Source organism: Chloroflexota bacterium, from assembly GCA_035652535.1.
Classification (GTDB): Bacteria; Chloroflexota; UBA6077; order UBA6077; family SHYK01; genus DASRDP01.
The window spans coordinates 1-51,408 of the sequence record DASRDP010000110.1; the positions used below are offsets into that span (position 1 = coordinate 1).

Here is a 51,408-nt window from a genome sequence, read left to right on the forward strand (position 1 = left end):
CTCCAAGCGCTTCTCGTATGGCTCGTTCCGCGCATCCATGCGCGCGATGATCACGAAGTCCGGATCGACGCGGGTATCCACGGCGGCTTTGATCTTTCCGGCAAACTCCTGGGCGGAGATGAACGCCGCTCCCTCGCCTGGGTCTTTCGGCGTCATCTGGTCCTCGATGTGGATGCCCGATACGCCCGAGCGCTCGAACTCGCGCACGGCGCGCACGGTGTTGACGACGTTACCGTGCCCGGTCTCGCAGTCCGCAATGACCGGCAGGGTCACCGCGTCGGCGATGAGGGTAGCTCGCGCAACCTGCTCAGTGAGGGTCAGCAGGCCCATGTCGGGGAAGCCGGCCGCCCGGTGGGACCCGGCGCCCGAGATGTGCACGAGGTCGAACCCGAATCGCTCGACCAGCAATGCGCTGATGACGTCATGGGTGCCTGGCGCCACGTGGCCGCCGGGTTCGTTGAGCATCCGGCGCAGGGCCTGCCGCTTCTCCTTCGCAGTTGTCACGAATTCCTCCTCGGTTTGTGTTGCGCATTGTTTGGGATATGCAAAGCCGCGTACCAGGAGCGTCTGGTGGGTCGCCGGTCAATCGAGGTCCCAGAGGTGGGCGTTTCGCGCCATGCCCCCGACCTCGCCCCCCGCCGAGAAGTCATCGGTCAATGCCCGCACGCCTTTGCGCACGGCCGCAAAGGTTGTGCGGTAGTAAAGGGGCATCATGGGAAGATCTTCCGCCATGATCTCCCCCGCCTCGCGCAGGAGCTGACCCTGCCGCTGCTCGTCGAGAGTCGCTGCGATCGCGTCAAGGATCGAGTCAAGGGCCTGGTTCGCGTAGTGCCCGTTGTTGCCGCCAGCCCATCGATTCTCCGCGGTGGCCTGGGCCCGACCGTCGAACGCGTCGAGGAACGTCTCACCGGCGCCCCGCGCCCGAATCACGATGCCAGGAAAGACCGAGACATACTCATTGTCGCGAGCGGCGCGCGCCGGAACGGTCTCGCTTGCATCGATCCCCATCCGGCGCCAGGCGTCGGCGACGAGGGAGACCTCGCGCGACCAGGTGTCCAGCGCCCCGCGCACCTCGATCTCCACGCGGCGGCCCTCGCGGTCGACGAGACGCCCGTCGCCCGTCTGCCGCCAGCCGCCGGCCGCGAACGACTCCACGGCACGGGCTGGGTCATAGGGATAGCGCGCGAAGGGCTGGCCCGCCAGCTTGGCCCGCGGGTCCTGAACGAGCATGAACGAGTCGCCGCTGGTATTCGGGAATCCCGGCAACATCGATTCGCGGATCGCGTCGCGGTCGACCGCATACAGCAGACCCCGGCGCAGGCGAACGTCCTGGCTCAGCTCAACGGGCCTTGCGAACTGGGGATCGAACTGGAAGAGGCCATAGAGGACGTTGTTCTGGCGTGAGAGGACCGTTCCCGCACCACTCTGTTGCCAGGTGTCCCGAAGCTGCATAGCGACGTCGTCGGAGAAGGTCTTGTCGGCGGCAATGTCGACCGTCCCGGCCTGGAGGTTCGCGGCGAGGACGCTGGCGTTTCCGATCGTCTTGATGATGACGGTGTCCAGCTTGGGGCGACCAAGGAAGTAGCCGTCGAAGCGCTCGTACACTTGCTGCTCACCAAGGCCGAAGTCGACGAGGCGGAACGGCCCGGTGCTGACGTATTCCGTGCTGAAGTAGGGCAGCGCCTTGAACGCCTGCCGGTCGCCCTGAAATGGCTCGCCCAGGAGGTGTTTCGGAAAAGGCCAGAAGCGGCGAAAGTCCATGTCAAGGGCCCGACTGAAGGGCGTCCGCCAGTGAACGACGAGCGTCGCTGGGTCGGGAGCTTCGACGGATTCGGCCTGGAGGATCTCCTTCGACGCCGCGCTCAGGAAGTCAGGATCGCTCAGGAGCTGGAAGCTGAAGGCGAAGTCGTCCGCCGTGACTGGCGCGCCATCCTGCCAGCGGGCGCCGGGTCGGATCTTCCACGTCGTATCCATGCGACCATCCGGCGCGACGACGAGCGTGCCGTCATCCAGCGATGGAAGCTTGGCGGCGAGCCGAGGCTCCAGCTCACCGGCCGTGTCGATGCTCACGAGGCCCATCGTGTGCACTTCGGCTACCGAGTTCGCTCCGCCGCCAGTGATGTTGAAGTTCCACGGCCCATAGCCAGCGATCGAGTTGAGTACGCCGATGGTGAGCACCTTTGGGCGCGGAGACGTCGCCTCCTGCCGCGGCGCGCCGCGGAAGTCGCCCGACGGCGACGGCGTGCACGTGATAGCGAGCGCGGCCGCAAGCGCCATCGCAAGGCCGGGCCACCATTGGGCCCCACTTGCCGACGCGAGCCCGCCCACGGTGCGCACCTCAAATTCCGGTCTGGGCTTGACTTGACCCGGCGCTCAAGCAGATCGGTTCCACCAGGAGGCGAGTGTATGTAGGAAGCTCCGTCGTGTCCAGCACTCCGGTACCTCTGGCCGCGCTCCCTGTTGCGAAGGTACGTGCGTCGCGAAGTGGACGTTCCGCGGCGGTGGTTCGCGTCGGCTCAGCTCACTGCTCGGACCCCCACTTCGTCCAGGTGACGCAGGAGGTCAGCCGGATCGGCGTAGACGCGGTACGCGCCCGCCCGCTGCAGCTCGTCCTCGCCGTAGCCTCCGGACATGAGCCCGACGCCGAGGGCGCCGGCCCGCCGCGCCGCGAGGAGATCCCAGATGCTGTCGCCCACCACGATGGATTGCTGAATGGCGCAGCCGAGCACATCGGCGGCGGCTACGAACAGATCGGGATCAGGCTTCGCGTGCGGGACCAGGTCCCGCGTGATGATGGGAGCATCGGGCGGCACCCCGAAACGGCGAATCGCGCGACCGACTCCAATCGCCTACGCCACGAAGGGGTTGTGGATCGTCAGCCCCTCGATGCGCTGCCCGTGCTGCAGCTCCTCGCTCAGCAGCCTCGTGCATCCCGAGGATAGCGGCGCGCCAACGATAAGCGAGTCGTAGGAGGTATAGCGGTATCGAGCCTGAATCTCGAGAGCACGCGCATAGACCGCCTGCCTCGGCATGATCGTCCACCGTGGCAATAGGACATCTTCGTCATCTCGTGCCTGAAACGTGGTGCCGAAGGGGGGATTCGAACCCCCACGAGGTTGCCCTCAACGGTTTTTGAGACCGCCGCGTCTGCCGTTCCGCCACTTCGGCCCGTATCACCGTCTGCTCCCGCGACGCGTGCCCGAAATTATAGCTGCGCCCCTCCGGCCACCAAGAACATGGATAATCCCCTGCGCGGCACGGCGATCGCCTGCTCGATCTCCAAACTCGGGCGCATGACAGGGAGGCAGCGGTGGGACTTCTCTCGGGCAAGACGGCCCTCGTCTTCGGCGTCTCCAACGATCACAGCATCGCGTGGGGGATCGCCCAAGCCTTCGCGCGGGAGGGCGCGCGGCTGGGCTTCAGCTACGCCGTGCCCATGGAGCGCTGGGCGCGCCCCCTCGCGGAGTCCCTCGGCTCCACGTTCATCGAGCCGTGCGACGTGACGCGCGACGATGAGATCGCAGCCGTCATGGAAAAGGCCGAGGCGCAGCTCGGAGCCGTCGATGCCATCGTGCATTCGGTCGCCTTCGCGCGACGCGAGGAGCTCTCGGACGCGCCCTACTACTTGACTTCGCGCGACGGGTTTCACGTCGCCATGGACGTCAGCGTGTACTCCTTCACCGCGATCGCGCGCCTCGCCCTTCCGGTGATGCGGCCAGGCGGCGCCCTACTCACCATGACGTATCTCGGGTCCGAGCGCGTGGTCCCCCACTACAACGTCATGGGGCTCGCAAAGGCGGCCCTCGAGGCCAGCGTCCGCTACCTCGCCTACGACCTGGGCCGCGACGAGAAGCGTCTGCGGGTGAACGCCATCTCCGCCGGCCCGATCCGAACCCTGGCTGCGCGCGGCGGCATCACGGGGTTCGCCCGCATGCACGCGGAGTTCAAAGGAATCGCGCCCCTGCAGCGCAACGTGACCACCGAGGACATCGGCAACGCCGCCGTGTACCTGTGCTCCGATCTGGCGGCCGGTGTGACGGGAGAAGTCCACTTCGTGGACGCCGGCTTCAACATCGTCGGTGTGACGGAGAGCGAGCCGGGCTGAGGCCGACCGGTGATGACCCCAAAAACAGCCTGAGGCCCTTTGGCACAGCCAAAGGGCCTCATCCACAGGCCTGGGACATTACCTCGAAGGTCGGCTAGCGCACCGCCTCCGAGGTAATGCCCATAGGTTGATCACTCATGGGCATCACCTCCTTCGCGGTAGGGAATATATCACGGTATTGAGAGGCCAGCCAAATCGAACACGCCGTCGCGTGTCACAAACGCATCACCCGACGGCGGCCCCGATGGCGACGTGGCGAACCGGCCCCGGCTCGCGACCGGTGAGCGACGTGAAGACGCGGGCGAACGTCGCGGGGTCGCCCGTCGTGAAGTAGCTCGTGCTCCCAACTTGCCCGTTCGCCGCGATCCCCTCGAGGCGCAGCACTCTCGCAACCTGGCGGGCCACGGCGCCGACGGGATCCAGCACCATGACCGAGGGGCCACAGAGGCGCTCAATGATGGGGCGCACAAACGCATAGTGGGTGCACCCGAGTACGACGACGTCTGCTCCGGCGGCAAGGATCTCCGTCAGATAGCCTGCCAGCAGGCGCTCCATTTCCTCCCCACCCACGACACCCTGCTCAATGAGCGGCACCAGATCGGGGCACATCTGCGTGACCACGCGCGTCCCGACGGCGAACTCCTGAATCAGCCGAGCTAGGCGCCGGCTCACTGCCGTCGTCGGCGTCGCCAGCACGCCAATGGTGGCGGTGCGTGTCTGCTCCGCGGCCGGCTTGACGCCCGGGTCCAGCCCGATGAACGGAACGTCGAAGCGCTGGCGCAAATGGCCGAGGGCCACGACGGACGCGGTGTTGCAGGCCACGACGATGGCCTTCGCATCCATCCCCAGCAGATACTCGACGATCTCGTCGCAGCGGCGCTCGATCTCACGCGGTGTCTTCGTCCCGTAGGGCGCCTGCTGGCTGTCGGCAAGATAGATACAACGCTCCCCCGGCGCGTGCGCGCGGATCGCCTGCAGTACCGTGATGCCGCCCATGCCGGAGTCGAAAACGCCGATCGTCCGCTCGTCACCCATTCCAAACTCGATTATAGGGGTCCCTCCGGGCACCCACGCGAAGAACGCGCGGGCGTCAGCCGATAGAATCCCCTCCGATGGATCTGAGCAGCCTGACCATCGACGAATTCTTGGAGCGCCTCGGCTCATCCGATCCGACCCCGGGCGGCGGGAGCCTCGCCGCCCTGGCCGGTGCGATGGCCGCCGCCATGCTGGCGATGGTCTGCAACCTAACCGTCGGCCATGCACGCTATGCCGACGTGGAGCCCGAGGTCCGATCGCTGCTGGATCGCGCGCGCGCGATCCAGCAGCGCCTCCTCGCGCTGGCCAACGCGGACGTCGACGCATATGAGTCGGTGCGCGATGCCTATCGGCTCCCGCGAGGGGCCGAAGACGAACGAGCGCGGAGGGCGGCGGCCATCGAACGTAGCATGATTCGGGCGACCGAGGTGCCGGTCGACACCGCCGAAGCAGCCCGCGAGATCGTCGACCTCGCCCGCCGGGCCGCCGATATCACGAACGCCAACGCCCTCGGCGACGTCGTCGTCGCCGGACATCTCGCCGCGGCCGCCGTCCACGGCGCCGCCGCTCAGGCGCGTCTCAATCTCGCGACGATCTCCGACTCGTCCTTTGTCGAGCGTATCCGGGACCGAGTCGCTCGCCTCACCGACGACATGGACGCGCGCGTGGCAGACATGATGGCCGCGATCGATCGACGGGCCGACGGCTAGCATAGAGCGAAGAAATACGAGCAAGCGGTTCGTGCTGAGGAAAGGGTGAACGGTTCCTGAGCACCCTTCATGCGGCCCGTCGGTCCTCCAAACAACCGCACGTATAATTTCCGGTCGATGGCTGCGATCGTCGTCGACGGCAACGCCCTGGCGCGTGAGGTTCGGTCGGAGGCCGGCAGCCTCCTGTCACGGCTCGCGTCACGGGGCCTGCGATCCCCCTCCCTGGCCATCGTCCAGATCGGCGACGATGCCGGCGCCAGCCTCTACACGCGCCGCCTGCAACGCAGCTTCGCCGACACCGGCGTGCGCGTCGAGGTGCGGCAGCTCGCCGCCAGCGCGTCGCAGGGCGAGGCGCTGGCGTGTATCGCCGAGCTGAGCCGCGATCAGGCGATCGACGCCATCCAGGTCCAGACGCCGGTTCCGGCGCACATTGGCTTTTCGGCCCTCGCCGACGCTCTCGACCCCGCGAAGGACGTCGACGGCGTCCATCCGATCAACGCGGGACTGCTCGCCCAGGGCCGCCCGGCGATCGTTCCCGCGACGCCACTCGGGGGATTCGAGATCCTCACCCGCCATGGCATTGCCATCTCGGGCGCCCGCGCGGTCGTCGTTGGCCGCAGCCCGACCGTGGGCCGGCCCATGGCGCTCCTCCTCCTCCAGCACGACGCCACCGTGACGGTGTGTCACACGCGCACGAAGTCTCTGGGCTCCATCGTCGCCGAGGCCGAGATTCTGGCCGTCGCCGCCGGCCGGCCGCGGCTCATCGCCGCCGAGATGGTCCGGCCAGGCTCGGCGGTCATCGACTTCGGGGTAAGCGTGGTCGATGGGAAGGCGGTGGGCGACGTCGACCCGGCCGCTGCCGACCGGGCCGGCCTGTATACGCCCGTCCCGGGCGGGACCGGTCCCATGACGACGGCCATCCTGCTGCGCAACGCCATCACGCTGTACTGCCGGGCGCACGGAGTCGCCGAGCCATGAAGCTGACACCTGGGAAGCTCCACACTGGGTTCATCCTCTCTGCCCTCGTCCTCGTGACGGCCGCCACTGCCCCGATCAACGCCCAGAACCGGGCGCCGGTGGCAATTCCGCCGGTCCACCAACTGGCCGCGTCGGCGGACACGCGGACGCTGGGAGAGCGAGCTCTCGATGTGGATCGCACCCTCGCGGTCGACATCGGCAGCCGCCCGGCCGGCAGCGAGGCGGAGCACCGCGCGGCCGCGTTCCTCGCGCAACAGTTCATCGAGATGGGCTACGCCACCGACGTGGTCCCGTTCGACTACACCACGAGCGGCGGCGGGTCTGGCACCAGCCAGAACGTCGTGGCCCATAGCTGGAGTGAGGATACCGGCGCGCCGCTGGTCGTCGTCGGCGCCCATTACGACTCGGTTCCGGCGGGCCCGGGCGCGAACGACAATGGATCGGGCACCTCGACCATGGTTGAGGTGGCCCGGGCGCTGTCCGGCGATCCGCCGGGGTCCGTCGCGGTCCGGTTCGTGGCCTTCGGCGCCGAAGAGATCGGCCTCAAGGGCAGCGCCGCATACGTCCGCAGCCTATCGATCCGGGACCGGCATCGGATCGCGCTGGCGATCAGTCTCGATATGTTGGCCGTGGGGGACGAAGCGCAGTTCGCCGGATCGGATCCGTGGCGAGATGCGGCGATCGCTATGGCGGTCGACCGTGGCTACGACGCGCGTGATGCCACTGATGAGCTGCGTGGGCTCAGCGATCATCAATCGTTCCTCGACGCCGATATTCCCGCGGTCCTCTTCCACGCGGAGAGCGACCCCGCGTATCACACCGCCCGCGACGTCATCGAACGAGTCCAGCCCGATTACATGGGGCTCATGGGCGACATAGCCATCGCGCTCATCCGGAGCGCGGCGGGCTGACGGATGGCCCAACAACGCGATGCCGATCGCTCGCCTCTGGAGGCCCACGTCGTCGTCCGTGGTCGTGTACAGGGGGTCAACTTTCGGTGGTACACACAGCAGCAAGCACAGGCCCACGGCATTAGCGGGTGGGTGCGGAACTGTCCCGACGGCTCTGTGGAGGCCGTGCTCCAAGGCGCGCCGGAGGCAGTGAGAAGCATCGTGGAATGGATGCGGCTCGGCCCGCCCTCCGCCCGCGTCACCGAGACGGATGTGGAGTGGCGAGCGCCGGCAACTGTTGCCGACGCGTTCGAGATCATTCGCTAGCACGGACTATCATTGGCGGGGGCCGGCAGGTGGCACCGGCCCGGCTCCACACTGCACGAATCGGAGGGCACACGCGTGGCGGGACAGATGATCCAATTTCCATCGAATGGCGGCACCGCCGACGGCTACCTGGCCAAGCCGGCGTCTGGGTTGGGCCCGGGCGTCATCGTCGTCCAAGAGTGGTGGGGGCTCAACGACCACATCAAGAACGTCGCGGACCGTCTCGCGAACGAAGGATTCGTCGCGCTTGCGCCCGATCTCTATCATGGACAGCTGACTCGGGAGCCGGACGAAGCCGGCAAGCTCATGATGGCGCTCGACATCGACCGCGCGGAGAGGGACCTCCGCGGCGCTGCTGAGGCCCTGAGGCAGAACGGCGCGACGGGCGCGAAGGTGGGCGCGATTGGATTCTGTATGGGTGGACAACTCGCTCTCTATGCCGGCACCGTGAGCCCGCACGTCGGAACCGTCGTGGATTTCTACGGCATTCATCCCAACGTGAAGCCCGACTATTCGAAGCTCCAGGGACCGGTGCTGTTGCTCGTCGGAGACCAGGACCCCATGTCGGGACCGGGCCCGTCGGGTGAGGTCGAGCGCGCAATCAAAGCGGCGGGAAAGTCGGCGGAGATGGTCGTCTACCCCGGCGCCGGGCACGCCTTCGTCAACGACACCCGCCCCGACGCCTACAACGCCGACGCGGCGAAAGATGCATGGGAACGAATGGTTCGCCACCTGCGAGCCAACATTTCATAGGCAATCGCGACGATCGCGGTTGAGGATACGCTACGACTCCGCGGACTCGTTGGCGGTCGCGGCGAGGCCCGCGCCGGACATCAGCTGCTCGGCGCGGCCAAGGTCCACCGCGCTGATGACTGGGAGCGCGTCCGGGTGCCAGAAGTCGAACGTGACGACAGACGCCTGGCCAGGATCCGGCGCCCGCACGTGGTCCGCCGTCAAGGCCTTCCCAGAGTAGCCGACTCGCAGGATTTTGATCGGGTCCCCATGGCTAATGCAAACGACCGTGGCTCCCGGGTGCCTGCGCAGGACAAGTCGAAGGGCACGGTTCATACGGGCGAATACGTCGGCGATCGTCTCGTCGCTGTCACCCTTCAGGGGATCGTAGTAGCTGAAGCCCTTGATTTCCCGCACCACCGCGTTTGACTCGCCCTGCCACGACGTATGGACTTCGGCGAGCCATGCGCAGCGCCGGACCGGCGCCCCAGGGCAATGCGCCGCGATGATCGCGGCCGACTGGCGCGCCCGGAGCAAGGGGCTGGTGTAGATCGCGGCCACGGCCTTGGTCTCGAGGTAGCACGCTGTGCGCTCGATGTCGTCCAGGCCCGTCGACGAGAGACGCATGCGCGGGAGGCGCCCGTAGATCAGGTTCCGCGGGTTGTGGACGTTGCCGTGCCGGACGAAGATCACGCGGGACGGGGCGCTGGGTCCGAACCGGCCCATTCGCAGAGCGGCAGGCGCTGTGGCCGCCGGCCCGGCCACGTCAGGCTCGCGTCGCGCGGGGCATCGGCTCGTCGATCTCGAAGTCCAGCCCAACGTCGAGCGCCGGCGTCGAATGAGTCAGGGCCCCGCTCGAGATCACGGTCGGCCCCGCCTCCGCGTAGGCGCGAACGGTTTCGAGCTTGACGCCCCCAGACACCTCGGTGACCGTCCTGCCGGCGATCATGCGAACGCCCTCCCGCACCTGCTCGGGCGTCATATTGTCGAACAAGATTGCGTCGACCGGCGCCTCGAGGATCTCGGGAATCTGGTCGAGGCGATCGACCTCGACCTGAACGCGCACCGTGTGGGGGACGCGGTCGCGCAGCATGCGCAGCGCCTCGAGGGTCCCAATCCCTTGATTGCGCAGTGCGACCAGGTGGTTGTCCTTCACCAGGACGCCGTCGGAGAGGTTGTACCGGTGATTCCGTCCCCCGCCGACCCGGACCGCGTAGCGCTCGAGGACGCGAAGGCCTGGCGTCGTCTTCCGCGTATCGATGATGTGGACGGGGCAACCCTCGATCGCCTTGACGAAGCGCGCCGTGGCGGTCGCGATCGCGGCCATCCGCTGGACGAAGTTCAGGGCGACGCGCTCGCCCTTGAGGATGCTTCGGGCGGAGCCGCGCACCAACGCGACGGTCGTTCCCGGCTCGACGTGGGCTCCCTCGGACACGAGGCAATCGATCTCCACCGTCGAATCCAGCGCGCGGAAAACCTCCGAGAGAACGGGCGCGCCGCAGACGACGCCGCCGGACCGATAGACGACGGCCGCGCGCGCCTTCGTCGCCGCTGGCACGAGGTTGTCGGTCGTAATGTCGCCAGAGCCAAGGTCCTCGGCCAGGGCATTCGCGACGATGCGACGCACGTCGGCGATCGGCAAGTCGAGAGTTTCAGGAAGGAGCGCGGTGGCCGTGCCCGATGGGCTCATGAAGGCATTACTCCATCGTCAGGATGGAGGATTATACTCCGCGGGAGCAAAAATCAACCGCGCGACGCTTCACGCATGTGCCCGGCGCACCAAGCCCCGGTAGACCGGCGGGTTGGTTTCGATCCCGAGATAAACGTGCCCAGTGGCGCGACACCATGCCGGAAGATCGAACAGGATCGCCTCATCGGTGGCCAACACTTCGAGGATTTCTCCCACCCCGATGTGCTGAATTCGCTGCGCGGCCCGGATGATCGGAATGGGGCACACGGTGCCGCGGGCGTCGACGGTCGCGGCCACATCCATGCGCGGTCAGTAGCGGGTCAGGTTCACGATGACGCCCAACGGCTCCGGGGGCGTGGACGTCACCATACCCCAGCCCTGCCAACCCGCTGGCAGCGCGTCGAGTGCAGGGAGATAAAACGTCCCCGATGCTCCCGCCGCGATCGTCTGCGTGACCGCGCCCGCGCTGGTGCCGTCTGGCGCTCGGAGATCGAGGGTCACGTCGCTCGATCCGGTCCCGAGGTTCTGCACCTGCACGCCGGCGTTCCAGCCGCCGCTATCCCGGGCCAGGTTGGGCGCCGCCACGCTGGTGGCACCAGCCCCAAACGCGCGATAGGTCATCGCCACGTCGCGCATTGTATTGACCTGATTTACGATCGCAACCAGGGGTTGGTCCCCGATGGAGGAGATAATCGCGGAGCCGACGAACCCATTGGGCAGGTCGGCGTTGGCTGGCTGATAGAACGTAGCAGACTGGCCCGGTTCCACGGCGCCGCGGTCTACCCACGTACCTCCCCCATCGCTCGCGAAGTACGTAATCAGCACGTCCGCGGTGGTGTCTCCGACGTTTTGCACCTGAATCCCCGTATCCCAGCCGTTGGCGTTCTTGAACAACAGTGGCGCGCTCAGCACGACGCTGCCACCGAGCGCGCCGTCGTAGCTCGCGCCGTTCCCACCATCGCGCGATTCGCTCACGAGCGCCGCGATCGAGCCGCCAGGGGCCACGTCGACTTGCAGGGAGCCTACGTATCCGTCCGGTAGGTTCGGATCGAGCGACTGGATCAGCGTGAGCGAGGCCTGACCTGCGATGATGAGGGTCCCCGTCCACGGGCCGCCGTCCCCATTTGACTGGCGGTACGTGTAATCGACGCTGACCGGGTCGGGACGCAGATTCTGGAGTTGCACGCTCGTCTCCCACCCGTTGTACCGCTTGAAGAGCAGCGGGATAAAGACGTGCTCGGAGCCGGCTGCTACACCGCTGTACGCCAGCGCGTTGGCATCCGACGAGACTTCGGTCACCGAAGCGACGATGGGCTGCGCGCTATCGATCACGCCCGCGCCCGCATATCCGTCCACAAGCCCCGGCACGGCGCCGGGATCGACGATTTGCGAGCCATGCGGCGGCAGCGACAGGGAATATCGGCCAGACGTTCGGCCGGCATCGTCGAGGAACCGCAAGGTGGCGGAACTGGAGCTCTCCGAGGTGTTGGCTACGGACACAAGGGTCGTCCAACCGTACCAGTTGCGCATCAGGATGGGAAGCGCAACGTGGCCCGATGGCGCGTCGACTCCCACATACGAAGCCGCCTGTGCGCGGACGGGTGTCGGAGCCGTGGGAGTGGAAGTCGGCCCGATGGTGGGAGCGGTCGTCGGGGTCGCCGTCGGCGTTATCGTTGGGCTCGGCGTCGGGCTCGGGGTCGGTGTGGGCGGCGGCAGCGTCGCGGCCAGCGCCTCAGCGACGAACTGGTCCACATCCACGAATGAGCCGGTCGAAGCGGCCGCGTGCTGTCCGAGAACGGTGATCACCAGGCGATGCCGGCCCGGCGGGAAGTCGCCGAAAGTGAGCGGCACGTTCCAGAGGGGTGTTGCGCTGTACAGGTCGATGGTGCCTTGTGTCACGCCGTCCACATCCACGCGCGCGATACCCCGATCTGGACCCTTCGACGTCACCCACGTAACGGACGGACCGTCGAATTCGATCGCGGCGCCAAGCCCAGCGCTCGCAGTCCGCCGCGCCACGCCGCCACTCGGGCCGCTGGTTGTCACGGTATCCCATGCCCCGGCGTACCCGATGAGCGGGCTGAACTCCTCGATGGTCTGTTGTCCATCGGGTACGGTCTCCGTGATGATGATGGGCGCCCCGCCGACGATGTAATCCGTTGCGTCGGTCCCGTTGTTATCCGTGGCGCCGGCCAGGTCGACCTGATATTGCCCAGCCGTGGTGTGGAGCTGCTGCGTCGCTCCCGTCTGGTCCACGGCGGTGGCCGAGGTGGCCGCGGCACCCAGCAGAGCGGTCCGGCTCGTGGCGCTCCGATTCCAGGCAACGATCACGCGCTGGCCCGGCTTCTGCATCACGATCTGCTCGGTGTCGCCCTGTCGAGCGATCACGCCGGAAGTCGCTTTCGAGAAGGCGCGCGTGGCCACCTGGTAGGCGATGTACTCGGGCCTGATCGTCCCGACGTCCCGTACGAGGCCATAGGCCTCGGGCCATTCGGTGTCCTGAAACCGATACACGAGGAACCGGTCGACGCCCGCCGCGATGGAGTACGCAGCGGCTTGGATCACGTACGACGCCTGCTCGGTGACCGACGCGGACCAGGGATAGGGACGGAAATTGTTCATCGGTGACTCGTCCCACGCGGGCACGTTTGTCTCGTTCACCCAGATGGGCTTGACGCCGATGGTTGAAGCGAGCTTCTGCCTGCTCTGGGTCACCCGCTCGTAGATGTCCGACGGGCGGCTGTACGTATGCCAGGCGAGAATATCGAAGTAGAAGTTGTTCGCCTTCGCGGTCGGGTCGGCTACCATCAGCCGAAGGATGTCGTCCAGAAAGTTGGGATTGGGCCAGTAGGCGAGCCCTCCCATCGCCACCTGGGCGGTGCGATCGACGGATCGAATCGCCAGGTAGCTCACTTTGAGCATCTGGTAATAGTCAGCCGTGCTCCCCGCCCAAAAGGTGTTCGGGTCGTCCTCTTCGTTCCAGATCTCCCAGTATCGGATGCGGCCCCCATAGCGCGTCGCCGTTTCCCGGACGAAGCGGGCCCAAAGGTTACCGGGATCGTTCCAGGGGAGGTTGAGCCCGGTCGGGAGGTGGGTCCGCGAATCGGTCGCCCAATCAGGCATGCTGATAAGGATTCCCTGGACGCGCAGTCCGCTGTTGTTGCTGGCCGTGATCATCGCGTCTGTCGTGGACCAGTCGAACCGGCCGCGCGTGGTCTCGATATCGGCCCAGCGAAACTCCCAGCGGTTCCAATGTGCTCCCGCGTTGAGGGCGAGCTGCTGCGAGACCGCCGATCCGTCGACGTGGTCTATGCCCCAGCGGTCGTCGGAATCCCGAACCGCGGGAAGCGGGACGAGATCCGCGGCGACGGCGTCAGAAAGCACCTGAACGGGCGAAGGGGGGAGAAAAAGAGTAACGGAAAGAAAGAGCGCGGCTATGGTCCTGAGGCGAAACAATCGGTTCCCTGTACTCCGGTAGCCCGCGCCGTGCAACGCGTCCCCGCATTGTATCCCACGCTGTCCCCTGCCCGGCAACGTCCGTTACAGCGTCATGAAAATTTCACACATTCCGAAACCAAGCCTTGACGCGCCGAATTGTCGGACAGGTAGAATGACCAGGTTCTCATTCCGGAGGTCGATGCCGGTGCGGATTGCTCAAATTGCGCCTGTTGTAGAAAGCGTTCCGCCAGCCAAATATGGTGGAACAGAGCGCGTAATTGCCGCGCTTTCGAACGAACTTACCGCTCTTGGTCACGAAGTAACAGTCTATGCGTCTGGTGATTCCACTGTCGACGCAAACCTCGTGCCAGTAGTCGATCGAGCACTTTGGAAGTCAGAAAAGCCCACCTCTGATTTGCTCTTCCACCTGGCGGAGCTTGCGCGCGTCATTCGCGAGTCGGACCAATTCGACATCATCCATTCTCATCTCGATTGTCTTGCCTTCCCGTTCGCGCGGATGAGCAAGGCTCCAATGGTGCACACGATGCACGGCCGTTTGGACCTTCCCGAGCTCCGGCTGCTCACGGACGAGTTCCGAGATGTCAACCTCGTCTCCATTAGCAGCAGCCAACGGCGCCCCCTACCCGCCGCCAACTGGGTGGCGACGGTCTACAACGGGACGTTGGTCGAATCGGCCCCGTTTGGCCGCGGCGATGGCGGCTATCTCGTGTTCCTGGGGCGCATCTCCCCTGAAAAGGGGGTGGCGATGGCCATCGACGCCGCCATCGGCGCGGGACTGCCGCTCAAAATCGCGGCACGGATGCCGCTGGAGCACGTAGACAATCCGTGGGTGAAGCAGGACTGGGCTTATTTTTGCGACGAGATCAGGCCGCGACTCGCAAACCCTCTGATCGAATTCGTCGGCGAGGTGGACGATGCCGCGAAGCGCGACTTACTGAAAGACGCGCGGGCCTTGCTCTTTCCCATCGATTGGCCCGAGCCCTTCGGCCTGGCCATGGTGGAGGCGCTGGCATGTGGGACCCCCGTGATCGCTCGACCCCTCGGTTCCGTGCCAGAGCTGATCGAGGAGGGTCGGACCGGATTTATGTGCTGGACGGTCGACGAGATGATCCGCGCGTGCGAGCGCATCGACACGATCGATCGTCGCGCCTGTCGCGTGGCAGCCGAGACCCGCTTCTCTCACCGGGTGATGGCTGAGGCCTACCTCGCCGTGTACCGGTCTCTCATCGGGGAGTGGCAGACGGCGCGTGCGGTGGAGTTCGCGCGCCCGGCCGACTATTCGACCGAACGTCCGATTCTGATCCCCAAGCTGTGACGATGCCCTCCACAGGGTGCGCCGTACGCCCGAACGAGGTCCGCGTCGTTCGATGGGTGCGCTTCCGTATACCGGGCTATGGCCCAACACGCGCTTTTATCGCGGGCGACGAGCAACGACGTTGACGCGAGGGCTATCCCACCCCACCGCCGTTCCGGCCAGGCTGCCATAGAGGGCCAGGACTTCGAATCCTGCGCGCGCCAGCAGGCTCTGGATCTCCGGGGCGCCATAGAGCCGCATGGAGTGCTGGTACTCTCTGCTCCGACCGTCGGGCCCAACCACGATGTCCCGACCCTGAAGCCGTCCGCTGAGCGCGTCCCATCGGCGCTCGTGCAGCACGACGGTTCCATCCTCCTGGCGATCCCAGTCCTTACCGACGAACCGCGACAGGATTCCGTCGCGGTTGGCGACGTCCAGCAAGAACTTGCCACCCGGTTTGAGGGCTCCCGCCGTCTCCCGAAGGAGAGCGAGATCCTCGTCTTCGGTCGCAAACTGGCCGAACGAACCGCCGAGGCACACCGCCGCATCGAAGGCCTGGGCAAATGGCAGCAACCGCATATCCGCCCGCACGAAGGCTGCTGAAGCGCCGGTGTCGGCCGCCCGCTGGACCGCGAGGCCAAGGAAATATGCATTCAAGTCAAGCCCCACGACGTGGACTCCCCGAGCCGCCAAACTGGTGGCGTGGCGCCCATAGCCGCACGCGACGTCCAGAACCCGCTCGCCTCCCATGAGACCGAGGAGGCGATACGCTCGATCGGCCTCGCCGGCGCCTCTGCCTGCCTCGTCTGCAACGATGGCGAGGTAGTCGGGGCCGTAGATCCCGCCCTCCTCATACCAGTTAACCGCGGCCTCGTCTCTCACCCTGGCTCCTCACCGTTGCGCGCAGTGCGTGCTCCCGAGCCCGCGATGACCACGGTGAATTCCCCCTTCGGAGCATGAGCCTCGAAATGGGCAAGCGCTTCGGCAAGCGGCGCCCGGATCACCTGCTCAAAGCGCTTGGTCAGCTCGCGGCACACGGCCGCCCGCCGTTCTTCCCCGAATGCGAGCACGGCATCCCGCAGCGTGGCGACCAGGCGGTGGGGAGACTCGTAAAAGATCACGGTCTCCTTGTCGCACGCCAGCTCTTCGAGCTTGCGGCGCCGCTCGCCCAGCCGGCGCGGGAGGAACCCAACGAAGCGAAAGGCATGCGATGGGAGGTCGGAAAGCACGAGCGCCACGAGGGCGGCGGAGGGGCCCGGCACGCACGTAACCTCGCACCCAGCCGCGAGCGCCTCGTGGATGAGTCGATACCCCGGGTCCGAGACTCCGGGCATCCCGGCCTCGGAGATCACCGCCACATCCTCACCATTGACGATGCGCTCGATGATGCGCTCGATCTTTCCCGCGCCGGTGTAGTCGTGAAAGCTGGTCGCGGGCGTGCTGATCTCATAGTGGCGAAGCAGCACCCGGGCGGTGCGCGTGTCTTCCGCGGCGATGAGGGAGACGTCGCGCAGCACACGAAGCCCCCGCAATGTCATGTCTTCGAGGTTTCCAATCGGGGTTGCCACCACGTAGAGGACCCCCAACGCGTTCCTCGCCCTCCGTCGCCATCGCCAGCCATATAATATGCACGGAACAGGCTCCGGCTGCGATCACGTGATGGAGGACGAACCTGGCGCCGCAGACCTCGGTTGATTCGGTCACGTCAGGAATTCGACCTCACGAACACATCGCGGTCCTGGACTTCGGGTCCCAGTACACCCAGCTCATCGCTCGCCGGATCCGCGAAGCGCACGTTTACTGCGAGATCCTCCCCCACGATGTGGCGCGGGATGGGCTCTTCACCGACGGACTCAAGGGCATCGTGCTGTCCGGCGGTCCAGCCAGCGTCTACGACGAAGGGGCGCCACAGGGGCCCGCCTGGCTCGTCGACGCGCCGGTTCCAATTCTCGCAATCTGCTACGGCATGCAGCTCCTCGCTCATAACCTCGGAGGCCGCGTGCAACCGGCGAACCGACGGGAATACGGCCACACGCGCATCGAGACCAGCGCGCCGCGCCACGTGCTCTTCCTCGATGTGCCGGACTCATTCAGCGCCTGGATGAGCCATGGCGATCAGGTCGAGGATCCGCCGCCCGGCTACACGACGATCGCCACCAGCGGGAATTGCGCGTGCGCGGCTATCGCCGATTCGCGCGGCAACGTGGGGCTGCAGTTCCACCCGGAGGTGGCGCACACGGCGCACGGCGCGCAGATCTTGGCGAACTTCCTCTATCGGATTTGCGGCTGCACCGGCTCGTGGACACCCGAGCGATACGTCGACCAGCGGATCGCCGCGGCTGCAGAGCGGATCGGCAGCGAGTCCGCCATCTGCGCCCTGTCGGGCGGCGTCGACTCAGCGGTTGCCGCTGCCCTCGTCGATCGGGCGATCGGCGATCGATTGACCTGCGTATTCGTCGACACGGGCCTGCTCCGACTCGGCGAGGCCGACGAAGTTATGCGCGCGTTCCAGGCCCTCGACCTCAACGTGCGCGCCGTCGACGCGTCGCGGGAATTCGCCATGCAGCTCGCCGGGATCGAGGACCCGGAGGAGAAGCGACGGCGGATTGGCGCGCAGTTCATCGAGACGTTCGCACGAGAATCGGAACGCATTGGGAGCCCGAAGTTCCTCGTCCAGGGGACCCTCTATCCGGACGTGATCGAGAGCGCCACGCGGGACAACCCGTTCGCGGCGAAGATCAAGACGCACCATAACGTGGGCGGACTTCCGGAACAGATCCCCTTCACCCTGGTCGAGCCGTTGCGCGATCTGTTCAAGGATGAAGTTCGCGACGTTGGACGCGCAATGGGCCTGCCGAACGAGATTCTTCTTCGCCAGCCGTTCCCGGGGCCTGGCTTGGCCGTGCGCATCATCGGCGAGATTACTCACGAGCGCCTCGACACACTGCGACGGGCCGACGCGATCGTGATCCAGGAGCTGCGCGCGGCCGGCCTCTACGACGATGTTTGGCAGGCGTTCGCCGTGCTGACGCCGGTCCGCACCGTCGGCGTCATGGGAGACGGCCGCACCTATGCGAACCTCCTCGCAATTCGGGCCGTCACGAGCGAAGACGCGATGACGGCAGACTGGGCACGACTGCCGTACGACCTGCTGGCACGCATGTCGTCCCGCATCGTGAACGAAGTGCCCGGAGTCAATCGCGTCGTGTACGACATTTCGTCGAAGCCGCCCTCGACCATCGAGTGGGAGTAGGTCGTGCGAGTGCTCGTGGTTGGGGGAGGAGCCCGCGAGCATGCGCTGGTCTGGAAGCTTCGCTTCTGTCCGCAGGTGACCGCCGTCTACGCGGCCCCCGGCAACGCCGGCATCTCTTTTCTCGCGCACACCGAGCCCGTGCGCGCGGACGACATCGGCGGACTTCTCAACATGGCGCGGGAGTACCAGATCGATCTCACCATCGTGGGCCCTGAAGCCCCCCTTGCCGCGGGCATCGTCGACGTATTCCAGCAAGCGCACCAGCGGATCTTTGGACCGAATCGCGCGGCCGCGCAGATCGAGGCGAGCAAAATCTGGGCGAAGCAGCTCATGGACCGAAACCACATCCCGACGGCGCGATGGAGCCTCGCCGGCGATCCCGATGAGGCGAGGAGCTACGTCCGAGAGTTCGGCATCCCGGTCGTCTTGAAAGCGGATGGCCTTGCCGGCGGCAAGGGGGCCGTCGTATGTCACACACCCGATGAGGCAGAGGCCACGATCCGCGATTTCATGGTCAATGCCACCCTGGGCGAGGCCGGAAAGCGCCTGGTCGTGGAAGAGTTTCTCGAGGGAGTGGAGCTGTCGGTATTCGGGCTCGCTGACGGTCGAACCGTGGTGCCGCTCATCGGGGCTCGCGACTACAAGCGCCTGGAGGATGGCGATCGAGGGCCGAACACCGGTGGAATGGGCGGCTATGCGCCGCCGAGCTACGCCACTGCTGACGTGCTGCGGTCCGTGAACGATACGATCCTCGCTCCCACGGTCCAGGCGATGGCGGCGGAAGGCACTCCGTACGTCGGTGTGCTGTACGCGGGACTCATGATGACGACCGACGGGCCCAAAGTGCTCGAGTTCAACGGCCGGTGGGGCGATCCGGAGGCGCAGCTCGTCCTTCCCCTTCTGAAATCCGACCTGGCCGAGCTGATGGACGCGTGCATCGACGGCCAGCTTGGCGGGGCGGCCGTTGACTGGGTCGAGGGCGCGACGTGCGGCGTCGTGTTGGCGTCACCCGGCTACCCGCACGCGCCTCAGACCGGCAGCAAGATTGAGGGCCTCGACGACATTGACGAGGGCGTGTTCGCGTTTCACGGCGCAACCCGTGTGCTGAAGACGCCCGAGCCCAACCGGGGTTGGCTGCGGCGCGGTGTGCGCCGTACGACGGACGCGGATATCGGATTCTTCACTGACGGGGGGCGCGTCCTCACCGTGGTCGCGCGCGGCGCGTCGGTCGCCGAGGCGCGCACGCGGGCGTACGCGAACGTGGACCGGATCCATTTCGATGGCATGCAGTATCGGCGCGACATCGCGGCGCAGGAGCCGGAACCGCGCGACGCGCCGCGCCCGCTGACGCGCGAAGCGGACGCCATGGCTGCTCAATCTGCGGCGCCGACGCGCATCGACCCCGTGACGGCGCCCCGCGAGACTTCGACGACGGCCGAGCCACGAGAACACAAATCAGCCATGTTGGAGCGCGATGTTATGCCCCTCGTTTCTGTGCTCATGGGAAGCGAGTCCGACAGGCCGATCATGGAAGAGACGGCGAAGGTCCTGGACGCACTGGGTATACCGCACGAAGTTCACGTGATGTCAGCCCACCGGACGCCCGAGCGAGTCCGCGAGTTTGCCCGGACCGCGCGGGAGCGGGGGATCGAGGTGATCATCGCGGGAGCCGGCGGCGCGGCGCACCTTCCCGGAGTCCTCGCGGCGCAGACGACGTTGCCCGTGATCGGCGTGCCGATTCCCGGCAGCAGCCTCGGTGGACTCGATTCGCTCTTGTCCATCGTGCAGATGCCCGGCGGGGTGCCCGTGGCCACCGTCGCCACCGGGAACGCCGGGGCGCGCAACGCGGGCTACCTTGCCGCGTCAATCCTGAGTCTCGCCCACGATGAGATCGGCGCGCGATACCGAACGTTTCGTCGTGACCAGAGTGGAGGCGACCTGGCGTGAACAAGGACGATGCCCGATGATCGACCGCTACACCTACCCGGAAATGAAGCGCGTTTGGTCTGAGGAGAACAAGCTCCAGAAGTGGCTGGACGTCGAGATTCACGTGTGTGAGGCATGGGCCCGAAGGGGCGTCATTCCCGCCGAGGACATGGAGTCCATTAGACGGGCGCAGCTCAACCCGGAGCGCATGGCCGAGCTCTTCTCCCAGACCCACCACGACATCGTCTCGTTTGTCCGCTCGGTGGCGGAAACCGTCGGTCCCGCCGGCCGTTTCATCCATCTGGGTCTCACGTCATCGGACGTGCTCGATACGGCGATGGCGCTCCAGGTTGGGGAGGCCTCCGAGATTTTGGATCGAGACCTGGCGGGCCTGGAGGAAGCGCTGGTAGACCGCGCGCGGACGCACAAATACGCCATCACCATCGGTCGGACGCACGGCATTCATGCCGAGCCGACGACGTTCGGCCTGAAGCTGGCCGGCTGGGTGGCCGAGGTGCGACGCGGACGCGAGCGCCTTAACCGTGCGACGTGCGAGATGAAGGTGGGGAAGATCTCCGGCGCGGTGGGCACGCACGCGAACGTGCCCCCAGACATCGAAGAGGAAGTGTGCGCCGCGCTCGGGCTCGCGGTCGAGCCGGTATCGACGCAGATCGTGCACCGGGACCGGCATGCCGCCTACATCGCGTGCCTCGGTGTCATCGCGTCGTCCCTCGAGAAGTTCGCGACGGAGTTGCGGGCACTGCAGCGGACCGACATCGCCGAGGCGTTCGAGCCCTTCAGCGAGGGGCAGCAGGGCTCGTCGGCGATGCCCCACAAGCGGAACCCCGAGCTGGCGGAGCGCGTTTGCGGCCTCGCGCGCTTCATCCGCGGCGCGGCCGTCCCCGCCATGGAAAATGTTGCGCTGTGGCACGAGCGCGACATCAGCCACTCGTCGGTCGAGCGCCTCATCTTTCCCGATTCCTGTCTGGCCCTGGACTACATCCTGCGAATCTTCGCTCACATCGTGCGCGGTATGGACGTCGATGAAGCCCGAATGCGGCAAAATCTGGACCGGACTCGGGGCCTCGTGTATTCGGGGCGCGTGCTCCTGGCGCTCATCGACAAGGGGATGGCGCGCAACGACGCGTACGAGCTAGTGCAGCGGTATGCGAAACGCGTTTGGGCTGGCGACGCAGGCCTTCAGGAGCTGCTGGCGTCAGACCCAACGGTGACGCAGCTCCTCCCCATCGACGAGCTGGGCGCGCTCTTCGACGCCGGCTACCACCTGCGGCACGTCGACACGGCATACGAGCGATTGGGGATTAGCTGATGGCGCACGCATTCTTGGAAGGAGCCCCCGCGCCGGCGGGCGTCAGCTCCGTCACGATTCCCGGTGTACCCGTGTTCGCGCACGGGAAGGTGCGCGACATCTTCGACCTGGGGGATCACCTGCTCCTGGTCGCGACCGATCGCCTTTCCGCCTACGACGTCGTCATGAATGAGCCGATCCCCGGCAAGGGGATCGTGCTCACCGCTCTGTCCGAGTTCTGGTTTCAGCGGACGGCCAGCATCGTTCCCAACCATTACGTCGCAACAGACGTTCGGGGCCTTTTCGCCGGGCAAGCGGGCGTATCCGAAGAGAGGTTGGCTGGGCTGCAAGGGAGGTCGATGCTCGTCCGAAAGGCAAAGCGAATCGACATCGAGTGCGTCGTGCGGGGTTACCTGGCCGGGTCAGGGTGGGCAGAGTACCGCCAGAGCGGGACGTGCATTGGTCACCGGCTGCCGAGCGGCCTCAAGGAATCGGCTCGGCTACCCGAACCCATCTTCACGCCGGCCACAAAAGCAGAGACCGGGCACGATATGAATATCTCGACGGCGGAGATGGCGAACATCGTTGGGACCGAGCTGACGCGGCGGCTGGAGGATGCGAGCACCCGTCTCTACTCCGCGGCAGCCCGGCACTGCGAAGACCGCGGAATCATCCTCGCCGACACGAAATTCGAATTCGGGCTGCTCGACGACGACGTCATCCTGATCGACGAAGCGTTAACGCCCGACTCCTCCCGATTCTGGCCCGTCGACGGTTATGCCGCGGGCAGCTCACCGCCCAGCTTTGACAAGCAGTACGTGCGCGATTACCTGGACTCGACCGGGTGGAACCACGAACCACCGCCTCCTCCCCTGCCGGGGGAGGTCATTGCCCGGACCTCGGAAAAATACCGCGAGGCCTACGTGCGCATCGCCGGAAACGCCCGCTGATGGAAGATCGGGGGGCACAACGAAGCTGGTTGGCACGCGTGCGCGTGCTGCTCAAGCCGTCGATCAATGACCCGCAGGGCCAGGCCATCCAAAACGGCTTGCGGGCATTAGGCTTCGCCGACGTGGTGCAGGTTCGAGCGGGGAAGTATTTCGAGATCGTGATCGGGGCCGCCCATGCCCGCGACGCTGAGCGGCAGGCGGACGAGATGTGCCGGAAGCTCCTCGCGAACCCCGTGATCGAAGACTACCGCCTCGAGGTCGAGCACCACCGAACCGTCGGCGACGAAGTGTAGGCGGGACGCAGGGAGTTTGGGGCACCAACCCAACCGTCCGGCTCCGCCGATCCATACCCTTGCGACGGCTGACCTCCAACCACCACTGCCAAGACGCCGACTGGGACGATCACGGCCAAAACTGCTATGGCCAAGAACGCGGTCCACGGCGCATTGCTCAGTGTTATGGGAAACAGGGCCAACGGGATCATGAACGCGGCAAAGGGCGGCGGATACAGATAACCCGCATTCAGGGCTAGGTTTCCCCCGAAGTGGCGGCACCGTAAGGGCTTTCACCATACAATACGGCGCGAGCAGCGTCGGAATAGACCATAACGTCGTAGCCGACGACTTCGCCTGGCGATTTTCCGCTCCGCAATGCCGACACATACAATGGAACGACGACGATAAGCGAGACGACCGCCACACTTGCCCCATAGCGCGCGCAGATCAGCGCCGAGGAGCTGAGAACCTTCCAGCCGAGGCCGCATCGGTTCATGACGGCGAACGTTCGAAAACCGTCGCCGTCTTGTCACGATAGGCCACTCGCCACTCTGGCTCGGCTGCGAGCGCGTCTCCCAAGCGCGATCCGGACGGGATGAGCGCCCACCCGACGCCGTAGCGACGCAGGACTGCCTCCCAGTCTGGCTTGACCTCGACGACGTCGAGGTATTCCCGCAGCAATGCCTCCCCATAGAAATCTGTCTGGCCATCTATAAAAACGCGCTGGGACGGCCACAGTCGCTGGAGCACATAGCCTCCCCACACAAGCTCATTGAACCCATTGCCAGGCGGCGGATGGGCGGCGAGATAATCCACCGCCGCGACCGGCTGCAGTAGCGGGTCAAATCGGACCCCTATCGGCGCCGATACGCCGTCATGCCACTGCACCACTCCGATCGTGGACACCAGCAAAGCGACCGCCGTCGACCACCAGCCAGCGCGGAGCATCGTCTCCACCCGTTCGAGCTGCATCCCGCGCTCGTGCACGGATCGAGCGAACCGTGCAAGGGGCCCGCGCAGCTGAACGTGTGGCAGCGCCGATAGCTGGGACGCGAGAGGCGGAGCCAGCACGATGAGCGCGAGCGGAATGTTTCGAGCCGAGTACAAAGAGGCGGCGATCAGCACCAGGACGATGGATCCTTCCGGCAGAGACGGGCGACGGCGTGACCAGGCCAGCGCGGCGGCAACAATAACGAGAACCACAAGAAACGGCCAGAACATCGCTTCGTGGAAATTGGGCGACATGTACTCGTCCGTTCGATTCACGATGAGGCCGGGGTACTGCGACAACACCGCGACGGAAGTGCCCCCGCTCGGATTCAACAAGCTCGCGACCCCCGACACCGCTACGACTGGCAGGAGTTGCCTGAGACGCTCAAGGGCCTGTCCCGCACGTGGCGTGAGCGCGAGCGCAGCGAGATCGCTTGCAAGGTACACGCCCATGACGACGAAGCCGATTAGGAACCCTCCATGGACATTCGCCCACGCGAGCATCGCAAGTGGCAGAAGACACAGCACACGTGGCCGGGCGCGGCCATGCCACCACGCCTCCAAAACCGCGCACGTCGCGGCTAGGCCCAGGAACGTGAAAACGTGAGGGCGAACGAGCCAATGCATCATCGAAAGCCCGGCAGCGGCCAACGTGATTACCAGCGCCAGCGCGACACGCACGTTGCGGGCGCGAATGTTTGCGAACACGACGCAAAACGTGCTGGCGATGATCGCACCGTGCACGAGCACCGGTCCGGCCGGGCCCGCGACGCGAAAGGCGAGAGCAGTCGCGACTTCGCCCAGCCACTGGTACACCACCAGTGGCTGGCCGGCCATCGTATGGGAAAAGACGTCTTGGCGCGGAATGCTCATCGTCCTCAGGACGTAGTCCCCAACCGCGATGTGGCGGGCTGGGTCCCCATCCGCGCTTAGCATCTTGCTCCCATACGCGATGGCAGCGAGGAATGGGGCGATGAACACGAAGTCCATGCATGAGGGAAGGATTGGTGTCTTGCGCGAGGTCACACCGGAACGATGCGGCAAAAGCGCTTCTTCCCAGCCCTTATCACGACCGCGCCCGCTCGAAGCGAGGACGTATCGACCATCGTGTCGATCGATGCAATTCGATCGCCGTTCACGTACGCGCCTCCCTGCCGAATGAGATCGCGAGCCGCACGTTTCGACGGGACGAGCCCAGTTTGTACGAGCAGGTCCACCAGCGCTACACCAAGTTGGAGCGTTGCCGCGGGAATCGCGACCGACGGGGCAGCGTCGAGCTCGCCATCCCCCGCGAAGAGGGCATGACTGGCGCTCTGGGCGTCGTGCGCCGCGTGGTGACCGTGAGCGATGGCCGTGGCCTCGAACGCCAACCGCTCCTTCGCTGTTCGAAGGTCCGCCCCCTTCAGCTGCCCCAACTCTCGTACTTCGTGCATCGGCAGAAAGGTAAACAATGCGAGGAACCGCTCCACATCCTGGTCCGCGGTGTTGATCCAATACTGGTAGTAGTCATAGGCTGGAGTCCGTTCCGCGTCGAGCCACACTGCACCTCCGACTGTCTTCCCCATCTTCTCCCCGGAGGAAGTCAGAATCAGGGGCGCGACCATGGCGAACGCCTCATCACCAGTAACCCGGCGGATCAGATCGACGCCCGCCAGGATATTGAACCACTGGTCGACCCCGCCGATCTGCAAGGCGCAGTTCCAAACTCTGTGAAGATGCAGAAAATCATAGGCTTGGAGCAGCGCGTAATTCAGCTCGATAAAATTCAACCCTTCCCCTGTCACGCGTTCGCGATAGGTGCTGTGTTGCAGGAGCTGATTGACGCTGAAATGGACGCCGATGTCCCGCAGGAATCCGAGATAACTGAGGGATGCGAGCCAATCAAGGTTGTTGAGCATGAAAGCTCGATCGTGCGAGAAGTCAATGAATCGTTCGAATTGCCCGCGAAGACCGGCAATGTTTGTTGTGATCTCTTCCTCAGTAAGGAGGCGTCGCGTTTCCGTCTTCCCTGTCGGGTCACCAATCAGTCCGGTTCCGCCGCCCACGACAACAAGAGGAACATGCCCAGCGCGCTGAAAATGCGCAAGCATCATGATGGACACGAGGTGCCCGAGATGCAGGCTGGCGGCAGTCGGATCGTATCCGCAGTAGACAGTCAGGGATCCGTGTTCGAGCTCCGCGTGGAGACCGGCCTCGTTCGATACCTGTTGAACGAATCCTCGTTCCCTTAGTGTGTCGATGACGTCCGTCACACTCACCGCCAGTTGGTTGGCATGGAGACCGCCCAAGATTCTAAGGCCAAACTTTCTCGGAGCGTTCGCAATAGGGTGATTCCGACGACCGGGCCGCTATCAGAGCGGCGGACGCTCGCTTTGCTCGCCATGTCCGGCGTGGTTTCGACGGCCGTGGCAGCGGTTGGTCTCCTGTCTGTGGGCACCATTCTCGACATTCCTCGTTCGATTCGCGCCACGGAGCCGATTACTGTCCTGTACGGATTCGCGGGCGGTCATTTTGCCGTGCTTGTGCTCCTCATCACGTTGTCTGCTTGTTTTCTCTCGTCGCTTTGGATTGCGTCCCGCCTCGTCACGAGGTTCAGCGCTGCGGTCACGTGGGCAATCGCCATTCCCCTCGCCGCAGTCTTCGTACTGGCATATCCGACCGGGTCGACCGACCTCTTCCACAACGTTGCCGACGGGCACACGCTCTGGGCGTATCGAGAATGGCCGGATGTCATACCACCATCGCAGCATAGCGACTCCGTTAACAACCTCGTGACGGAATGGCGGACGACAACGACCAAGTACGGACCAATTGCCTACGCGGTCGCGGCATTCCCGGCCGCTCTTGGCGGCGATGATCCCACTCGCAGTCTGATCGCCTACAAAGCGTTCGGTGCGTGCGCGCTCGTGGCGGTATCCGCGATGGTTGGCTGGGCCGTTTGGCGGACGGATTCGCGCCGCTGCTCGCAGTCCATCGTTATGGTTGGATGGAATCCACTCCTGCTCTACGAGGCGGCAACGAACGGGCATAACGACGTCGTGATGGCTGCATTCGCCATGACGTCATTACTGTTTGCCCGGCATCACGCGACCGTCCTCAGCGTGAGCATGCTTGCATTGAGTATTGCGGTCAAGTTCATGACCGGCCTTGTCGCTCCAATCATATGGGCGTGGCTCTTCTTGGTCGGCTCACCGCGACACCGACTGGTCCTGATCACGCTGGCGGTGGCGGGAATAATCGGCGCGGCACTCCTCTTCCCGACCTTCAAAGAGCGCATTTTGGCGCCGCCCGGCCCGGCTGCGGGCCAAGGGCTGGTGGCGTCACCGACGTCGGTCTTGGCCTATGCGATCGAGCCGTGGCTGGGCGTAGACGGCATTCAAATCGCCCGCCGCCTCTGTTTTCTCGTCTTCGCGGCCGTCGTGTTCCGCACCGTCACGTCCCTCGACCACTCGTGGTCGTCGCTGCTGCGCGCTTCGTTCATCCTGCTCTTGGCGCTTCCCCTTCTCACCGCGACGCAGGTATACCCGTGGTACCTGCTGTGGTCCGTTCCCATCTCCGGCCTGCTCCTCGGCAGCGTGTTCGCGGACATCGGCATTGCCGCGTCGATCGCTGGTTTCATCTCGTACGCTGTGTGGCCGTGGCTACCCATTGACGCGATCAATGGGATTGATCGACCGAATCCTCTCGCCAACGCGCTCTACGTCTCAGCATTCTTTGGGATACCTTTCGCGTACGTGGTCCTCGCCCAGCGATTGCGCCTACCAAGTACCCAGGAGCGCGATCCCTTCAGAGCCACCGCAGCGCTCAACGGGTCGTAGCCGGAAACACCCGCGCTAAAGAACCCCTTTTGTGGAAGGGACCTCAGTTCCCAGTCGCTCGTCAAGCTGCGTAGCCCAGTCGAGCGCTTTGGCCAACGCTTTGAACGACGCCTCAACCTTGTGGTGGTCGTTGCGTCCGGTGAGAACCTGCACGTGCAAGCTCATCCGGGCCTCCATCGCCAGCGACTGGAGAAAGTGCGGCACCATCTGGCTCTTCATGTCGCCCACCGTTGCGCCCTCGATCTGCAAGTCCACAATCGCCATACCGCGGCCGCTGATATCCACAGCGGCCATGGCTAGCGATTCGTCGAGGGGGACGAACGCATGCCCCATGCGACGAATTCCTCGACCGTCACCCAGCGCTTGGCGAAGGGCCTGGCCGAGCGTAATCGCCACGTCCTCGATGCTGTGGTGGTCGTCAACGTGCAGGTCGCCAGTGGCTTGGACTTCAAGATCAAATAGCCCATGCCTTGCCAGGCTTTCGAGCATGTGATCGAGAAACCCGACTCCGCTGGCCACGCTCGCATTGCCTCGCCCGTCGATGGTGAGCGATACGAGAACGTCCGTTTCGCGCGTGACCCGGTGAACGCGCCCGGTTCGCTGCGAGCCGACCGTGGAGCTATCAGTCATGGGTCCCTCGCATTTCGGACCATTCGTCAACCGCGGCAACAAGCGCATTCGTGTGCTCGGGGCGTCCAGCGCTTATGCGAACGGCATGGGTGAGTCGACCATGGGCGTATGTGCGCACGAGAATACCGCGCGATACGAGGTGGTCGTACAGGCGTCTCGGCGAGCCGTCCGCGGCCTCAACCAACACGAAGTTCCCTTCTGACGGCCAGCTACGAATGCCCTCGATCCGTCCGAGGGCTCTCGCCATTCGATCACGCTCTTCGATAATAGCGGTTACCGTCGCGTTGACGGCCTCGACATCCTCGAGCGTCGCCAGCACCGCGATCTCCGCTGCCCGATTTACATTGAACGGGGGCTTGATCTTCATGAGGGTGCTCACGATCTCCCGGGGAAACACGCCGTATCCGACGCGCAGGCCAGCGAGACCAGCCCACTTGCTAAACGTCCGCAGCACGACGAGGTTCTGGCCAGCCTCGACCAGACTCACTCGGGAGCGGTGCGCCGAGAATTCGACGTAGGCCTCGTCCAGGACCAGGACTGGACCCAGATCTTGCAGCGCTTGGACAGTCTCGGTGGGTTCCCACGTACCCGTCGGATTGTTCGGTGAGGCCACAAAGATCATCCGCGTCCTGGGCGAGATCGCCGCGCGTACGCCGTCAACGTCGACGTGCCAGTCTTCGGTTCGCGGAACATCAATCGGGATGGCGCCGCACAACTCCGCCGAAAAGCGATACATCCCGAAGGTCGGTGTGCAGTCGATGATCTCGTCGCCGGGCCTCAAGAAAGTCCGGCACAGAAGATCGATCAATTCGTCGGACCCATTCCCGAGTACGATCGTGTCCGGCGGGACCCCGGCGTACGCGGCCACCGCTTCCCTGAGAACCTTCTGGTCAGGATCCGTGTACCAATGGAAATGCTGATAGCGCGCCAGGGCGTCAGCCACGCGAAGCGAGCAGCCGTACGGGTTCTCGTTTGCGTCGAGCTTGACGATGTCGTCCACTGTGCGCCCGGTCCGCCGAGCGAGCGCATCGAGGTCCTCCGGCGGCGTGTACGGAGCCATCCGCTGCACCCAGGGCACTGGTTCAGGCCTTCCGCTCGGCGCCAGTCGCCGGCGCGCGCCGGAATTAGACGTCACGGAACAACCGACCGCTGCCCGGGCTCGGCAAGCCGCGCCTCGATTGCGCTTGCGTGCGCCATCAGGCCTTCCGCGCGTGCCAGCGCAATGGCCGGAATCCCGAGATCATGGATCTGGGCATCGCCAAACCCGAAGACGGAAATGATCTTTGTGAAGTCATCGACAGTGAGCGGAGACGCGAAGCGCGCCGTCCCACCCGTCGGCATGATGTGGCTGGGACCGGCGGTGTAGTCGCCAATAGCCTCGACCGACCGCTCCCCGACGAACACCCCGCCGGCATTGCGGACCTTACCCAGTTGCTCCCAGGGATTGGCAATCGCCAAGCATAGATGTTCGGGCGCGTGCTCGTTGGCGAAATCGATCGCTTCCTCCAACGACGCTGCCACGACCACCGCGCCGCGCTCCCGGAACGAGCTCGCGATGATTTCATGGCGCGGTGTCGAGGGGAGCAGCGCGCGCAATTCCTCGAGGATGCGCTCCACAAGTGTCCGATCAGTTGCTATGACGAGAGACTGGGCAAGGGGATCGTGCTCAGCCTGGGCGAGCATGTCCCACGCGATCCATCGAGGGTTTGCCGTCGAGTCGGCAATCACTACGGTTTCGGTCGGTCCGGGGAGTCCGTCCAAACCGACGATGCTCGCCACCGCCTGCTTGGCGAGCACGACAAACAAGTTCCCGGGTCCGACGATCTTGTCAACTCGCTGAATAGCCTTGGTTCCAAACGCCAGCGCCGCGATCGCCTGTGCGCCGCCAACGCGATACACGCGATCGACGCCCGCGACACGCGCAGCCGCCAGCACGAGGGGGTTGACTCGGCCATCCTCCCCGGGTGGAGTAACCACCGTGACATCTCGGACACCGGCGACTCGTGCCGGTATCGCCGCCATGAGCACGGTGCTGGGATACACTGCCCGTCCACCAGGGGCGTAAATCCCGACACGATCGATCGGCACCACCATTTGGCCCAAGACCCCTCCGTCTGAGAAGTCGAGCCACGTGTTGCGCCGCGAACGTTCATGGAAGACCCTGATCCGGTCCGCGGCACACGAGAGCGCGTCGCGGAGATCTTGACTGATCGCACTCATCGCGAGATCGAGCTCGGATTCGTCGACCGCCAATTCGTCCAGGGACACGCCGTCGAACGCCGCGGTGTACCGACGGATGGCCGAATCACCGCTGACGCGCACGTCAGCGACAATTCGGTCCACGACCTGAGCTGCGGTCAGATTCTCGCCGAACACCTGCCGAATCCGATCGCGGACCAGTTCAGGGAGGTCGACGGATCCAGCCGACCTGCGCCCGAGAACGCGGTCGCGGGCGATCGCCACGCTCTCGTAGACCGATATCATGTGGCGACCGTTCCTGGGTCGTCCTCTAGGGCGCGCAGGAGTGCTTCATAACTCCAGGCCTTGCTTTCGAATACATACGACAGCTGGAGCGCGGTGATGTCCGACGCGCCCGCGCGGCGCAGGGCATCGATGGCTTCCTGCAACCGCTCCCGCGCCACGATCACCGTAACCGCATACCAATCGCCCTCGTCTTGCTGGGACTTTGGGTAAACGCGGGCAATCGTCGGTCCGCGCAGTCCGGCGATGTCGCCGTGCATGATGATCCGGCGAGCGACGACCTCGGGCGAGCCGCCGCGAACGTTCGCGGTCAGAGAAAGGTACGGACGCGCGCGCAGGAATGATTCCATCGCGTCCAACATGATTCTCGTTTGTTCCAATTTCGCTTGACTTCGGGCGAGCGAATCGCGGTTGCCGATCAAACACGCTTCCGACAACAAGATCGTCCCATCGGAGATCGTCTTGAGCCGGTTCTCACGGAAGGTCACGCCGCTGGATGTGATATCCGCAATGAGGTCGGCGTAGCCCAAAGACGGGGCCGCCTCGAGCGCGCCACTGCTTTCGAGGAGTGTGAATGAATTCACGCCCCGGTCATACAAGAACTGACGCGTCAGATTCTCGTACTTCGTCGCAATGCGCAGCTCTCGCCCCCTCGCCCGAAACGCGGCGGAGATTTCAGACACGTCGTGCACGCTGGTCACGTCGATCCAACTCTCCGGCACGCCAAGCACCAGGGAGCACTTTCCGTACCCGAGCTCGGGAAGGAGAACGACGACGCGGTCATCCTCCCTCCGGTGCTCGGCAACGACGTCGTACCCGGTAATGCCAAGATCGACGCTGCCCTCGTCTACTTTCGCGAAGATATCGCCGGCCCGTTGAAAGGTAACTTCGACGTCTCGAAGGGTACGAATCTCGGCGCGATATTGGCGCGGGTTCGATCGGTCCACGGGAAGCCCGCAGCCAGAGAGAAATGCAAGCGTCTCCTCTTCCATCCCCTTGCTGGGAACCGCGACCCGAAGGGGGCCAGAGTGCGCATGTCGCTCGTGGCGCGGATGTCTCGACGCAGTAGACTGGGGGGAGGGGCGCTTTTGCGTCAACATGGTGCCTGCGCCGTGCGCGAACGTTCGATGATCACCTCCGCGAGCTCTGCCACCGGGACGCGCAGCTCTTCGAACGCGCGCATGTCGCGGAGCCCAACGGACTCGTGGGCGCGCTCCGCTTCACCGACGATCACGGCGAACGGAATGGAACGGCGATCGGCATGGCGCAGGCTGCCCTTGACACCGCGAAACCGAATTTCAACTTCAACCGGAACCCCGGTTCTGCGCAGCGTTGTTGCTATTCGCGCAGCCGCCGGGTAGTCGGCCTCGGTCACTGGTATTACCAGCGCGGTGGGTGGGGCCGACTGCCCGAAATCCACGGGCCCGCGCTCCAGAGCCGAAACCACTCGCTCGAGCCCATACGAGAAGCCACAAGCTGGGGTTGCCGAACGCCCGCCGAGGGCGCGGACGAGATCATCGTAGCGCCCGCCGCCTGCGATCTGGTTGTCGTCGCTATCGTAGACCTCGAACACGAGCCCGTTGTAGTAGCGAAGGCCCCGGGCGAGCGCGAGGTTGACGTGCACGCGGTCGCTCATTTGCAGGTACGAGTCGCAAAAACGAAGCGCGTCTTCCACCTCTCGGACCGGCCCATCATCGAGACCGTAGGCTGCGAGAACCTTTCGCACCTCCGGAATTGCATCCGCCGGTGGGCCCGCAACGTCGCGGAGCTTTCCGATAAATTCCACGGCCCGAGAAATCCCGGGCGTTGGATCCCTTCGGGAAGCCTTTTGGAGCAGTCGCTCGACGATCTCGCCTGGCGATCTCGATCCTTCATCTAACCGAAGACTTGCCTGCTCCAGGATTTCGCTCGCGATTCGTGCAGCTTGCTCCGGTCCTACTGATCGGAAGAGATCGATGAGCGCGCTCGACTCGGGCTCACTCTCATCATTCGCGAAGCCAAGCTGCGCGGAAAGCCGCGTGACGACGTTCGACTCTTCCCCGGGCGCCCGCGACAGATGTTCCATCACGCCGAGCACCAGCGACTGGGCCTTGGCGTCCATGCCGAGCTGCGCCAGGAGCGCAAGCACCGCTCCGAGGTGCCCGACAACGAAACGCGCGCTGGACAGTCCCAGACCGTCCAGGCCGAGACGCGCGAGGGACAGCACTTCGGCATCCGCGGCCGGTCCTTCCCCACCGATGCATTCAACCCCCACTTCGGTGAACTGACGATACCGCCCGCGTTGGGGTTTTTCGTACCGAAATGTGGGCCCGGCGTATTGCAGGCGCAGCGGCAGCGGTCTATCCTGCAGCTCGTTGACGAATGCGCGAATGACTGACGCGGTAAATTCCGGTCGCAGGCAGATATTGCGATTCCAGTGGGTGAAGCTGTACATCCGCGCGGCGATTTCTTCACCGGACTTTCGAAGGAACAGGTCCGTTGACTCGAGGACCGGTGTGTCAATCGGCTCATAACCATACAGCCGAAACAGGTCGAGAAAGCGCTGTTGTACAGCCTGCTGAATCGCCCGGGCGGGCGGAACGACGTCGATTGTTCCCCGTATTCGCTGTATTTCCGAGATGTCCAACGGCCGTCCGCTTCCTTACCTTCCGCGCCCCGCATGCATTCGCGGGATTCTATCATTGCGGACGGTTAGAATAGCGCGCACCAGGCGGGAGCCGAATGAGATGATTCGTGTGCTCATCGCGGACAGTTCACCGTTGTTTCGGAAGGGCATGTGCGCTACGATTCAGGAACAATCAGACATGCAAGTGGTAGGCGAGGCGGAGACCGCGGACGATCTCATCCACCTCGCTACGGACCTTAGCCCAGACGTCATCATATGCGGAATAAACTCAGCTGACGTCGGGGGCCCGGAGCTTACCCGGTCGCTCCATCTCCGGCTGCCTAACTCCGGAGTAATCCTTTTCACAGACGCCGAGGACGAGGAACAGATCTTTGAAGCGGTCAAGGCCGGCGCATGCGCCTATCTGCTGAAAACAACAGGTGCCGAAGAGCTTGCCTCAACGATTCGGCGGGTGGGGAGCGGCGAACACGTCATCGACGAGACGCTTCTCGTTCGCCCATCCATCGCATCCAAGGTCTTGCAGCAGTTCAATACTATTGGGGATGACACGCCCCAGGAAATTCAGCCCTTGCTCGCCCCGCTTTCGCCCCGGGAAATCGAGATCCTCGAGCAGATTTGCCAGGGAAATAGCAACAAGCAGATCGGGCGAGCGCTCTTCATCAGCGAGCATACCGTCAAGAATCACATCACCTCTATTCTCAAGAAACTTGCCGTCAACGACCGAACAGAGGCCGTGGTGTACTCTCTGCGTCGGGGATGGATCCGAGTCGATCCCATCGACCGGTAGGAAGATCGCGCTGGGGTCAACGCGCTCCACGCCCCAGCGGTAACGATTCATCGGACTGTAACCATGTGCGGTATACTGAGGTTGCCTGTGAACCCCGGTTCGAGTCAACGGATCGTTACCAAGGGAGTCACGATGACGCATGAGGCATGGGCCGCGCTACTACGCGCACTCAGGGACTATCTCCCGGAGCGAGAGCCCGGCCAGGGCATCACGGAGTACGCGATGGTCCTGGCAACGGTGCTGCTCGTGTTCATATTCGCGCTGAACTTGTTCGGAGGCGCAATCGGCAAGCTGCTAATCAGGGAAGCCGCGAGTCTGAGCTGAGCCTAGTACTTTTTTCCTATTTGATTCGATCCCAAATGCCCTGGTATATTGGCCGAGCCGGGACCGCAGGCACAGTAACGGCCCGTTACATTCGAGGGGAGGTGTCGTACTAGAAGCGAGACCCGCGAATTTACACGGAACCCGGAATCTCAACGTCCTAAGAATTTATTTGGAGGAATCAAGTAACAATGCTTAAGCGATTCGTAGAGGCCGCGAAGAACGCGATTTTTGGGGTCGCGACCGAGCGTGAAGAGGGCCAGGGCATGGCCGAGTACGCTCTGATTCTCGTCGGCGTCGCCATCGTGGTGATCGCCGCACTCGCCCTCATGGGCCCGGCAATCGCCAACCTGCTGAACCGGGTGAGCGCGAGCCTCAGCTAACCGACAAAGCGAAGCGCATAGCGAACCGGGGGTGGTTGCCACCCCCGGTTCGCTGTTTTGTGCCAGCGCGCAGCCGTATCGCGAACGGAGCGGTGTCCAAACGACTGCCCGAATGACTCCCTTGGAATATGCCAGTGTTGGCTCTATAATGGCGCGCACGTCGGTGTAGGCAACACGAATCCTGGCTGCGCCGCGATTTGATCCACTGGGGGAACCCTCTTCATGAACCGCCGCAGAATCGGTGTCACACTCATCGTTGCTGGTATGGTTCTCGCAGGAGCCATCGGGTTTCTCGTGTACCAACAAGCCAGCGCCGCCGAAGAGCTTCGCGCAGCGCAGCCCAGAAATTTTGGCGTCGTCGCCCTAGTGGATATCCCCGAACGAACCACGATCCTCGCCGAGCAGCTTGACGTCATTCGCGTTCCTGATGAAGCGCTTCCGCCCGGCGATGCGGTGTATCGTCCGCCTCAGGGCGCCAGTGATCAGCAGATTGAGGCAGGCAAGGCCGCGGCCAAGGCGAAGGTCGTCGGCCAGCTTACCGGTCAGCGGATCTATAAGGGCGAGGTTATTAACACCGAGCGCCTTGGCAAGCCGGCCGAGCAAGCCCACCCAGCCCTTCAAATTCCGCAGGGCAAAGTCTGGTACCACCTGCCGATTTCCGCAGGCAGCGGCGGCAAGGAAAGCAGCCAGTCACTCATCACGTTCCTCAACTTCGTGCGCCCTGGCGACTTCATCGACATCTACTACACGACCAACGAAACCCCGTCTCCCGGTTCCGCCGCGGAGGCCGCGAACCCGACCGTGGACTCGCTCAAGACGCTCTATACGCGACGAATCCTTCAATTGGTGAAAGTTATCAACGTTGGACTGTTCCCACCCGGCACACCAACCGGTCGCGGCGAGCAGGATCTCACCCTTGAAGTAACCCCAGACCAGGCGCTCGTCCTGAAGTGGTTGAAGGATGCCGCGGCGTCCACGGGGAGCATGGAATTCGTCGTGCGCTCGCCGCAGGATCCCGATCCATACACGTCCCCAACCGTGAATTTCGACGTGGTATCGCAGCAAACTGGGATCGGCACCGGGCGCTAACTCGTGCTCCGCAGCCTCGCCCAGGGAACAGGCACCCAAGAGTGATTCGAGTTCTCGTCGCAGATGCTGCGGCTGATGATCGTGACGAAACGACACGGTTTCTTGCAGCAGAGGCAGACATCGACGTGGTGGCATCGGTGGGCGACAGCCGTTCCGCCATCGAAGCAGCTCAGGGTCTCGGTCCAGACGTAATCCTCCTCGATGCGTCGCTCCCGGGTGTGGGCCGGGACCGACTCATGCAGGACCTCGTTCAGGTGGCGCCCGCTTCGGCCATCATCGTGGTGTCCGGCAAGGCGGACGCCGACACGATGCGGCAAGCGATGCGGTCGGGAGCGCAAGACTTTCTCCCCAAGCCCCTCAAACCGGACGAGGTCTTGGTCAGCATCCGGCAAGTGTACGAAGCGAGCGCGCCGCGACGTGCGATCCTTGCAGGCGCTGTCACACCGACCTCTGAGCAGCCCTCCCTCGGCAAGATCATCTGCATGTTTAGCCCGAAGGGTGGTGTCGGGCGCACCACGATTGGTGTGAACCTCGCCATCGCCCTTCACCGGCTCTCGGGAAAGCGCGTCGCGATCGCTGACTGCAACCTCCAGTTTGGCGATGTGGGCATCGTTATGAACACATCGGCGACCAAGACGATCGCGGATCTGATCCCCACGATCAGCGACCTCTCGGAACAGGTCCTCCAGTCAGTTCTCGTACGGCATGAGTCTGGCGTGGACGTCCTGCTCGCTCCGACCCGCCCCGAAGTGGCCGAGCTCTTTCATCCGGAGCACGTGAAACAGATCCTCCAGGCCCTCGCGCGGACCCATCAGTACGTGATCGTCGACACGTGGACGACATTTCAAGAGGTGATACTGGGAATATTTGACGTGTCCAGCGAGATCGTGTTGCTGACGACGCTTGACATGCCCGCCGTGAAGAACATTCGCGTCTTTCTCGACGTCTGTGATGCAATCCAATACCCCAAGAATCGCGTACTGCTGGTGATCAATCGAGCGGATGCCTCGAGTGGACTGCGGATTCAGGACATCGAGGAGAGCATTCAGCACAAGGTGGCGGCGACGATCGTGTCCGGTGGCCCTCTGGTGACCTCATCGATTAACCGGGGCATTCCGTTTATCTTGACAGACCCCGAGGCCCAAATCTCGGAAAATGTCATGGATCTTGCGCGGCTCCTCCTCCGCCCCGAGGATCAAAATGCCGCGCCCGAACCGCAGCCGGTGGAAGCGGAACCCAAGCGCCGTCAAGGACTCGGGAGACTCATCCAGGGTCGATGACTGCAAACTGAACGACACGAATACCAGTCAAATCGCGTAACATAACCAGCGCAACCATTCTCGTCATTCGGACACGCCAGCGGAGGGAACGCCACCATGGGACTCTTGCGACGGATCGAGGGGGGTGGACCGCAGCCGCCCCGGGCAACCACTCCGGCGGGGCCACCCGCGCCCGAGCCTGCAGGCGCCCCTACCGAGGTCGCCACCGGCATCGTGACACCTCCCCGCCCCGCTGTTCCCTCCAGCCGGCCATCGGCAGATACTCGCGCTCGCGAGCTCAAGACGCGGGTGAAGAGTCGTCTCATCGCGGACCTTGATCCAAACATGGACCTTTCGAAGACGACAGAGGTCCGCCAGAAAATCAAGAACCTGTTCGACCAGATCGTCGAGGTCGAAAATATCGTCCTCACCCGAGCGGAGCGCGATCGACTGTTCGAAGAGGTCGCGGCCGACATCATCGGTTTCGGCCCGATAGAGCCGCTCCTGCAAGACGCGGCGATCAGCGAAGTCATGGTCAACGGCCCCGACCAGGTCTACATCGAACAGAAGGGACGGATCGTCCTCAGCGACGTGAAGTTCGACAACGATGACCACGTGCGTCGCATCATCGACCGCATCGTCTCGCCCCTTGGTCGCCACGTTGACGAGTCGAGCCCGATCTGCGACGCTCGCCTTCCCGACGGCAGCCGCGTCAACATTGTGATTCCTCCGATATCGCTGATCGGGCCGTGCGTCACCATTCGAAAGTTCTCCAAGACGCCGCTCACGGTTGATGACCTCGTCCGATTCGGGTCCATGACCCCCGAGATTGCTGAGTTTCTTCGCGCGTGCGTCCTCGCGCGTCTCAATGTGGTAGTGAGTGGCGGCACGGGATCCGGAAAGACCACACTGCTCAACGTTCTGAGCGGCTTTATTCCCGACGACGAACGCATTGTGACGGTGGAAGACGCGGCGGAGCTCCAACTCCGTCAGGATCACGTCGTTCGCCTCGAGGCGCGCCCGCCGAACATCGAGGGCAAGGGCGCCATCACCATCCGAGACCTCGTCATCAACTGTTTGCGCATGCGGCCCGACCGAATCGTCGTCGGGGAGTGCCGAGGCCGGGAGGCGCTCGACATGCTCCAGGCAATGAACACGGGCCACGATGGCTCCCTCACCACCGGCCACGCCAACTCTCCACGAGACATGTTGTCCCGACTCGAAACGATGGTCCTGATGGCGGGTATGGATCTGCCCGTCAGCGCCATCCGGCAGCAGATCTCATCAGCCGTGGACGTCATCGTGCAGCAGGCCCGCCTTCGAGATGGCTCGCGCAAGATCACGCAAATCACCGAGGTCCAGGGGATGGAGGGCGATATCATCACCCTCCAGGACGTGTTCGTCTTTGAGCAAGAGGGAATCGAGGGGGGGAAGATCGTTGGCCGCATCAAGCCAACCGGCGTGCGGCCAAAGTTCATGCCCAAGATCGAGGATGCCGGGATTCGCATGCCCGCGTCGGTGTTCGGCATTAGCGATCGCTTCTTCTAATTCGAGCGAAAGGGCGGGGGACCACTCATGACGATGCTCCTCTCGATGGGAGTTGCGGCGGCAATCCTCATCCTCTTCATCGGCCTCGAACGGACCTTTGGCTACCGCCCCACGGCGCTCGATGAGCGCCTGCAGCGCTATGGCGGACGACGCGTCGAGAACTTCGAGGACGAAATGGCCGGCGGCTTTCAGCAATCTACCGCCGCCGTCGCCATCACCGGAACCGTCAGCCGAGCGATCCAAGGCCGTTCGTTCGCCGCGGACCTCGCGCTCGAGCTAGCCCGGGCGGATCTGACCTGGAAGCCCGCTGAGTTCGTGATCTTTCAGGCCGCATGTACGGTCATTCCTTCAAGCCTCATCGCTCTCGTGCTGGGGAACCCTGCTGCCTTCGTGGTCCTCGCGCTCGTAGGATTCTTCATCCCTCGCTACTGGTTGAAGCGTCGACAGAGCCAGCGTCTGAAGGCGTTCAGTGACCAAATGCCCGATACCATCACGCTCATGGCCAACACGCTTCGGTCGGGCATGAGCTTGCTGCAGTCGATGGAGATGCTTTCCCGAGAGGCGGCCCCGCCCACCGGGCCCGAATATGGCCGCGTCGTTCGCGAGATCGGTCTCGGAATCGGGCCGCAGGATGCGCTGTTGCACCTCGTCCGTCGGCTCAAGAGCGATGACCTCGACCTCATGGTGACGGCAATCCTCGTTCAGCACGAAGTCGGCGGTAACCTGGCCAAGATTCTCGACACGATCGCCCACACCATTCGCGAACGGGTCAAGTTGAAGGGCGAGATCCGAGCAATCACCAGCCAGCAGCGCATGGCAGGCTACATGCTCTCGGGTTTACCGCTCGTCGTGGCAGGCATGATCATGGTCATCAACCCGAAGTACTTGCGGGCATTTATCGAGCCCATGGGTCCCTGGACGGTATTGCCCGTCATCTCAGTGTTCGGAATCATTCTCGGAACACTCGTCATGCGAAAGATCGTCGACATCGAGGTCTAGGACACCGGTCCGATCACCGGAGGGTAACTCGGCTTTATGTCTATCGCCGTCATTCTGGTTCTTCTCGTTATCGTCGCGACGATCTTGATCCTCAGCGGAATCGCTCTCCCAATTTTCGAGCCCGATCCGGTCCACGAGCGCCTCTCGCAGTTCGCGGATCGACCGCGAACGCTCGAAGAGATGGAGCTCGAGCAGTCCTTTAACGATCGCGTGGTTCGGCCGATCGTTCAGAAGCTCTCCGGCGCCATGGAGCGCATGAACCGACGGAGAGACCCGCGGCAGCTTCAGCGCCAAGCATCCTCGATGCAAACGCGGCTGAATCTTGCGGGCAATCCCAACCATTGGACGCCATCAGACTTCCTCGGTGTGAAAGCGCTGTGGGCGCTCTGCATCGCGTTCATCGGTTTCGTCGGCGCAATTGTCGTCTCAGCTTCCCCCATGGCCATCCTCATTGGCGCCGCGGGTGCGCTCATTGGGTTCATCATTCCCGAGCTGTACCTCAATCAGCTCATTCGCCGCCGACAGCACGACATTCAACGCTCGCTTCCCGATGCGATGGATCTCTTGGTCATCTGCGTTGAGGCCGGGCTCGGTTTCGACGCCGCGCTCCTCCGTCTCTGCCAGAAGATGGACAACCACCTGACACGCGAGTTCTCGCGCGTGCTCCAAGAGCTACGCGTTGGTCGAGCCCGGCGCGACGCCCTCCGCGACGTCGTCGCCCGCACGCAGGTGCCGGATCTCGCGAATTTCATCTCGGCGCTCATTCAAGCGGAGCAGCTCGGCGTGTCGGTCACCCAGGTGTTGGCGGTGCAGGCCGACCAGATGCGCACCCTCCGTCGCCAGCGCGCGCAAGAGCTTGCGCAACAGGCCCCCCTCAAGATGCTCTTCCCCATGCTGCTGTTCATCTTTCCGGCGCTATGCGTCGTGTTGCTGGGGCCCCTCTGGCCGCAGGTGTCGCAGTCCCATTTCGTCGGCTGAGTCGCGCCTTCCTGCGAATGAAGGCGTGGAATGCAACCCGCGACGCGACCCTCGCCGAGCGGGGTAGCGTCGCTGATAACATCTGGACCAGAGGACGCGGCCTTTTAGGAACCCGGGCGCTGTCGACTGGTTCCGGTCTCCTGATCCGACCATGTTCCAGCATCCACAGCTTCTTCATGCGCTACCCATTCGACGCCATCTTCATCAGCCGCGAGGGCGCTGTCCTGCATCTGGTTCGGTCGATGAAGCCGTTTCGCTTGAGTCGCCTCGTCTTTGGCGCCCACGCTGTGCTCGAGCTCCCAGCGGGGACGATTGACGCCACCGGCACGCAAATCGGCGATGTGATCCAATGCTTCGATGACGAAGACACCCCGATCGGTCATCAGCCAATGGACCACTGAGCGCAGGCTTTCGCGACAAGTGCGATAGGTGTGGTGTTTCGGCGTGACACAGCTCTCCCCTGGTGAGGCAGCTCGACCCGGCGCTGCACCGCTAACGGCCACGCGCGACGTGCGAGTTCCTCGGACATCGACGGCACATCGGGTGAGCTTACAGGCGCACGCGCTTCCTTCCATATCGCGCGATGAATGGCGCTGGCTCGCAATCGCCACGCTCGCCATTTTCGCTCTAACGCAGGTACCACCGACTATCGAGCGCATGCTCGGACCGCGCGACTTCGTCCACGTGGGAACGTACCTGTACGTCCAGGACTTCGCTGCGTACCTGGCGGCAATGCGGGAAGGCGCCACGACAACGTCCTGGCTCGTACACAACACGTTCACCGCGGAGCCACACGACCCAGCCTTTCGATTCCAGCTCTACGTCGCGGCCGGAAAGCTCGCTGCCTGGGCCGGCGCCTCTCTGTTGACCGCCTTCGCGATTTTGGAGAACCTCGGACGTATTGCGCTATCAGTTTCCATGTACGTGTTCTTGGCCGCATTTCTTCCCGAGGCGTCTGGTCGAAGGCTCGCATTTATCCTTGCCATGTTCGGAGGCGGGTTCGCGGTTTGGGAGCACGCGATTTCGTCGCTGCTCCGTGTGGAGTCCGCTCTTGGCTTAAAGGCCTCGATGGAATATGTCACCTTCGTTGCGCTGTTCCTGGCGCCGCATCTTTCGCTTGGCTACGCCGCCTTCCTGCTGGCGTTCGTATTTTTCATCGCCGCGCTAGCCGGATCTCGTCGCGCTCTTGTATTTCTCGGCGCCGCGGTGGTTGCGCTGAGCCTCCTCAACCCCTTCAACCTCCCGGTTGTCCTCACGACATTTGGCCTCTTCTCCGTCGCGCGATGGGTGTTGGGATCTCGGCGCCAGGTGGGAACTTATTCCCCTTTGGTTGTCGCGACGATCTGCGCTGCTCCAATCTTGCTCATCGACTTCGTCACATTCCGACTCGATCCATTTTGGAACACGGCATACAGCTCGCCGATTGTGTTCCATAGCTCAATGCCCTGGGAGCTCCCTGTCGATTTCGGAATCGTCTTCGTGCTGGCCTGTCTCGGCCTCATTGCGACGTTCCGGCCGCACACCGCAGCGCGAGTCCCTGGACCCATCGGGCAAGACGTCGTGACAACAGGAGGGACTGGCTCCGCGAGCCGCTGGCTGCTTATCGCATTTCTCGCGTCGGCCTTCGTATGGTCGATGGATCCGGTCTTCTACCAGATTCGCCTCCTGCTCGGATTTCAACCCGCGCTCGTCGTCTTCGCGGTAATCGGCTGGGACGCAGCATGCCATCGACTGCGTCGTCTAATCGAGGGCCGCGGAACGAGCGAAGCCCGCGCCGCGGCCCTCGCGCGGCGTCTGGTCACCTATCCCACCGTGGCCCTCGCGAGCGCGACCGCCTTCACGATATTTCTGAGCCTCCTCATCTCGCTGGCCACCGACACTCCGTCGGCCCAGTACCGAATCGATCCGGACACCTACGCCGTGGGTGAATGGTTTAGCGCGAACACGACGTCCGACGATGTCGTTGCGAGCGCCCCGATCGTCGGGAGCGTCCTTGCCGGCATGGTGAACGGGAGAGTGGTGGCTGGGCAGCCAATTACCCTGCATTTCGAGGAGAAGTCAGCCATGCTGATCTCTCTCTACCGTGGGGAGCTGTCGGTGGATCAGGCCCGCGCGTTCCTGAGCGCCAATCGCGTCTCATACGTCGTGGTTGGCCCGGGTGAGCGATCCATCGGACCGATGGACCCCGGCATCGCGCTCCATCTTCCCGTTGCCGTGCGCATCGGCAACACGGTCGCGTATCGCGTTCCTCCCGGAGCACTCGACGCCCCAACAGAGGCGACCCCGGCCCGTGGCTGAATCAACCGCCGGCTCGAATTCCACCCCCCAGGGTGGCGCGGGAGTGCCGACGATTCCGAACCCTACTCCTCCATGGTCGAGGGCGACGGAATCCTGGGACGCGCGCCCGCCCGGCGCGATCGCACCAGACCGGCCCCCCGCGCTTTTTCCCGCGATCGCTCGTGCCGAATGGCAAGCGTTGCTGCTCGTCGGCGCGGTTATCCTGCTTCTCACGCAAGTTCCACCTACCGTCGAGCGCCTGGCAGGACCAACCGACCGGATCCACCTCGGAAACTACTGGTACCACGAGGATTTCAGCGCGTACAGGGCGGCCATGCTGGAGGGCGAGAGGACGACATCCTGGCTTATTCACAACCCCGCGACGGCCGAGTCCCACCATCCTGCCCTCATGTTCCCGCTCTACGTCGCGTTGGGGAAGCTCGCAGCCACGACGGGCCTTCCGGACCTTGCCGTATTCGCCGCGGCGGAGAACGTCACCCGCGTGCTCCTCATCGCTACGCTCTACGTCTTCGTGGCGACGTTCCTCCCCAGTGCTCGCGGGCGCAGGCTCGCCTTCGTCCTCGCCATCTGCTCTGGTGGGCTCACGCTCTTTCTCGTCCCAATCCTCGAGAGCGTCGGAGTTCGAACGACCCTGGCGGGACAACCGTCGGTTCAAGTGGTAACTTTCGGGCTCCTGTTCACCGCACCGCACCTCGGTCTGGCCCTCGTCATGACCCTCAGCGCGCTGATCTGCATCCAGCCCGCGTTTCGTGGACACCGGGGCGCCCTCTGCATGATCGCCGTCGCTATTGTTTCCCTCGCCCTGCTGCATCCGTTCAACCTGCCGACGGTTCTGGCAACGATCGCCGTCTTCTTCCTCGCACGCGTCATTCGTGATCGGACGATCACCGCGAACGGGCTCCTAACCGGCCTCGTGGCGGGCGTTGCTGGGGCGCCACTCCTTCTCTACAACTTCGTCACGTTCACCCTCGACCCCTTTTGGAGCAAAACCCACGGCGAGGCCAATACCCTCCCGAGCCCGCGGCCATGGGAGCTGCCCATGGACTACGGCGTCGTCTTCATCCTGACCATCGTCGCCCTGTGGCAGCTCTGGCGCCGCCGGAGTCGGAGCGCTCCGGTGGATGGCCAGCCCGCAAACGCGGTGATTCTCCTGAGCTGGCTCGCCACCGGGACAGTGTGCATGTACCTCCCGCTGGCGTATCAACACCGCCTCGCATTCGGCCTACAGCCTGCGATGGCCGTCCTTGCCGCCGTCGGCTGGCCTACGGCGCACGACGCCTTGAGGCGCTTCTCCACTCGATGGCTGCGCGCTCGAAGGAGCCTCGCGACGGCCGCCGCCAACGTATCGCTCATCGTTCCCGCGCTGAGCCTCCCGCTCACCGTGTACGGCGCGCTCGCAATCTCGGCCGCGACGAACCGCCCCATCCACCTGTATGGCATCGACCGGAACACGTACGCGGTCGGGGAGTGGCTCGCGGCGAACACCGGGCCCGACGACGTGACGATTGGAGCGGTCACCACCGGCGACGTCCTCTCGGGTATTCTCCCGGGGCGCGTGGCCCTGGCACGACGGGCGGGCACCATTGACTTTGCGAGCAAAGAGCGGAACATGGAGGCCATGTACCAAGGCGAGCTGTCAAACGACTCGCTCCTCCGATTCCTGCGCGCGAATCGCGTCTCCTACATCATCGTCGGGCCCGAAGAGCGCCAGATCGGGCTGAATGACCCCGGTTCTCAGCTCGGCCTTCCAATTGCCGCGCGCGATGGGAGCGCCGTGGCCTACAGACTCCGCGCCGACACGGCTGCCGACGGTGGCTGAGATCGAGCAAGCGGCGCGTCGGCAGCGCAGGCCCTTCCGACCGATCCCGGCTGCACACCGACTCGCCTTTTTCGTCACCATCTTCGCTGCGCTGTATTTGGCGTTTGACGTCTACATGTACGTCACGCGCGGACTATTCCTGTACGTCGGCGTCGACTACCGCTCGTTCTGGGCGTCCGCGCAGATCGCTCGCTCCGCGGGTTTCGCGGCGGTGTACGATCTCGACCTTCAGCGCCAGCTTCAGGAGCCGCTCGTCCACGCCTTCGCCTCCCCGCTGCACGAGCTGCAATGGGCCACGATTCCCACCCCGTACCTCCCGGGTTTCGTTGCGCTTCTGGGTCCACTGCTCTTGCTCCCGCCAGACCTCGGCTTTGTCGTCTGGACGGCCGTCAACGTCGTCATGACGCTGGGGTACCTGGTCTGGTTCTGGAGAGGCGTTGGGGGTTCTGCCACCCGTAGCCTGCTGCTCGCCCTGTGCCTGTCCTTCCCCATGCTCGAAACGTTCCAGTTCGGACAGGTGAACGGATGGCTCACCATTTTCCTGGGCGAATTCTTCCGCCTCGCCATCGCCCGCGCGGAGCTCCGCTCGGGACTGTGGCTGAGCTGCATGTTGTTGAAACCGCAAACCCTGATGCTCATCGCCCCGGGGCTCCTCGTCGCCCGGCGATGGCGCGCGGCTCTCGGAGCGACCGCCGGAGGAGCGGGAATCGTCGGAATTTCGCTCGCATTTGGCGGAATCGATGCCCTCCTCGCCGATGCCCGGCTGATCTTCCTGTACTCGGGCCACGTTCCAAGCACCGTTCCGCGCGACATGATGAACTGGCGATCTCTCGCAATCCATCTGTCCGACGCGCTTCCGGCTCAGCTCGCGTGGACGCTCGCGATGGCCGGATTGGTGGCCACCCTGGTCGCGGGCCTCGCCCTGTGGCTCAATGCTCGGGACGCCTCGCCGGAGCAGTTCGCCCTCGTCGTGCTCGGCTCCTTTGCCGCGACGAGCGCGGTTGCCTGGCACGCGCACACCCACATGGGGCTTCCCATGACGATCCCCCTCCTGTACCTGGCCGCCCGGGGACGGATATCGATAGCCACGCTCGCCGTGTGGCTCATCGCTCCATACGTGATGTTCGCCACGCTTCGCCTCGTGTTCGACCTGGGCAACGTTGGCGTGCTCTTCGTCAATCTCTATCTCCTGGGCTGGTCGATCGCGCAATTGAGAAGTCGTGCGAGCGAGGAAAGCGCAACGACGGTCGCCTCAATCGCGCAAGCTTCCCCCTGAGCGAAACGTCCCGCCACGGACCGCGCAGCGCCGACCGGTCCATCCTCGCGTCGCCGCTCCTGGGCGGAGCGGGCCGTGGAAAGAGGCAGATTACGGTGAGACGCGCCTGAAGATCGTCACCCCTGGGCCGTCGTAAACAACCGCATAGCGCCGGTCCTCGCGCAACGCCGCGCGGAGAGCATCGCAGCACGGCCGCACGTCGCTTTTCGGAAGATATACGTACTGGAAGCGCTCGCCGGCCGCGGCGGACCACGTGTCCAGGCACGCGGCATCCGACCCGCCGCAGGCCCGCGCGGCCGCGTATGCCCGCTCCGTGCGCTCGAAGGCGCCCGGGATCCACTCGGTCCCCTGCACGGTGGCGAGGCTCCGCCGGCCGGCCAGCGTGGGAAACCACTCGCCAACCCGGTCGATCGCCCAGCCGGTCGATGGAATGATGAGGAATTCGCTGCCAGCGGGCGCTTCGGCGGCGACCCAGGCCATCGCGGCGCGTTCTGGCGGCGACAGCGGCACGAGCGCGCCACGGAATGCGGAATACGAGGCGAGGTTCATGACGATGACCACGCCCACCCAGGCGGCCGCCAGCACGGCGCCAAGCGCCGGCAGGACCGCCCGCGGGAGCGTACGCGGGCCTATCGCAGGTCCGTCTGGTTCCCCTCGCTTCGCGGCCACCGGTGGGCCCTGCCCGCCAGCCGATAGCCGCGACTCCCGCTCCAGCGCGAACCGTGCGCGCATGGCCGGGCGCACGCCCAGCCGCGCGCCGATCGGCTCCGCAGCCATGGCCAGCGCGCTCGCGCCGCAGCCGAGCCCGACGGACGCGGGAATCGCGGCGAGCTGCCCAAACGCCCGAAAGTCCGCCAGGGCGAGCAGGCCGATCCACCCGACGAGGAGCCATGGCGCCCCGCCTCGGGCAACCGCCACCGAACACAGCGCGCCCCAGGCAACGGCGAAGGCGATGAACGCGATCGAAGAATCGTCGCCCCGTTGCGAGACGAGGAGCGTGACCCACGAGCCGGACTCGCTCGCCGTCGCGAACGGCCCGGGCCCATAGCGCGCGAGCATCGTCGCCCACCACGGCGCGGTCACGACGCCGATAGCGACGAACGACGACAAGAACCCGCGAGCCGCGACCGGGTCCCGACCGCGCCGGAGCAGAAGGACGAGGAGGCCCACGCCGACGAACAGCCCCCACTCCAGGTGCGATAGCACGGCTCCGGCCGCGAACACCACGAGCCCAAGCCACGGAAGCCACCGAGCGCGATGGGCGAACTCCAGGCCAGCCCACAGCGCCAGGATCGCGAAGAGCTGGCCGAGCGCGCGCGTCAGCCCGCCGCCCATGATCATCGTGACGTAGCTCCCGGGAACCGCCGCGAACGCCAGCGTGGCGACGGCCGCTCCAGCAGGCGCCGAGATGGCGGCGCGCGCGAGAAGCGCGAATGCCCCCAGCGACAGGACCGCCGTCGCAGGCGGGACCAGATGGAGGACCTGAATCGCGTCGATCCTCAGCATGCTGGAGACGAGCGCGCCGACGTAGAAGCCCAGCGGCGGATACGCGAACGGGATCGCGAGCCCGTTGTAGTGGCTCAGCGAGGGCAGCGCGTAGCCGTTCCCCTGCACCTCGCGGATCATCTGCAGGAAGAGTCCGCCATCGTTTAGGGGGAAGTCGACGGTCGCGACGGGCGCCAGCCGAAGCACGACCCCCGCGACGATCGCGACGGCCGTGAGGATGCCGGAGGCCGAGGGACGCGCTCCCGCCGCCAATCCCGCGCTCAACGGGCGTCGGCTCGCGCGAACACTACCGCAGTAGGCTCGTTGAATACTGCCCGGTAGCGGTGATCCGCGCGAAGGGAGCCTTCGAGCGCGGGACAGCAGCGGCGCGACCCGTCTCGCGCCAGATAGACTTAGTCCACCCCGATCCCCGTCTCCTCGCGCCACCGGTCCAGGCACGTAGCATCGTTGACGGCGCATGCCTGCGCGAGCGCGTTCGCGTCGCTGAGCCGCGCGAATCGCCCGTCCGATGTCCACTCGGTCCCTTGCGGCGTGACCGCGCTCACGCGGCCCGCCAGCACCGGAAACCACTCGCTCACCCGATCGCGCGGCCACGGGCGCCCCGTGATGATGAGGAACCGGCTCGACGAAGGCGTCGATTGCGATGCCCAGGCCATGGCGGCGCGCTCCGGCGGAGAAAGGGCGACGAATCCATCGCGGTCGGTCAGCAGCACGACCGTGACGGGCCAGAGCGCGAGGAACGCCGAGGCGGCGAGCGCGGGACCCACCCATCGTCGCCATCGGCCCCAGCCGCCAACGCCCGGCGCCGCCGTCCGCCAGGGCCTGATCCAGGAGATCCCGGCGGCGGCCAGCTCGCCGGCGGCGAGCGACATGGGAATGATGCTCGCGCGCGCGAGCTCGCGCGGTGCGAGGACCAGGATCAGTCCGATCCAGCCCAGCGCGAAGAGCCCGCGGCGACCGGAGGTCGCCAGTGCGAGGCAGCCGAGGAGCAGCGCCAAGAGGAACACGGTCGTCGCGACGCTCTCGAGTGTGGCGGCCGAAGACGCGGTCCCGAGCAGAAACGAGCCCTTCTGAAACGCGGCGAGAAACGCGCCCGGGCCATTCTGCCAGATCGCCACCCCGATCCACGGGCTCGCGATCGCGAGGGCCCCGATGCCGACGGCGATGGACCGAGCCAGGCCCGCTCCGTTTCGGCCGAAGGCCAGGAAGATCGCGCCCGCGCTGAACGCCAGGAACCACGCGACGGACGGGTGGCTCAACAGCGTGAGTCCGGACATGACGGCGCACAGGGCGACGGCCGCGCGCGATCGGGTCCGGTACATCGCGTAGGCCTGGTCGAGGGCCACGATCGCGAAAAGGAACCCGAGCCCACGCGTCAGCCCACCTCCCATCAGGAACGGCACGTACGCGCCGGGCGCCAGGGCGAAGAGCCAGATGGCAATTGCGGCCGCGATCCGTGACGTCGTCGCCCGTCGAGCCGCCCACGCGAATGCCAGAAGCGCCACGAGGCTCACCGCGAGCGGGATGAACCGAAGGAGATCGATTGGGCTGGCGCCCGTCAGCTCGGCGAGGCCGGCGGCCAGATAGAAGCCGAGCGGCGGGTAGGTGAACGGCAGGTCCATTCCGTTGTAGTGCACCGTCGCCGGGAGGGCGAGGTGCGCGGCGCGCACCGCCTCGATCATGATCAGGAAGAGGCCGCCGTCCGTCAGCGGAAAGTCGGCGGACAGGACGGGCGCGACGCGCAGAGCGATCCCCACCGCCAGCGCCGCGACCACACCCCCAAACGCCGCGACGCGACCAGCCCCCTCGCCCGCCGAGGCAGGAGCGGCCGGCGTTGAGCGCAACACCCCCTCGCCCGCCGATACAGGAGCGGCCGGCGGTGAGCGCAGCTCCCCCTCGCCCGCCGCGGCGGGCGAGGGCGGGGGTGAGGGCAACTCTCCCTCGCCCGCCGATTCAGGAGCGGCCAGCGGTGAGGGCAACACCCCCTCGCCCGCCGATGCAGGAGCGGCCGGCGGTGAGGGCAGCTCCCCCTCGCCCGCCGCTGCAAAAGCGGCCGGCGGTGAGGGCGTAACCCCACCATCACCCAGGGGTCCCATGGTCACGGCCCGTGCCGACGAAACACTTCCCGACCGTTCGGGTACCAGCGCGTCGACGTTTCCCACACCATCAGCGCGTCGCTCCCATCGAACGCGGCGGGATCGCCCGCCCCGGGACGACTGTGCTCCAGCAGGAACGAGGGATCGGGCGTCGGCGCCGCCCGGCGCCAGGCGGTCGAGAGGCGCACCAAGGCGGCGACCGGCGGCATGCTCGCGTCCGCGTTCTCCTCCACCGACCGAATCAGCGCCGTGGCGAACGCCGAACTCGTGAACGGGCTCACGAAATCCCGGTCCGCGTAGAAGGCGAGCGTCCCGACCTCGCCGGTCACGGCGATTCGATCACGCCGGTCTGTGTGATCGCGGACCCACAGGCCGATCTCGCGGTACTGGGCCATCGTCGCCCAGTTGGAGTGGATGAACGGCTCCCGAATGGGATAGCCCACGGCCAGCACCAGCGCCACCAGCGCGGCGACCGGCGGCAAGGCGCCGACGAGCGTCGTCAGCGCCGCGCCGCGCACGCGATCCCGCAGCTCCGCGACGCCCAGCGCGCCGACCAGCTCCAGCGGAACGACCTCCTGCAGGTAATACCACTGGAAGGCCCACACGCGAAGCAGGCTGTACGCGACGAAGTGGGTGGCGGCGTACGCCAGCAGCAGGAGGGCCGCGCCGCGCACCTCCCCTCGCCGCGACCGGAGGGCGAGGACCGCGAAGGGCGCGAGGATCAGCGAGCCGAGGGTCGCCAGCGGGTACGCCCGCGCGTAGTTCTGCCAACCGTTGGCGTAGCGGTCCGAGACGAACGCGCCCTCCGCGACTTTCAGGATGAGGGTGTCGGGCACAACCCAGCCGAGCTGCGTCCACGAGAACGCCACCCACGGGCCGATGACGCCGAGGAAGAGCGCCGCGTGCTCCCAGCGAAGCCGCCGCTGCGCCATGAGCAGCCCGCCCAGCAGGATCGCCAGCAGCAGGGCGTCCGGCCGAGCGAGCGCCGCCAGCCCCAGGAAGACGGCCATCAACCCGAATCGCTCCGCGAGCCAGCACCAGACGACCGCGAGGAGGAGCGCCGCGGAGAGGAGCCCCTCGAGCCCGAGGCTGGAGAGCACCAGGGGGTTCGTGGCGACGGCGACGGTGGCGACCACCGCGAACACCGGCGAGCCGAACAGGCGCCGCGCCAGCGAACGGGCCGCGACGGACAGCGCGAGCAGCTCCAGCGCCGAAGCCACCACTACCGCGCCGGTGTACGAGCCGAGCGCGCGCCCCATCGCGCCCAGAAGGACGACGTCGAGGGGCGAGGTCGCCGTGTTCGCGACCTGCCCGGGGAACATCCCCCACGTGCCGGAGGTGAACAAGGTGCGCGCATAGGTGAGGGTGATGAACGCGTCGTCCACGTACGGAAGGTTCAGGACGCGCAGGGAGAGCGCGAAGGCGAGCCCCAGCGCGACCCACGGAAGCAGGCCCCGGCCCGGCAGCGAGGACACCATCCGCGCGCCATCCAGCGGACCGGGAGCGAACACCATCCGCGCGCCATCCAGCGGACCGGGAGCGAACACCATCCGCGCGCCATCCAGCGGACC

The 51,408-nt window shown here is 65.0% G+C and carries 45 protein-coding genes, 1 tRNA gene and 1 pseudogene; 25 read left to right on the forward strand and 22 right to left on the reverse strand.

Annotated features, from left to right (window positions below; all coding sequences use genetic code 11):
* The 5 genes and pseudogenes from VFC51_13460 to VFC51_13480 form a co-directional block, all read right to left on the reverse strand.
* A partial coding sequence (locus VFC51_13460; protein HZT08032.1) for an isocitrate lyase/PEP mutase family protein occupies positions 1–504 on the reverse strand: 504 nt, incomplete at its 3' end.
* A 78-nt stretch (positions 505–582) separates the two neighbouring features.
* Positions 583–2,337, reverse strand: a complete 1,755-nt coding sequence (locus tag VFC51_13465; GenBank protein ID HZT08033.1) for an ABC transporter substrate-binding protein — start codon at positions 2,335–2,337, stop codon at positions 583–585.
* Positions 2,338–2,516: 179 nt separating this feature from the next.
* Positions 2,517–2,816: pseudogene (locus tag VFC51_13470) on the reverse strand (HAD hydrolase-like protein).
* A gap of 33 nt (positions 2,817–2,849) precedes the next feature.
* On the reverse strand, positions 2,850–3,032 hold the full coding sequence (locus VFC51_13475) for a DNA-binding protein (GenBank protein HZT08034.1): 183 nt from the start codon (positions 3,030–3,032) through the stop codon (positions 2,850–2,852).
* A gap of 50 nt (positions 3,033–3,082) precedes the next feature.
* A tRNA-Leu gene (locus tag VFC51_13480) sits at positions 3,083–3,168 on the reverse strand.
* A 142-nt stretch (positions 3,169–3,310) separates the two neighbouring features.
* Here VFC51_13480 and VFC51_13485 point away from each other — a divergent pair.
* Complete coding sequence (locus VFC51_13485) at positions 3,311–4,105, forward strand: enoyl-ACP reductase (protein HZT08035.1); 795 nt, start codon at positions 3,311–3,313, stop codon at positions 4,103–4,105.
* 225 nt (positions 4,106–4,330) lie between these two features.
* On the opposite strand, the gene murI is transcribed toward VFC51_13485, so the two are convergent.
* The gene (gene murI / locus VFC51_13490) at positions 4,331–5,140 is read right to left on the reverse strand and encodes a glutamate racemase (GenBank protein HZT08036.1); all 810 of its coding nucleotides are present in this window, start codon (positions 5,138–5,140) and stop codon (positions 4,331–4,333) included.
* A gap of 77 nt (positions 5,141–5,217) precedes the next feature.
* On the opposite strand from murI, the gene VFC51_13495 reads away from it, so the two are divergent.
* From VFC51_13495 to VFC51_13515, 5 genes are all read left to right on the forward strand, one after another.
* Positions 5,218–5,850 carry a cyclodeaminase/cyclohydrolase family protein gene (locus VFC51_13495; protein HZT08037.1) on the forward strand — a complete coding sequence of 211 codons (633 nt, stop codon included), beginning with the start codon at positions 5,218–5,220 and terminating at the stop codon, positions 5,848–5,850.
* A gap of 117 nt (positions 5,851–5,967) precedes the next feature.
* The gene (locus VFC51_13500) at positions 5,968–6,828 is read left to right on the forward strand and encodes a bifunctional 5,10-methylenetetrahydrofolate dehydrogenase/5,10-methenyltetrahydrofolate cyclohydrolase (protein HZT08038.1); all 861 of its coding nucleotides are present in this window, start codon (positions 5,968–5,970) and stop codon (positions 6,826–6,828) included.
* The gene (locus tag VFC51_13505) at positions 6,825–7,739 is read left to right on the forward strand and encodes a M28 family peptidase (protein ID HZT08039.1); all 915 of its coding nucleotides are present in this window, start codon (positions 6,825–6,827) and stop codon (positions 7,737–7,739) included. The genes VFC51_13500 and VFC51_13505 overlap by 4 nt, the downstream gene beginning before the upstream one ends.
* 3 nt (positions 7,740–7,742) lie before the next feature.
* Positions 7,743–8,045 (forward strand): acylphosphatase, encoded by a 303-nt coding sequence (locus VFC51_13510; GenBank protein HZT08040.1) that lies wholly within the window; start codon positions 7,743–7,745, stop codon positions 8,043–8,045.
* Between the two features lie 75 nt (positions 8,046–8,120).
* Complete coding sequence (locus VFC51_13515) at positions 8,121–8,798, forward strand: dienelactone hydrolase family protein (protein HZT08041.1); 678 nt, start codon at positions 8,121–8,123, stop codon at positions 8,796–8,798.
* A 30-nt stretch (positions 8,799–8,828) separates the two neighbouring features.
* Here VFC51_13515 and VFC51_13520 read toward each other — a convergent pair whose 3' ends face one another.
* The 4 genes from VFC51_13520 to VFC51_13535 all read right to left on the reverse strand — a co-directional run bounded on the left by VFC51_13520 (position 8,829) and on the right by VFC51_13535 (position 13,923).
* Complete coding sequence (locus tag VFC51_13520; GenBank protein HZT08042.1) at positions 8,829–9,542, reverse strand: histidine phosphatase family protein; 714 nt, start codon at positions 9,540–9,542, stop codon at positions 8,829–8,831.
* Between the two features lies 1 nt (position 9,543).
* A complete protein-coding gene (gene nadC / locus VFC51_13525) occupies positions 9,544–10,467 on the reverse strand; it encodes a carboxylating nicotinate-nucleotide diphosphorylase (protein HZT08043.1) in 924 nt (307 codons plus the stop codon).
* A gap of 69 nt (positions 10,468–10,536) precedes the next feature.
* Positions 10,537–10,764 carry a sulfurtransferase TusA family protein gene (locus VFC51_13530; protein HZT08044.1) on the reverse strand — a complete coding sequence of 76 codons (228 nt, stop codon included), beginning with the start codon at positions 10,762–10,764 and terminating at the stop codon, positions 10,537–10,539.
* Positions 10,765–10,776: 12 nt separating this feature from the next.
* Entirely contained in the window at positions 10,777–13,923 is a 3,147-nt protein-coding gene (locus VFC51_13535) for a hypothetical protein (protein ID HZT08045.1), read from the reverse strand.
* A 181-nt stretch (positions 13,924–14,104) separates the two neighbouring features.
* Here VFC51_13535 and VFC51_13540 point away from each other — a divergent pair, with 181 nt between their 5' ends.
* Positions 14,105–15,241 (forward strand): glycosyltransferase family 4 protein, encoded by a 1,137-nt coding sequence (locus VFC51_13540; protein ID HZT08046.1) that lies wholly within the window; start codon positions 14,105–14,107, stop codon positions 15,239–15,241.
* A gap of 96 nt (positions 15,242–15,337) precedes the next feature.
* On the opposite strand, the gene VFC51_13545 is transcribed toward VFC51_13540, so the two are convergent.
* Both VFC51_13545 and rsmI read right to left on the reverse strand, forming a co-directional pair.
* Complete coding sequence (locus VFC51_13545; protein HZT08047.1) at positions 15,338–16,102, reverse strand: class I SAM-dependent methyltransferase; 765 nt, start codon at positions 16,100–16,102, stop codon at positions 15,338–15,340.
* A complete protein-coding gene (gene rsmI / locus VFC51_13550; protein HZT08048.1) occupies positions 16,099–16,806 on the reverse strand; it encodes a 16S rRNA (cytidine(1402)-2'-O)-methyltransferase in 708 nt (235 codons plus the stop codon). Before rsmI ends, VFC51_13545 begins: the two co-directional genes overlap by 4 nt.
* A 125-nt stretch (positions 16,807–16,931) precedes the next feature.
* Between rsmI and guaA the strand changes: the two genes are divergently transcribed.
* Genes guaA through purS form a run of 5 tightly spaced genes read left to right on the forward strand, consistent with a single transcriptional unit; the run spans position 16,932 to position 22,951 of the window.
* The gene (guaA, locus tag VFC51_13555) at positions 16,932–18,473 is read left to right on the forward strand and encodes a glutamine-hydrolyzing GMP synthase (protein HZT08049.1); all 1,542 of its coding nucleotides are present in this window, start codon (positions 16,932–16,934) and stop codon (positions 18,471–18,473) included.
* A gap of 3 nt (positions 18,474–18,476) precedes the next feature.
* On the forward strand, positions 18,477–20,420 hold the full coding sequence (gene purD / locus VFC51_13560; protein ID HZT08050.1) for a phosphoribosylamine--glycine ligase: 1,944 nt from the start codon (positions 18,477–18,479) through the stop codon (positions 20,418–20,420).
* Positions 20,421–20,436: 16 nt separating this feature from the next.
* Positions 20,437–21,729, forward strand: coding sequence for an adenylosuccinate lyase (gene purB / locus VFC51_13565; GenBank protein ID HZT08051.1), 1,293 nt, complete (start codon positions 20,437–20,439; stop codon positions 21,727–21,729).
* Entirely contained in the window at positions 21,729–22,658 is a 930-nt protein-coding gene (locus tag VFC51_13570; GenBank protein HZT08052.1) for a phosphoribosylaminoimidazolesuccinocarboxamide synthase, read from the forward strand. The genes purB and VFC51_13570 overlap by 1 nt, the downstream gene beginning before the upstream one ends.
* 38 nt (positions 22,659–22,696) lie before the next feature.
* Positions 22,697–22,951, forward strand: a complete 255-nt coding sequence (gene purS, locus VFC51_13575; protein HZT08053.1) for a phosphoribosylformylglycinamidine synthase subunit PurS — start codon at positions 22,697–22,699, stop codon at positions 22,949–22,951.
* A gap of 474 nt (positions 22,952–23,425) precedes the next feature.
* On the opposite strand, the gene VFC51_13580 is transcribed toward purS, so the two are convergent.
* Both VFC51_13580 and tyrS read right to left on the reverse strand, forming a co-directional pair.
* Complete coding sequence (locus VFC51_13580) at positions 23,426–24,859, reverse strand: hypothetical protein (GenBank protein ID HZT08054.1); 1,434 nt, start codon at positions 24,857–24,859, stop codon at positions 23,426–23,428.
* 86 nt (positions 24,860–24,945) lie between these two features.
* Positions 24,946–26,175, reverse strand: coding sequence for a tyrosine--tRNA ligase (gene tyrS, locus VFC51_13585; GenBank protein ID HZT08055.1), 1,230 nt, complete (start codon positions 26,173–26,175; stop codon positions 24,946–24,948).
* Positions 26,176–26,250: 75 nt separating this feature from the next.
* Between tyrS and VFC51_13590 the strand changes: the two genes are divergently transcribed.
* Complete coding sequence (locus VFC51_13590) at positions 26,251–27,741, forward strand: hypothetical protein (protein ID HZT08056.1); 1,491 nt, start codon at positions 26,251–26,253, stop codon at positions 27,739–27,741.
* A gap of 15 nt (positions 27,742–27,756) precedes the next feature.
* Here the strand turns inward: VFC51_13590 and hisB are convergent, their stop codons facing one another.
* The 5 genes from hisB to VFC51_13615 all read right to left on the reverse strand — a co-directional run bounded on the left by hisB (position 27,757) and on the right by VFC51_13615 (position 33,478).
* Positions 27,757–28,371 carry an imidazoleglycerol-phosphate dehydratase HisB gene (gene hisB, locus VFC51_13595; protein HZT08057.1) on the reverse strand — a complete coding sequence of 205 codons (615 nt, stop codon included), beginning with the start codon at positions 28,369–28,371 and terminating at the stop codon, positions 27,757–27,759.
* Complete coding sequence (gene hisC, locus VFC51_13600) at positions 28,364–29,431, reverse strand: histidinol-phosphate transaminase (GenBank protein ID HZT08058.1); 1,068 nt, start codon at positions 29,429–29,431, stop codon at positions 28,364–28,366. The genes hisB and hisC overlap by 8 nt, the downstream gene beginning before the upstream one ends.
* Before the next feature lie 71 nt (positions 29,432–29,502).
* On the reverse strand, positions 29,503–30,855 hold the full coding sequence (gene hisD, locus VFC51_13605) for a histidinol dehydrogenase (protein ID HZT08059.1): 1,353 nt from the start codon (positions 30,853–30,855) through the stop codon (positions 29,503–29,505).
* A complete protein-coding gene (gene hisG / locus VFC51_13610) occupies positions 30,852–31,952 on the reverse strand; it encodes an ATP phosphoribosyltransferase (GenBank protein HZT08060.1) in 1,101 nt (366 codons plus the stop codon). The genes hisD and hisG overlap by 4 nt, the downstream gene beginning before the upstream one ends.
* Positions 31,946–33,478 carry a HisS family protein gene (locus VFC51_13615; protein ID HZT08061.1) on the reverse strand — a complete coding sequence of 511 codons (1,533 nt, stop codon included), beginning with the start codon at positions 33,476–33,478 and terminating at the stop codon, positions 31,946–31,948. The genes hisG and VFC51_13615 overlap by 7 nt, the downstream gene beginning before the upstream one ends.
* Positions 33,479–33,578: 100 nt before the next feature.
* Here VFC51_13615 and VFC51_13620 point away from each other — a divergent pair, with 100 nt between their 5' ends.
* The 12 genes from VFC51_13620 to VFC51_13675 all read left to right on the forward strand — a co-directional run bounded on the left by VFC51_13620 (position 33,579) and on the right by VFC51_13675 (position 46,235).
* On the forward strand, positions 33,579–34,265 hold the full coding sequence (locus tag VFC51_13620) for a response regulator transcription factor (GenBank protein ID HZT08062.1): 687 nt from the start codon (positions 33,579–33,581) through the stop codon (positions 34,263–34,265).
* Between the two features lie 132 nt (positions 34,266–34,397).
* Positions 34,398–34,589, forward strand: coding sequence for a hypothetical protein (locus tag VFC51_13625; protein ID HZT08063.1), 192 nt, complete (start codon positions 34,398–34,400; stop codon positions 34,587–34,589).
* Positions 34,590–34,777: 188 nt separating this feature from the next.
* Positions 34,778–34,969 (forward strand): Flp family type IVb pilin, encoded by a 192-nt coding sequence (locus VFC51_13630; protein HZT08064.1) that lies wholly within the window; start codon positions 34,778–34,780, stop codon positions 34,967–34,969.
* Between the two features lie 222 nt (positions 34,970–35,191).
* On the forward strand, positions 35,192–36,058 hold the full coding sequence (gene cpaB, locus VFC51_13635) for a Flp pilus assembly protein CpaB (GenBank protein ID HZT08065.1): 867 nt from the start codon (positions 35,192–35,194) through the stop codon (positions 36,056–36,058).
* Between the two features lie 41 nt (positions 36,059–36,099).
* The gene (locus tag VFC51_13640; GenBank protein HZT08066.1) at positions 36,100–37,338 is read left to right on the forward strand and encodes a response regulator; all 1,239 of its coding nucleotides are present in this window, start codon (positions 36,100–36,102) and stop codon (positions 37,336–37,338) included.
* 96 nt (positions 37,339–37,434) lie between these two features.
* Entirely contained in the window at positions 37,435–38,865 is a 1,431-nt protein-coding gene (locus VFC51_13645; protein HZT08067.1) for a CpaF family protein, read from the forward strand.
* A 27-nt stretch (positions 38,866–38,892) separates the two neighbouring features.
* Positions 38,893–39,864 (forward strand): type II secretion system F family protein, encoded by a 972-nt coding sequence (locus VFC51_13650; protein HZT08068.1) that lies wholly within the window; start codon positions 38,893–38,895, stop codon positions 39,862–39,864.
* A gap of 36 nt (positions 39,865–39,900) precedes the next feature.
* Entirely contained in the window at positions 39,901–40,842 is a 942-nt protein-coding gene (locus tag VFC51_13655; protein ID HZT08069.1) for a type II secretion system F family protein, read from the forward strand.
* A 17-nt stretch (positions 40,843–40,859) separates the two neighbouring features.
* Positions 40,860–41,243: a DUF192 domain-containing protein gene (locus VFC51_13660; GenBank protein ID HZT08070.1), complete on the forward strand. Its 384-nt coding sequence runs from the start codon at positions 40,860–40,862 to the stop codon at positions 41,241–41,243.
* A 256-nt stretch (positions 41,244–41,499) separates the two neighbouring features.
* Positions 41,500–43,140 carry a hypothetical protein gene (locus VFC51_13665; GenBank protein ID HZT08071.1) on the forward strand — a complete coding sequence of 547 codons (1,641 nt, stop codon included), beginning with the start codon at positions 41,500–41,502 and terminating at the stop codon, positions 43,138–43,140.
* Between the two features lie 178 nt (positions 43,141–43,318).
* On the forward strand, positions 43,319–44,959 hold the full coding sequence (locus VFC51_13670) for a hypothetical protein (GenBank protein ID HZT08072.1): 1,641 nt from the start codon (positions 43,319–43,321) through the stop codon (positions 44,957–44,959).
* Positions 44,952–46,235, forward strand: a complete 1,284-nt coding sequence (locus VFC51_13675) for a glycosyltransferase family 87 protein (protein ID HZT08073.1) — start codon at positions 44,952–44,954, stop codon at positions 46,233–46,235. The genes VFC51_13670 and VFC51_13675 overlap by 8 nt, the downstream gene beginning before the upstream one ends.
* A 90-nt stretch (positions 46,236–46,325) precedes the next feature.
* Here the strand turns inward: VFC51_13675 and VFC51_13680 are convergent, their stop codons facing one another.
* From VFC51_13680 to VFC51_13690, 3 genes are all read right to left on the reverse strand, one after another.
* Positions 46,326–47,993 (reverse strand): hypothetical protein, encoded by a 1,668-nt coding sequence (locus tag VFC51_13680; GenBank protein ID HZT08074.1) that lies wholly within the window; start codon positions 47,991–47,993, stop codon positions 46,326–46,328.
* A gap of 140 nt (positions 47,994–48,133) precedes the next feature.
* Complete coding sequence (locus VFC51_13685) at positions 48,134–49,585, reverse strand: hypothetical protein (GenBank protein HZT08075.1); 1,452 nt, start codon at positions 49,583–49,585, stop codon at positions 48,134–48,136.
* 254 nt (positions 49,586–49,839) lie between these two features.
* Positions 49,840–51,408, reverse strand: a 1,569-nt coding sequence (locus VFC51_13690; protein ID HZT08076.1) for a hypothetical protein, incomplete at its 5' end; no start/stop codon positions are given.

Coding starts and splice junctions, on each gene's coding strand:
- hisG (HZT08060.1), bottom strand. CDS start 31,952: ATGTTGACGCAAAAGCGCCCCTCCCCCCAGTCTACTGCGTCGAGACAT.
- VFC51_13620 (HZT08062.1), top strand. CDS start 33,579: ATGATTCGTGTGCTCATCGCGGACAGTTCACCGTTGTTTCGGAAGGGC.
- nadC (HZT08043.1), bottom strand. CDS start 10,467: ATGAGCCCATCGGGCACGGCCACCGCGCTCCTTCCTGAAACTCTCGAC.
- hisB (HZT08057.1), bottom strand. CDS start 28,371: ATGACTGATAGCTCCACGGTCGGCTCGCAGCGAACCGGGCGCGTTCAC.
- hisC (HZT08058.1), bottom strand. CDS start 29,431: ATGGCTCCGTACACGCCGCCGGAGGACCTCGATGCGCTCGCTCGGCGG.
- VFC51_13500 (HZT08038.1), top strand. CDS start 5,968: ATGGCTGCGATCGTCGTCGACGGCAACGCCCTGGCGCGTGAGGTTCGG.
- VFC51_13580 (HZT08054.1), bottom strand. CDS start 24,859: ATGCTAAGCGCGGATGGGGACCCAGCCCGCCACATCGCGGTTGGGGAC.
- VFC51_13630 (HZT08064.1), top strand. CDS start 34,778: ATGCTTAAGCGATTCGTAGAGGCCGCGAAGAACGCGATTTTTGGGGTC.
- VFC51_13625 (HZT08063.1), top strand. CDS start 34,398: ATGACGCATGAGGCATGGGCCGCGCTACTACGCGCACTCAGGGACTAT.
- VFC51_13645 (HZT08067.1), top strand. CDS start 37,435: ATGGGACTCTTGCGACGGATCGAGGGGGGTGGACCGCAGCCGCCCCGG.
- VFC51_13510 (HZT08040.1), top strand. CDS start 7,743: ATGGCCCAACAACGCGATGCCGATCGCTCGCCTCTGGAGGCCCACGTC.
- VFC51_13475 (HZT08034.1), bottom strand. CDS start 3,032: ATGCCGAGGCAGGCGGTCTATGCGCGTGCTCTCGAGATTCAGGCTCGA.
- hisD (HZT08059.1), bottom strand. CDS start 30,855: ATGATATCGGTCTACGAGAGCGTGGCGATCGCCCGCGACCGCGTTCTC.
- VFC51_13650 (HZT08068.1), top strand. CDS start 38,893: ATGACGATGCTCCTCTCGATGGGAGTTGCGGCGGCAATCCTCATCCTC.
- VFC51_13665 (HZT08071.1), top strand. CDS start 41,500: ATGCTCGGACCGCGCGACTTCGTCCACGTGGGAACGTACCTGTACGTC.
- VFC51_13660 (HZT08070.1), top strand. CDS start 40,860: ATGAAGGCGTGGAATGCAACCCGCGACGCGACCCTCGCCGAGCGGGGT.
- VFC51_13495 (HZT08037.1), top strand. CDS start 5,218: ATGGATCTGAGCAGCCTGACCATCGACGAATTCTTGGAGCGCCTCGGC.
- VFC51_13655 (HZT08069.1), top strand. CDS start 39,901: ATGTCTATCGCCGTCATTCTGGTTCTTCTCGTTATCGTCGCGACGATC.
- cpaB (HZT08065.1), top strand. CDS start 35,192: ATGAACCGCCGCAGAATCGGTGTCACACTCATCGTTGCTGGTATGGTT.
- VFC51_13570 (HZT08052.1), top strand. CDS start 21,729: ATGGCGCACGCATTCTTGGAAGGAGCCCCCGCGCCGGCGGGCGTCAGC.
- VFC51_13505 (HZT08039.1), top strand. CDS start 6,825: ATGAAGCTGACACCTGGGAAGCTCCACACTGGGTTCATCCTCTCTGCC.
- VFC51_13540 (HZT08046.1), top strand. CDS start 14,105: ATGCCGGTGCGGATTGCTCAAATTGCGCCTGTTGTAGAAAGCGTTCCG.
- purB (HZT08051.1), top strand. CDS start 20,437: ATGATCGACCGCTACACCTACCCGGAAATGAAGCGCGTTTGGTCTGAG.
- murI (HZT08036.1), bottom strand. CDS start 5,140: ATGGGTGACGAGCGGACGATCGGCGTTTTCGACTCCGGCATGGGCGGC.